We start from the raw sequence: 57,671 nt of genomic DNA on the forward strand, positions 1-57,671 counted from the left end.
GAAGGGTGGTTGCCCGCGAAAGAGAGCATTAAGCGCATATATGTTCTTACAGAGCAAAAAGTAACATTCATAAGTGTCTGTAAGAACCAATAGGTTCTTACAGAGCTAGAGTGCAGCTGGGTTACCCGCGAAAGWGWGCATTAAGCGCATATGTGTTCTTACAGAGCAAAAAGTAACATTCATAAGYGTMTGTAAGAACCAATAGGTTCTTACAGAGCATGAGTGCAGCCGGGTTACTCATAAAAGAGTGCATTAAGCGCATATGTGTTCTTATAGAGCAAAAAGTAACATTCATAAGTGTCTGTAAGAACCAATAGGTTCTTACAGAGCTCGAGTGCAGCCGGGTTACTCACAAAAGAGAGCATTAAGCGCATATATGTTCTTACAGAGCAAAAAGTAACATTCATAAGTGTCTGTAAGAACCAATAGGTTCTTACAGAGCATGAGTGCAGCCGGGTTACTCACAAAAGAGTGCATTAAGCGCATATGTGTTCTTACAGAGCAAAAAGTAACATTCGTATTACACCCCGTAAAGCTGACGATATACCGTAGGTGTCATCCCCTCATGGGCCATAAATCTTTTGTTGAAGTAGCTGACGCTCGGATAGCCGGCATCACTAGCAATTTGTCCGATATTAACATCCTTGCGCTCCAGAAGCCATTGCTTCGCCATTTGAAGCCGGCAGCGTGTAATAAAGTCCATCGGCGTCATTTCCATCACATTTCGGAACAATTTGCAAAAATAGTAGGGGCTAACTCCTGCTTTTTCAGCCCATTGCTCGAGTATGAACGGCTCAGCCGCTTCCTGCTGCATTAAAGGGAGCAGCTTTAAGATGCGGTTGCCGGACGTACTAGCTTTGCTGCCGGATATCGGCACAGCTTGCTCGATGAACACGGCGAGTATGGCATACATGAGAGCAGAAAGCTTGGTCGGATGCAGCATGCGAGACTTTTCTGCCTCGACCAGCAAATCCTCATGCACCTGTTCCCAAGCGGTTGGCTGACGAATTGTCCAGAGCTGGCTTTTGTGAAAACCTCGTTCGATCATATAGTCCTGAAGCCCACTCCCATAAAAATGAACCCACCTTATATCCCACGGATCATCCTTGCTGCTGTAGTAATGCTGTCTCTGCAAGGGGAAATAAAGAACAGCTTCACCAGCCTCGAGGGTGTGCACCTCGCCATCCCACTCCACATAACCCTTTCCAGAAACAACGTAATGAATATTAAAGTTATTGAGCGCTCCCGCCATACGAAGCGTGTAATGATCAGGCTCATTCCAGTAATTCCCGACAGATTCAGGTAAACAGAAAAAAGGATTATTTGGCAGCGTAAGCAGATGTATTTGTCTTTGTATGTTGCTCACCTCAATGACAATATTGTTTTAACTTATAACAAAATAATATCATTTTATTTTTTGGTTATCTACTTTAAACTAGAGGCAAGCACAATGAAATCGTTTGATACTAATTTGTACCTCACGATTTAGGTGCAGCGCTCTGAACTGATGGTGTAGCTAGTTTCAGCTTGTAATCGCAATATAATAATAAAATAATGGTTGAGGTGACGATGGAGTGACGACGAAGAAACTAAAATGGGGCATCATGGGCTGCGCTGGAATTGCGAAAGGCGCAGTAATACCTGGCCTTCATCTTTCGGAATTAAATGAGGTAGCGGCTATTGCTAGCCGTGACGTGGACAAGGCAAAGAAGACGGCAGAAGAGCTGAATATCCCGACTGCTTACGGCAGTTATGAAGAATTGCTTGCGGATGCTTCTATTGACGTTATATACATTCCACTCCCAAATCATTTGCATAGAGAGTGGACGATCCGGGCTGCTGAAGCAGGGAAACATATTTTGTGCGAGAAGCCGCTTGCTTTGACTGCACAAGAAGCAGCTGAAATGTCTGAAGCTGCTGCGAAAGCAGGCGTGTTATTGTCCGAAGCTTTTATGTACCGCTATCACCCTCGATACGACATGATCAAGAAAGTGATCGCAGATGGGGAAATTGGCGACATTCGCGGCATTCGCAGCGCGTTCACCTTCAACAATGCAGGACATAAAGAAAACGTGAGATACCGCAAGGAGTGGGGAGGCGGCTCGATTTACGATGTAGGCTGTTATCCAATTAATGCTGCTCGCTTGCTGCTTGGCAAAGAACCTGAAGCCGTTACCGTTCAGGCTTTGTTCTCACCAGAGCATGATCATGTCGATATGATGGCCTCTGGATTAATCGAGTTTGAAGGTGCGGTTTCACTGACGTTTGATTGCGGCATGTGGGCAGCATTCCGCAACCCGCTTGAGGTGCTAGGTACAGAGGGTATTATCGAAGTGCCTTCCGCATTTGTGACTGGCGCGCCGGGCAGCGGTAATTTCTTCGTCGATGCAAAAGGAGAGCGCCGTGAAGTTGAGGTGCCGCATGTAAACGCCTACACTTTGCAGGCCGATCATATGGCAAATGCCATTAACGGTGTATCAGAGCTTCAGTTCGGCAGCGCTGATGGGGTTAACAACATGAAAGTAATCGATGCTTGCCTGCTTTCTGCTCATGAGCATACACGAATTAAAATATAACGAACCCATAATTAAGGAGGCAAAACAACGATGGAATATATTCAAATTGAAGGTTCACCCAAGCAGGTATCTCGCTTAATGAAGGGGTCGGATTATTTCTATAACGATTCCTACGAGAAAGCAGCAACTAATCTGGACGCTTTTCTAGCAATTGGAGGCAATTCAATTGACACAGCCCACATTTATTGCGGCGGGGAAAGCGAGGAAGTGATTGGCCGCTACATGCAGGAACGCGGCAATCGGGAGCAATTGGTTATTTTGACAAAGGGCGCACATCATGATCATACGGGTTCGCGTGTGAGCAAAGAGGCTATTGCTCATGATTTGGAGATTAGCTTAAAGCGTCTTCAGACCGACTATATCGACCTTTATGCACTGCATCGGGATGATCCGGCAGTACCAGCAGCAGAGGTTATCGATATTCTTAATGAGCATGTCAAAGCAGGAACTGTTCGAGCGATTGGCGTATCAAACTGGACATGGCAGCGTATTAAGGAAGCGAATGAATACGCAGCTGCAAATGGACTTGTCGGTTTTTCATTCAGCAGTCCGAACCTTAGCCTTGCGAAAGCTAATGAACCGTTCTGGCATGGCTGCGTATCTGCTGATGAGGAAACGTGCGCATGGCATGAGGAAGAGCAATTCCCGCTGCTTTCGTGGTCATCGCAGGCAAGAGGATTTTTCACAGGTAGATTTACTCCCGAAGTGAGAGATAATGAGGATCTTGTACGTGTGTTCTATAGCGATGAGAATTGGGAGCGTCTGGCACGTGCAAAGCAGCTGGCAGCTGAGAAAAACGTTACTGCTATCCAGATCGCGCTAGCATACGTGCTAAACCAACCGTTTCCGACTTGTGCCTTGATTGGCGCACAATCAGCGGAAGAGCTTCATTCCTGTGATGCAGGGTCGCTCATTTCGCTCACCAAGGAAGAGATGGATTGGCTTGATTTAGCCGTACAAAAGGTATAATGATCACTTCCTAATTAAATGGATGGAACCTTAAGGACAAAGCTACTCGTTAGGAGCGGCTTTGTCCTTTTTGTATGTTCGTGGGCTTACGCCATAACTTTTGCGAAACAAAGCAGCAAAATGATTGTAATTGTTAAAGCCGACATCAAGCGCAGCTTCGGTTGCCGAACGGCCCATATGCTCCATGAGAAGAGCCGCTTGCTGAAGCCGCAGATGATTCAGATGCTCGACCACGCTCGTTCCAGTCTCCTGCTTGAATAGATGGGATAGCCGCGAGAGAGATAAACCAACCGACCGAGCCAACTCTTCAATGCGTATCGGCTGCTCCATATGCTGTGATAAATACTGCAGGGCAAGCTCGATGCGAGGATCCAGTCGTTTATCTAGCTGCTGCGCTGTGAGCAATATCACTTGGCGCAGTGCATTCTCGCATAACATTTGCCAGAAGCTTGCCCGCTCTCTCGAATCACTCAATATATGATCGAAGGTGAGTTGTACTCTACTTCTCATATTGCCGTCTGGAATCGTGATGACGATGCTTTCATCCTTTGGCAAATAGTCGATTTCAGGTAGTTTCTGAAAATGTGCCCAATAAAAGTGCCAGCTGCTTCCCGCAATCGTCCCATACTCGTGGGGAATGCCAGCGCGCAGCAGCCCGATTTGTCCTTTGCGGCAGCGCCTCTCTCCAGCGGGTGTGCGTAAATAGCCTTCACCCTCTAAGGTATAAAAGATAAGCCAATCGCTTATTCCGTTTGGCCTGCGATAACGATAGGAGTCGGATTCATCAAATAGACCACTTAGAAACACACCGCCATGTGCTTCTGTTTCAGCTTCTTTTCTATGATTTGGAAGCATGCCAAACTCCTCCTTCATTTTCAAAATAGCATAATACAAGTAGTTTTCAGCAGTAATCATTCTTCCTTAAAAATAGCGAAACCACTATGATTATGTCAAGAGCAATGATTAATTCAGTGAAGGAGCGTTATGCGATGACAGAAGCATTGATTGCACTAACAGAAGAGCAGGTTAATCAATTTCGTACTGAGGGCTACATTGTGATAAAAGGTCTTTTCTCTCAGGAAGACATTCGCACGATAGAGGATACTTTCGAGGAAATGAGCCATAAAGCAGTGCCGGGTTATTTTGAGCCTGATCTGTCAGGGGAGACAGATGATCCGTTAAAGCGTTATCCGCGGGTCATGCATCCGCATCGCTTTAATGAGACGTCCAAAAAATATTTGCTCCATAAGCCGGTCATGGACGTATTAGCCGATCTTTATGGTGAAGAAGCGCTTGCAGCCCAAAGCATGTTTTATTACAAGCCGCCAGGCTCACGCGGTCAAGCGCTGCATCAGGACAATTTTTATTTGCAGGTGGAGCCAGGCAATTGTATCGCAGCTTGGACGGCGATCGATGCGGCAAATGAGGAGAACGGCAGCTTGCTTGTCGTTCCGAAGACGAGCGAGCATGAAATTAGCTGTCCTGAAATTGCGGATTCAACGGAATCGTTCACTTCCCATTTCGTTAAGCCGCCTAAGGATCACAAGGCGATGCCGGTAATTATGGATAAAGGCGACGTGCTATTTTTCAACGGGAACTTGATTCATGGGTCGTATAGAAACAAAACAAAGGATCAATTCCGCAGAGCCTTCATCTGTCATTATGCGAATGCATCAGCAACTCATATTAGCGATCATTATCGCCCTTTGTTTAGACAGGATGGCACTGCCGTTGATTTGGAAATTAATCCGGACGGAGGACCATGCGGAGTTGAATTTGATATGGCCTATCCGCACTAATTAATGATGAAAACAGAAAATAAATTGTTGGTTGAAATGTCCTGGTGGGGTATGAGCGGGTTGCAAGGAACAGCGGGGCATGCGCAAGATATGGAAGGGAAATTCAAGCTAATAGCAGAGAATGGCTTCGACGGCATTAACGCCTTTGTTCCGGCACCTGAGGAAAGCAGCTTATGGAAGGAGCTTCTCCATAAATACAACATGTCATTTAGTGTAAATGCATATCCTTCTTCACTAAACGAGATGTCTCAGTTTTTGGAAAAAGCAGCAGCATTCGAAAACATCGGCTACATCAATGCACAGGTGATGACGCCTTTCCTCATTGGCGATTCCGCCATTGAACTGCTATCTGGAATTGATGCACTGTCGAGGCAGGCGGGCATCCCGGTTTATGTAGAGACGCACCGAGGTACGATTACACAGGATCTCATCCGAACGCGGCAATATTTGCAGTCGCTGCCGGAACTGAGGCTTACGATTGACTATTCACATTATGTCGTAGCTGGTGAGCTTCATACGATTTCGGATGAGGCGGAGCAGATGCTGCAAAGCTTGCTGCCAAACACGCACAGTATTCATACCCGTATATCAAATGGCGAGCAAATACAGATCGACCCGGGGGAAGCTGGCAATCATCCGATGGTACCCCATTTCTCCAGATGGTGGGGCAGTGCAATGAGACACTGGCTTACTGGACAAAGAAAAGAGAATGATTCATTCCCTATCGTCGTTGAGCTGGGTCCTCCATCGTATGCGATTACGTCAGATGAGGCTGGTTCTCGGCAATCGGAGATTAGTGACCGCTGGTCGCAGTCCCTTTATTTGAAGCAACTTGTGAGGCAGCTTTGGCAAAAGGAGATCCAATAATTGAAACCCCGATTTGAACCATCATGGTTCAAATCGGGGTTTATTTGTTTCTTTGTTTCACTCGTCATCCCCAATCACAGCAACTATTAATGAATTGGATAGAGCCTCGCCAGTGTAGCTTTGCCAACTTACCTCATAGGAAAATTTCGCTTTGACATAACCTACGATTTCATCAGAAACGATTGCGTCAGTAACGATAGCAGAATAAATGATTTCAAGTGTTGCTCCGGGTAGTACATTCCCAAGCTGCCATGTTTGATTGCCGTCATAATCAATGGGGTTTAGTCGAGCTTCATCTACACGGAACGTTTTTGGCAATAAATCCACGCCAAATGGAAACTCGCTTGTAAATGAAACGAAAGCTGGCAAGTTTCCATTATTCATAAGCGTTGAAACGATGGTTATTGTATCGCTATACTCCACAATAGGTGGAGTGACCTTTGCTGTAAGCTGAATGATAGGCGCAGCCACTTCTGTTATTGCAGCATTTGAGCTCGCGGAATTGCTAACTACTCTTCCGTCTGAGAGCCGAAAAGTGTAGACAACCGATGCAGTGTTCGTTAATGGTGCAACAGTGGCAAGTTGTAAAGGGATTTGGGCATCAAAGGTTATCATGTTTTGTGATTGCCCGAGCAGCGTACCGAGATTAATGCCATCTTCAATAAACACGCCTGGCATCGAATGGTTATTCAACTTCAGGCTATTTGGTATAAAGACTGCACCAGCAGACAAAACGTCATCCATCACGGCATCAACGGCAACATTACTGGCATTCTCAATGTAGATCGTGTAATGCAAGACATCACCTGGGACAGCAATAGGCTGATCTACTTGCTTATTAACGCTGATCTCAGGCTGGATAAGGATAACGGCGACCTCATTTGAATGCGTATAATCCGGCGTGCCGGAAACTTGATAACGAACGATCGCTTTGCTGATAGATATAGAGGCGGCATCCTCCGTCGTTTGCGCGCGATAGGTGATAACGATGGTTGATTGTGGTCTAATAGTGCCGAGCGGGATACCTGCATTCGGATCAGCGCTTGGTGAAATAACAGCATTGATTGTCACGCTGCCGGGCACAAAAAGGATGCCGAGAGGCAGATCGAAGGAAGCGACTGCCTCTCGGAGACTAAGATTGCCGTCATTAACAATCGTAAGTTCATAGGTTACATGCTCTGAGACAAAGGTTTGTTCGGTGCTTGCGTTAAGTCGAGCAGATAGCGATACCTCATTAACAGGTGTAACGAGCGTGTTCGAGTTGGTAATACTCGTGACAATTCGCCCTTCTGCTGTTCGAAATTCGGCATCTGCCTGCGCTTGGTTAACTAGCTGAAGGCTGCTTGGAATGGAAACGACAATGAGTTGAAATATGATTTGAGCTTGCGTTTGCGGCATCATATTTCCAATTGCAATACCGTTGCTTGGGTTAGCGCCAGGCATGGGTGTTCCGTTCAATATTACGCTGTTCGCGACAAATGAAGTTCCTTCCGGCAGCTTGTCGGTAAGTGTGACGCTGCCGGCAGTGTTTCCCGTGTTCGTTGCCGTGATATTGTAGGTTATCGTACTGCCAAGAGTAACCTCGCTTTCATAGGCTTTTTTCTCGAGTACGATACGTGTCCCTATTAAAGCGGTATTGACCGTGTTGGAGTAGGTCACCAGCTCTGCGCTTCCTGAGGCAAACTGAACAAGCGATTGATTTTGAACCATTGGATTACCGCCAGGAAGCGGGCTCATAGTGTAACAACCAGCACATTGAATGTAACGGTTGAGCTGCCTCCAGCAGCAATGGTGCCAATGGTAATGCCATTATTCGGATTAGCTGTTGGCCGCGGAGAACCATCTACAGTGACACTGCCCGTCGTAAACGTTGTTCCTGCTGGGGTAGGGTCGATGAGTATGACGTTATTGACGGATTCAATGCCATTGTTGGACACCGTTATGGTATAGGTAATGGTATCGCCTACAACAGCGTCAATGGAAGATGCGCTCTTCACGACAGACACATTTGGAGAAGACACAGGAATGGACAATACATTCGATAAAATAGTTCCGGTCAGCACACGGCCATCCGGCGGTACGTAGGAGAAATTGGCTGTTGCTTGGTTCACGAGCAGCTGCGGTGAAGGAAGTGCATCTACTGTTACCTGCAGTGAAATCAGGATGCTAACGGATGCGCCAGGCGAGACGGTGCCAACGGGAACACCAGTCGCCGGATTAGCGCCAGGCTGCGGAACACCATTGATTAGTACACTATTTGGCACAAAGGCGGCACCAGCTGGAATCGTATCAAATACGGAAGCCTGCACGGCAATATTGCCCGTATTCGTGATGGTTAGTGAATAAGTTACTGTGTCTCCGACAGTCGCATTTGCGGTATCGGCAGATTTGCCAAGTGCAAGAATAGGCTGATAAATCGGTGTAACGAGCGTATTGGAAAATGTATTTCCTGAAAAAGCACCCGAAGTAAAGCTTACGGTAGCTCTATTGCTGAGCGTACCGGAATCTGAAAGTGACGTTACTAGTACGTTGAAATCAACTAACACGGTAACGCTAGGCGCGATCAACCCGACTAAGATGCCAAGGGACGGGTTAGCTGCTGGTCTAGGAACACCATCAATTAAGACGCTTCCAGCCTGAAAGGATGATCCAGGGGACAAGGGATCGACCACCAGCACATTATTAATATTCTCAATGCCGTTGTTCGTAACTGCAATTCGATAGGTTATCGTATCGCCTACGACCGCATCGGTAACAGTGGTGCTCTTCACAACGGCAACATTAGGTGCAGATACAGGAATAGACAAGGCGTTTGTACTAAATGAGCCGCCTAAGGTGCGGCCATCAGGCAGCAAGAAGCTGTAGGTAGCGGACGCTTGGTTCACAAGCTGCTGATTTTGCGGAAGCGCATTGATGACTACCGAAAAAGTGACACTTGCCGTAGTTGTGACACTGCCAAGCGATATTCCTGCTGCGGGATCTGCACCTGGCACGAGCTGGCCATTTACGATGACGCTGTTCTGGACAAGACTTGTGCCAGCTGGAATCGTATCCGTTAAGGTAACGTCACCGGGATAATTGCCGGTATTTTGAATTGCAATCGTATAGACAACGGTGTCGCCAATCGTCGCATTGCTGGTGTTTCCACTTTTGGTTCCCGTTAGTATTGGCTGATAGACAGGAATGATCACTGTGTTCGAGAAAGTGACGCCCGAGAATACACCTGATGTAAAGCTGACAGATGAACGATTGCTAAGCTGTCCAGAAGCGGGTAAAGAAATGACGGATACGTTGAAGGATACTACAACGGTATTGCCTTGCACGATCGTTCCTATAGCTACACCTGTTGCGGGGTTGGCCGTTGGTCTTGGCACTCCGTCTACCAATACGCTGCCTGGAACTAAAGCACTTCCGACCGGCAATGGGTCTGTAAAAATAATATTATTTACCGCTGCGATGCCGCTATTGAGAATGTTTATAGAATAGGTGACGATATCGCCAATTGCTACGGCTGTTGAAGTTGTGCTTTTGACAACACTGACATTAGGTGCAGATACAGAAATTACAACGGTGTTGGAGCTTGCGCTGCCGCTAAGCGGGCGGCCGCTTGGCAGAACAAATGCAAAGTTCGCAAGAGCTTGGTTTGAAAGCTGCTGCGGATTCGGCAGGGAATCAATGATGACAGAGAAGGTGACGGACACTGTTGTATTAGGAGCAACAGCACCAATGTTGATGCCTGTTACAGGGTCAGCACCTGGCTGAGGCTGCCCTCCGACTAAGACACTGTTGGGCTCGAAGATTGCACCGAGCGGGATATTGTCAGTCAATGTTACATTCCCAGCATAATTTCCTGTATTGCTGACGTCGATTCGGTAGCTAACGGTGTCCCCAAGTGTGGCGTTAATAGAATTTGCACTTTTAACGAGTGAGATTACGGGCTGATAGACAGGGGTATTAACGACGTTGGACATCGTCATGCCCGAGAATACACCGGATGTAAAGGTAATATTTGCTTGGTTTCCAATTTGCCCGGAGACGGGAATAGAAGTAACGCTCAACTTGAACGACACGGTTACCGTATTGGATGAAGGAATTAATCCAAGGGCAATTCCCGATGCAGGCACACCAGGTGCAGGATTGCCATTTATCGTCAAGCTGCCAGCAACGAATGTTGCTCCGTCCGGCACAGGATCCGTAAGTACAACATTATTGATCGATTCAATGCCGCTGTTTGTTACGGCTACTGAATAAGTAATGATGTCTCCAAGCGCAGCATCGACCGTCGTTGTGCTTTTGACGACCGCAACGTTAGGTGCAGAAACGGGAACAGATAATACGTTTGATTGTGTGGAGCCATTCAGCAGCCTGCCATCTGGCGGCGTAAATGTATAAGCTCCTATGGCTTGATTCACCAGTACCTGCGGGCTTGGAAGTGTTGTAATTACTGTCGAATAGGTAACGGTTATCGGCACACCAGGCAAAACGCTTCCCACACTAATGCCGGTTACAGGCGATTCTCCAGGATGCGGAACTCCGCCAACGACGACGCTGTTTGGCGCAAACGTTGTTCCAGTCGGAAGTGCATCCGTTAACGTGAGTATTCCTGCAAGATTCCCAGTATTGCTTACAACTACAGTATAAGTAACGGTGTCTCCAAGCGTAGCATTGCTTGTATTCGCGCTTAATTGCAAAGATATTTGCGGCTGAGTTACAGGCGTTGTTGTCGTATTCGACGAGGATGAAGCTGAGAATGCACCCGATGTAAAACTAACGGTTGATTGATTCGTTATTTGCGTTGGGACTGCCATCGTTACTCTCACCTCAAAAGTTACGGTAGCCGAACCGCCAGGGGCGAGGGTACCGATTGGGATACCGGTGGATGGAGATGAATCCGCCCGGGGAGTGCCGTTAATGAACACGCTATTGCTAATAAAGGCAATATTATCGGCTAAAGGATCGTTAACTACGACATGGTTTACAGGAGCAATACCGTTGTTGGTTACAATGGAGGTATAGGTAAAGGTATCGCCTACAACGACGGAAGTTGGTGCTGCAGATTTCACTAAAGTTACGTTTGGCAGTGACACAGGTATTGATACGATATTAGAAGCCGATGCACCATTTAATTGACGGCCGTCCGGCAGTGAGTAATTGTAGGGTGCACTTGCTTGGTTGACGAGAAATTGAGGTGAAGGCAGTGTTGCAACCGTCACGACAAAGCTGATTTCTGTCATGCTCCCAGGCAGTACATTTCCGATGGGTATCCCGGTTACAGGATTTAATCCGGGAAAGGGTACGGAATTTATGAGCACGCTGTTTATATCGAAAACAGCGCCGGCTGGGATATTATCCGTTACGTTTACTGTAGCGCCAATATTGCCGCTGTTTTGGACTCTTAATGTATAAGTATAAGTGTCGCCTATCGTTGCATTTTGAGTGCTTGCAAACTTAACTATAGAAATGATGGGCTGGTACACCGGAATTTGAATCGTTTCGGATAACGATGATCCTGTAAATGAGCCTGATGTATAGCTGATGGCCGCGCGATTAGATATGACAGCGGGATCGGGCAGCGATGTTACCTGTGCCTGAAATACGATAGTAACGCTGGCAGATGGATTAATGGTACCGATAGAAATGCCGACATTCGGGTTTGCAGCTGTTGCGGCCCCGTTAATTGTTGCGCTTCCAGCAATGAAAGCTGCGCTGCTGGTCAACGTGTCGGAGATGTTGACATTTGTAACAGGTACGACACTGTTATTCACAGCGATAATGGTAAACGTCAAAATGTCACCTACAGCAGCTGCGGTAGCGTTGACAGCTTTGGTAATTGTGACATTCGGTGCTTGGGCAGTGAGCGTGATCGTATTGGAGCTGCTGCTTCCACTTAAGTTTCTGCCACTAGGCAACTGATAGGTATATAAGCCTGAGGCTTGATTGACTAAAGTTGGCGGCGACGGAAGCGAGCTTAACAAGATCTGAAATGAAACGCTGGATACGCCGGAAGCTGGCAAAGCGCCAAGTGAAATGCCTGTAACGGGACTGCTGCCGGGAAGTGCTGTTCCATTAACGATGACACTGTTTGGCACAAAGGATGAGCCGGTTGGGATATTATCCGTTAAGGTCACTTGGGCAGCAATATTTCCACTGTTTTTTACGCTGAATGAATAGGTTATTGTACCTCCAACAGTAGCGTTCGTAGGCGTACCGTTTTTTGTAATGCTGATGATGGGTTGATATACAGGCGTTGTCACGCTGCCAGACAGTGAGAGACCTGTGAAAACGCCAGAGCTGTAGGATACCGAAGCCTGATTAACCAATGTACCTGAGCTTGGAATAGCAGTCGCGCGAATTGCAAAAGTAACGGTGACAGAGTTGCTTGGCGCAATGGTTCCTAAACTGATGCCGCTCGCGGGATTTGCTGTTGGTTTGGATACGCCAGCTACAATTACGCTCCCAGAGGTGAATTCCGCTCCAACAGGAATGGTGTCTCCCAATGTGACATTGGTGACGGATTCGATGCCGCTGTTCGTGACGACTAAGGAATAGGTTAATGTTTCACCTACAGCGATGTCGGTTAAGCTAGCGCTCTTCGTGACAACAACATTTGGAAGTCTTACAGGAACTGTAACCGTATTTGAAGCTAAAGAGCCGGGAAAGATTCTCCCATCAGGTATTTGATACGTATAGGTGGCTGATGCCTGATTCACAAGCTGAGGTGGAGATGGCAAAACATTTACTTGCACTTGAAACGTGATCGTTGACGATCCCCCAGCTGCAATCGTTCCTATGGCTACTCCCGCTGATGGATTCGCACCTGCTACAACGACTCCGTTGACACGGAAGCTATTCGGTATAAAAGATGTTCCCGCAGGTATATTGTCCGTCAGGTTGACAATGGCTGCTGAACTGCCGGTATTCGCAACGAGCAGTGTGTAGACTACTTGATTACCAACCGTTGCGTTCTGTGTGTTCGCACTTTTTACAATAGATAAATTAGGGGCATAAACAGGGATAGTGACAGTATTTGATGGAATAACACCTGTAATATTGGGACCGCCTGCTATGCTTTGAAACGTAAAGGCCGCATTGGCGGTGCTTGAAAGCTGAGCGGTGCTTGGCAAGGAGGTTACGGTAGCTTTATAAGTAACGGTGATGGAGGTTGCTAGGTTTAATGAGCCTAGCGGCGCTCCGGTTCTTATGTCGAATGTCGGTTTCGAGACACCGCCTACAACGACGCTGCCTGGTACGAACGTAACGCCAGCAGGCAATGTATCGGTTAAGACGATACTGGCTGCGTTTGCTGTCCCTGAGTTGCTGACCGTGACCGTAAAGGTGATGATGTCGCCGATGGTAGGCCCTGTTGCATTCTCGCTTAGCGTTACATTGATAACGGGCGCATTAATATTGACTTGGATGGCATTCGCGTTAAGTACATAAGCATCCCCAGAGGTTGTAAGTGACAAAACGGCTGAGCTCTGGTTGTTCGTCAGCCTAGCGGAAATATCAACATTCGTAATATCCCAGCCTTGTCGACCGCCAATGATGTTCGTACCGGGTGTGCCATTTGTTTGATTGCGGTCCCCGAAAGTTCCAGTTGTGTTTAATGCACCGGAATCATTGTTAATTTGTGAAGCGAAAAAATTGTTAGCGAAATTGTTCGTGCCAGATAGAGCTACCAAGCTAGCTGTCGTCGGGCCGAACAACGCTTGATCACCTGTTCGGTTTGCATCTCCTTCCTGAGCGCTAAACAACGCCCTGCCGCCTAAGGCTCCTGAGATCGGCGTGGCAAATCCGGTTATTGTCGTGTTGACCGCTGCCGAAGTGCTTTGAACCAAGATAGCTCCAACCCGCAGCGACATGTTGCGAAACGGAAGTGAAGGATTCTGATAAATGACGGCGAGGGTCCAGCCAGCATGGTTAGCAGTTGAATCGCCGGGAATAACAATCGTTCCGACTACGCCGCCTGTTATATAGGTACCCGCACCTGCCGCCAGCACAAGCGAGGTGACATTGGCTGAACGAGTATAGCCAAGTGCGCCTCCTCCCAAATCGAACGTATTGCTTGTTGCTGCATCAGGAGTGATGCTTGAGGTTCCGAGCGGTGTAATGAACGTAACGGGATTGTTAATGGCTGCGGTTAGATTAACGGTTCCATTGACATAAGTGCCGCCCCAAATAAGCTCTGCATAAAGAACAGTGCTTCCAGTGGGGAGAATGAGAACGGCGGCAGAACTATTCTCCAAATAGTTGCTCGTTGTTCCAAGCGGGTACGTGCCGTACCGAGCTGCTGTATTCGTAGTGCTGAAAGCGCCTATACTATCGGAAGTACCAGGGGTTCCAGCTACTTCTGAGCGGCTGAGACCCAGCGTATTCCCTGTAAATGTAATGGCGCCGGTTGCGTTTAATGTTGATCGGACGACCAGAGGTATCGTATTCACCCCCTTCAAAAGCTAATTTTCTTGTAAATATGAATGTATTGCTTAGTTTATGAGACTTTAGCCACTATTTTGTTTGTCTTCTTAAAATATAGTTTTTGCGCTTTGTTGCGCTGGTTTAATATCGTCCAAGAATAGAGTCTAATTTCGTCCAATTAAACGCTTTCATTTACAAGATATAATGATAAAAACGCTTTCAAAAAGTGAGGTTTGCGGTGATGAGAGAGAAACAGATACAATGGTTTGCAAGCACGGAAACCAAGCGATGGTTCAATAAAACGATAGAGGAAGCCGGTAATGGAAACACTAATCTGACATTCTCAGGTGAGAGCTTTCAACGGTTAGAAGGGTTTGGAGGCTGCTTTAACGAGCTTGGTTATGCTGCTCTGCAGCATCTGCCGGAGGAAGAACGCAGTCAAGTGATGCATGCGCTCTTTCATCCCGAAGGCGAGCATAAATTCAGTATTTGCAGGCTTCCGATTGGCGCTAGCGATTATGCACTGGAATGGTATAGCTTAAACGAAACAGACGGAGACTTAAGTATGGAGCATTTCTCCATTGCCCGTGATCAACAACATTTGATTCCTTATATTAAGGAAGCGCTAAAACTCAATTCTGAATTGAAACTGTTTGCCTCTCCGTGGAGCCCTCCGACCTGGATGAAATTTCCAAAGGCGTACAATTACGGCACACTGCGCTGGGAGAAAGAAATTTTAGAAGCGTATGCGCTCTATTTCGTAAAGTTTGTTGAGGCATACAAGGCAGAAGGCATTACGATTCACCAGGTTCATGTTCAAAATGAGGTGGTTGCGGATCAGAAGTTTCCTTCCTGCGTATGGACGGGCGAGCAGCTTCGTGAATTTATACGTGATTATTTGGGACCTGCCTTCGAGAGGCACGGACTCGATACAGAAATATGGCTGGGCACAATTAATGCGCCGGAGGCATGGGATGAATGGCTGAAGAAGAAGGCAACTGATTTTGATGCGTATGCCAATACGGTGCTAAGCGACCCTGAAGCTTATAAATATGTGAAGGGCGTAGGCTATCAATGGGCAGGCAAGCATGCTTTGCAGCGTACCGTTCAAAGCTATCCTGAGCTTCGTTATATGCAAACGGAAAATGAATGCGGTGACGGTGAAAACAGTTGGTTCTATGCAAGATATGTGTTTAATCTCTATCATCATTATTTTACGAATGGCGTGAACGCTTATATTTACTGGAACATGGTGCTGGAACCAAAAGGCCGCAGCACATGGGGCTGGGAGCAAAATGCGATGCTGACCGTAGACAAGGAAAAGCAGCTTGCCATTCGTAATCCCGAGTATTATGTGATGAAGCATTTTGCCCACTTCACTTCGCCTGATGATCGAAGAATAGGGCTGAAAGGTCCATGGTCAGGCAATGCAATTGCTTTCGAGAAGCCGGACGGCACACGCATCATCGTCTTAACGAATCCATTCAATGAAAAAAGGGAGCTGCGTTTGTCCATCGGCTCCAAACACCAGCTGCTTGAGCTGGAACCCGAATCCTTTCATACAATTGTCATTCCATGTGGATGATGAAAGCATATAAACTAACGCCAGCAATCGAGGGGGCGTTAGTTTTTTGCACACAATAGCTAGAAGAGAAGCGGGAGGCGAGAGAGCAAATGTTGGCCAAGCTAATCCGTTTACTGACAGAACCCTTCCGTCGTAGTATTCGGAATAAATTGATTTTTACGATGATTTTTTTATCCGTCATTCCGATTATAGCGGTTACTGCCTTAGCAGCCGAAAACAACCGAAAGTCGATGGAAGCGGAAGTAATCGGAACGAATTTATCCAATATGAAGTGGACTGGCGTCTACTTGGGCGAGCAGTTCTCGCAATTGAACAATCTCGTATATTCCGTACTCATCAGCCCTCATCTTAGTGATTATTTGGCAAGCACAGAGGGTTCACTGCTCATTAACCAATTTGCCGCTCAAAAAAATATTATGGATACACTGAGCAATTTGTTTTATTCCGCAGGAAATCATGTCATCGGCGTCGAGCTGTTTTTGAAAGAACCGCGAAAATTGTTTACCATAAGCGGAAATCAATATGATTTGGAAACTTCGCCTGCTATCCCTTCTCCTTATAAGCAGCTATTTGAGGAAAATAAAGATTTTCTTATTCAATCCAATAATGGGGATGAAGGTCACTTTCAATTGATTCGGAGCATTAACCGTTTTGAGAATCGGGAGAAGCTAGGCGGTATCTCGCTTAAAATTCGCTGGTCGATGCTTGATCAGACGCTTGATTTGATAGGCCGCGGCAAGGATCATCAGGTTCTGATCGCGAGCGAAGATGGAAATGTGCTTTATCAACGTTTCGGAGAGCGCCCCTCGGATAACATTATGCTGCGGATCAAGGAAACAACAGCGGATCAAGGTTATTTCCGCATGTCGAAGGCGTACGTCTTCTATAACACGATTGATCCCGTAGGCTTGAAGCTGATTACGATTATCCCGACCAGCTTTATTAATAAGAGCGCGCAATCGACGATGCGATTTGGCCTTATCGTAGGCGCAATTTCTATCGTGCTGTCGATTGTGATTGCTATTTTGTTAGCTTGGCGGACGGCTACGCCAATTGTTACGCTCGCAAGATCGATGCAGGGCCTTGGCATCATCAAGGAAACGGAGCTGCCTCAAAGCAACCGCGTAGATGAGATCGGCTTGCTTGAAACGAAGCTTTACAACATGTCATACCGCATTAGAGAGCATATTATAACGGAATACAGCATCAATCTGGAGAAAAAAACCGCCGAGCTTAAAGCGCTCCAAGCGCAAATCAATCCGCATTTTTTGCAAAATACACTTCAAATGATCGGCAGTATGCTCTTTACGAAAAAACCTGCGGAGAGCTACGAAATCATTCGATCGCTTAGCGATATGTTTCGATATGTCATTCGCGATCCGAACGATCTCGCCTACTTAAAAGCAGAAATCGATCATCTAAACAATTATATGCTTATCCAGAAGCAGCGTTTTTACTCCAAGCTTACCTATCACACGGAAATGGACGAGTCTATGATGCTTTCTCCCATTCCGAAGCTGACGCTTCAGCCGATTGTTGAAAATGCTTTTTTCCATGGACTAGAAAATAAATCAGGTCATTGGGAGCTTAGCGTGAGCGTTGTGCGTGAGCATGATAAAGTTCGAATTCGAATCCGTGACAATGGCGTCGGCATACGCGAGGATAAGCTTGCCGACCTGCAAAAGCGGCTTCACCAACATAGCGGACAGGTTTGGACGCACGGCAATCGTATCGGCATTCAAAATGTAGCGTCCCGCATACAAATGCATTTTGGCCCAGACTATGGGATTACGATTGAAAGCGAGTTAGGAGCGGGAACGACGGTCACCGTCTCTATTCCAATAGCAGGGGGAGATCAGCATGCTTAAAGTATTCATTGTGGATGATGAGAGCTGGGCAAGAGACATCATAAAAGCGTTCGGAGAATGGGAGTGCCTCGGCATGGAAATTGTAGGAGAAGCAGAGGACGGTACGGAAGCGCTTCGAATGATGGAGGTTTTGCAGCCTCATATTGTCATTACTGACATGCGGATGCCCGGAACAGATGGCGCTGCGCTGCTGCAGCAGCTTAATGATCAATTTCCAGCAATCAAGACAATTGTCGTCAGTGGGTATGATGATTTTCAATATGCCAAACATGCGCTTCGCTTCAAGGCGATGGATTATCTGCTTAAGCCAGTTGATCCGAAAGAGCTTAATACGGCGCTGCAAAATTGCAAAAGCGGGCTTGAAGCTGCTCAAATGGAGCGTGGAACATTATCACTTGATCTTGATATTTCGTATACATTGGCATCGTATAAGAAGCTTTTAAAGCTGCGTTTCAATGAGCTGAATACAGATGGCGTTAAGACAACACTAGATCAAATGATGAAGGAGCTTGAACAGAGCGGTATTACGAAAGCGGTCATGCTGGAGCAGGTCGTACAAGAGCTGCTACTGCTGCTTAAGGAATTAATGAATGCTAATTCACAAGACAGCGACTCGCTGCATGCGCCGTATGGGCATGAGATCACCCAGTCAGGCGAGAATACAGCTGCTTTTCTTACCCATCATTATGTGACTACACTAGAGCAGCTTATTCAGCAGCGGAAGTTCAAAAACAAATTGAATCTGGATGAAGTCAGGCTGTATATGGAGAAACATTATACGGAGCCGGTTACGCTGGAGCAGCTCGCTAGAGCTTTTTTTGTGAGCAAGGAATATTTGAGCAAAGTGTTCAAGCAGGAATATGGACGCAATGTCACGGATTATATGCTGCACCTGCGCATGGTGAAGGCGAAAGAGTGGCTGATGGATGAGAGCATTCCCATTAAAGCGATTGCGGAAATGGCGGGCTACGAGGATATCACCTATTTTTATCGTGTGTTCAAGAAGCATTTTGGCATCGCGCCAGGTGAGATGAGGAAGAGCAGCGAGGTTTAAAAATGTCCAACGAAAGAGTCTAATTCTGTCCAATTAAACGCTTTCATTTTTTAGATACAATGAAAGCGTAAACAAAACAAGCTTCTGGGAGGTCAAATGAGATGAAAAAAATAGTTAAAGGCTTACTCGTTACGATGCTCGCGACAACACTGTTAGCTGGCTGCGGCAGCAATACAAATAATGCTGGCAGCACAGATGGGGCAGCAAGCGGCGGCGGTGAAGCTAAGAGCGTAAAGCTGAAAATGTTCATTGCTCAGCCTCGTTTTAAAGAGCATTACGATAAATATATTGCTGACTTCGTAGCGAAAGAAAAAGCAGAGAAAAACATCGACGTGTCGGTACAGCTCGAAATGCCGACAGCCGATAATGCGGCGCAAATTTTGAAGACGCGCCTTGCCTCCAACGATGCACCTGATATTTTCGCGCTTCATGCCATTAACGAAATTCCTTCTTACTACAAAGCAGGTTACTTAGAGGATTTATCCGATCAGCCTTTTGTCGGCAAGCTGCTGGAGAGCGTTAAACCTTCGGTTACAACGACAGATGGTAAAGTCGTAGCCGTTCCGCTGGAAACATTGTCATGGGGCTACTTGTACAACAAAAAGATCTTTACGGATCTCGGCATTACGCCTCCAAAAACGTTGACAGAAATGAAAGCGGTTGTCGAGAAGCTTAAAGCGAATAAGGTAACGCCTTTTGTGCTTTCATATAAGGAAGCTTGGATTCCACAGCTCGTGCTGCCGCTTGCTGCAGGCGCACTTATCAATACGGAGGACGCTGACTTCATCGAACGGATGAATAAGGATGAAGGCTCCTTCACAGAGCTAAAAGCAATGTTCGACATCTTTGATCTTATCAATGCGAACGGAACGGAAAAAGCGACAGAAGTGGGCGGCGATGATGGCGCAGCAGCGTTTGCGGCAGGCAAAGGCGCAATGTGGCTGCAAGGGCCGTGGTATGCAGAAACGATTCTTAAATCCAATCCGGATCTTGATTTTGGTGTAGCACCGCTGCCAATCAATGACAATCCAGATGCGACACTTATTAACCTTAGCGCTTCGACTTCTCTAGCTGTTTCTAAGAGCACAAAGAACAAGGAAGTCGCGCTGGATTTCATCAACTATATTCTGGATGACACTGCTTCAAATGCTTTCTTCCAAGCGCTTAAATTCAACCCAATCTCCACCGTGCATACGTATGAGAGCTATCCATGGGTAAATGATGCAACAGCTTATGTGAAAGAAGGCAAATCTTATCAAGACCCAGCTATTCCTCAATCCGTGAAGGATGAAGTGGGCAAAGGGCTGCAAGCGTATTATGCCGGTCAATTATCGCAGGATGATGTACTCAAAGCACTCGATAAAGCTTGGAAATCGTACAACAAGGTAAATAAATAAACCACACATGCTCGGGATGAAGGGGAGACAAGGAGATTCTGCTTCGCTTCATCCCGATTTTAAAAAATAAGAAAGTATATCTTTTTCTCATACTTATCTTATATTTCACCGTCAAAGCTACTCAGCGTCTAAAGGACGCCGAAGACATCTTTGCTCAGTAAAGACACATAGGAGAGGGGCGGATACTGTGCCGATCAAGAGCTACAAAAAATACATCTCGTTATTTACGTTTGTCGCGCCCGCTTTTATTTTGTACGCGATCTTCCTGCTGATTCCAACGCTCGGCGGAATGTTTTACAGCTTCACGGATTGGAATGGCTTGAATCGTGACTATGACTTTATTGGAATGGGCAACTTTATTGAAGCGCTCAGAGACGATCCCGATTTTGTCGGTTCGTTATTGTTCACCTTGAAGTATGTGCTGTTCATGGTTGTGCTGCAAAATGTATTTGCGCTGCTGCTGGCTGTATTTATTGAATCACGCCGCAAAAGCAAAGGTTTCTTCCGTACCATTTTCTTCATGCCCAACATGATAAGCACGATTATCAGCGCATTTATGTGGACATTTGTATTCGCGCAGGTGCTTCCTCAGCTGGCAGAAAAGACAGCGCTTACGTTTCTGGACCAAGCTTGGATCGGTGATCCAAAAGTAAGCTTCTTCTCGATTCTGACCGTTTCCCTCTGGAACGGCGTCGGCTATATGATGATCATTTATTTGGCTGGACTGCAAGGTGTGCCTCAAAGCTTGAAGGAAGCAGCTGTTATCGATGGAGCTACCGCTTTCCAAACGTTTCGCAATGTGACGCTGCCGATGATTTCACATGCGATTACAATCTGTTTCTTCCTTACGCTAAACGGCGCGTTTAAAGTGTTCGAGGTTGTATATGGCTTGACAGGCGGAGGACCAGGACGAAGCACGCAGGTTATTACGATGAACATTTACGAGGAAGCCTTCTCAAACAACTTCCGATATGGTTATGCCAGCGCAAAATCGGTCATTCTATTCGTGATTATTCTCATCTTCACATTTATCCAAATTCGTGTCATGAAAAAAAGAGAGGTGGAAGCATGAGACAGAATAAATCAACCTCCCTCCTTATTACCATTTTCCTGTCGATCGGGGCTGCAATCTCTTTTTTTCCGATTTACTTGGCGGTTATTAACTCATTTAAGACACAAGGTGAGATGTTCAAGTCGTTCGTCTCGCTGCCATCGAAGATTCAATTCGATAATTATGTAAATGCTTTTCATCAAATCAATCTGCTGGGCAGCACACTCAACTCGATCATTATTTCGGTGCTTGGCATCGGCGGCATCGTCTTTTGTGCTTCGCTTGCTGGCTATAAGCTGTCACGTACGAGCGGAAAGATAAGCAATTTGATTTTTTTCCTGTTTATCGCTTCCATGCTTGTGCCGTTTCATTCGATTATGATTCCATTGACTAGAATGGCCAAAGCCTTGTCTGTTCAAGGCAGTACGTATGGGCTTGCAATCATATATATTGGACTCGGCGTCAATATGGCGATCTTTCTGTATCATGGCTTCGTGAAGTCTATACCTAAGGAGCTGGAGGAGGCGGCGCAAATTGATGGCTGCAATGAATATCAAACGTTCTTTAAAATTATTTTCCCGCTGCTTGTGCCGATTACGGTGACGATAGCGATTTTAGATTTCCTCTGGATCTGGAATGATTTCCTGCTGCCGCTGCTCATGCTAACGGACGTAAGCAATTACACGCTTATCTTATCGACAAACACGCTGTTCGGTGAGTATAACAAAGAATGGTCGCTTATTTTGGCGGCGCTTGTACTGACTGCGATTCCAGTCATTATTATTTACTCCTTCTTCCAAAAGTTTATTATGCATGGGATTGCCGAGGGGGCTGTTAAAGGATGAATAAACTGTTATATGGCGTCGCTTATTATGACGAATATATGCCTTATGAGCGATTAGATGAGGATATTCGGATGATGAAGGAAGCAGGCATTAACGTGGTTCGAATTGCGGAATCGACATGGAGCACACATGAGCCGCAAAACGGCGTATTCGACTTCTCTTCCGTAGACAGAGTGCTGGATGCAATGTACAAAGCCGGAATCGCCGTCATTGTTGGCACACCAACCTATGCCGTGCCTGCTTGGATGGTCAAGGAGCACCCGGATGTACTTGCCGTAACCCCTCGCGGACCAGGTAAATACGGCGCTCGCCAAATTATGGATATTACAAATGCTGCTTATCTTTTCTATTCAGAGCGAATCATCCGCAAGCTCATTAGCCGTGTAAGCAAACATCCAGCCGTGATTGGCTATCAGACGGATAATGAAACGAAACATTATGACACGGCGGGGCCAAATGTTCAGCTGCAGTTCGTCAAATATATGAGGGATACTTATGAAACGCTCGACATCGTTAATCAGCTGTTTGGGCTTGATTATTGGAGCAATCGCATCAACAGCTGGGAGGAGTTCCCTTCCGTTGTCGGGACAATCAATGGCAGCTTAGGCGCGGAGTTCGCGAAGTTCCAGCGGAAGCTGGTAAATGATTTTTTGGCATGGCAGGTCTCTATCGTGAACGAATATAAGCAGCCGGGACAATTTGTAACTCAAAACTTTGATTTTGAATGGAGAGGCTACTCATTTGGTGTTCAGCCTTCCGTTGATCACTTCGCTGCTTCGGAGCCTTTTGATATTGCGGGCGTCGATATTTATCATCCTTCGCAGGATGATTTAACCGGCATCGAAATCTCGTTTGGCGGGGACATGACACGATCGCTCAAAAACGATAATTACTTAGTGCTCGAAACGCAGGCACAAGCCTTCCCGCATTGGACGCCGTATCCTGGGCAATTGCGCTTGCAGGCGTTTAGCCACCTTGCTTCCGGTGCGAACATGGTTGCGTATTGGCACTGGCATTCGATTCACAATTCGTTCGAAACGTATTGGAAGGGGCTGCTCAGTCATGATTTTCAGCCTAATCCTGTTTATAACGAAGCCAAAACGATCGGTGCGGATTTTGCTAGGCTGAGCGAGGAGCTTGCCAGCCTCCGCAAAAACAATCAAGTGGCTGTAATGGTCAGCAACGAGGCTTTATCTGCAATGGAATGGTTTAAGCTTCCAGATGGAAAAACCTACAATGATGTTGTTCGCGCACTTTATGACGAATTGTACAAGCTTAACGTCGAGGTCGATTTTATTCAGCCGACCTGCACCCATTTGGATAAATACAATATGATTGTCGTACCAGCGCTTTACGCTGCCCCTTCAGAGACTTTGGAGCGATTAAATGAATTCGTACGAAGCGGGGGACATGTGGTTTATACGTTCAAAAGCGGATTCGCCGACGAGGTCGTTAAGGTACGTACTTCACAGCAGCCCGGTATCATACAAGCAGCTTGCGGCATATCCTATAGCATGTTCGTAACGCCAAATCATGTCGGGTTAAAAGGGGCACTGATCGATCAGAGTAACGAGACGAAAGAGGTTGAAGCGTGGATGGAGCTTATCACGCCAACAACCGCTGAAGTGCTGGCTTATTATGATCATGCGCAGTGGGGTGAATATGCAGCGATTACAAGAAATAACTTTGGAAAAGGAACGGCTACCTATATAGGTTGCTTGCCTAGCCCTGCTGTTGTAAGACGTGTGCTATGCGGGGCTTTGCAGAATGCAGGTCTTTGGGGCGCAGAGCAAGAGCTTGTTTTTCCAATCATCGTGAAATCGGGCTTGAATACTAGCGGAAAGCATATACGATATTATTTCAACTACTCAAATGATGCCGTTACATTTGACTACAAGCATCAGGACGGTACTGAGCTGTTGAATGGTAGTAAAGTTACAAGTGGACAACAGCTGGAGCTCGCACCATGGGGCTTTCTCATCATATCAGCCTAAATAGTAGGAACCTTCCGATCACTTTTACTGTGATTTTGAAGGTTCTTTTGTACTTTGTAAGAGATTTAGGCGGGCTTCATGCTCTTGATCTTGACGCGACTTAATAACTTATGTATCATTACTTACGTAAAGTAACTAGGTCGGCGAACAAAATATGTACTCTTGCCTTGGATATAAATATAGGAAAGCGGTGTTTGACATCAACGAGAAAATACAACAAGTTGCTCAGCCTTCAAAGGAACGGGCAGATGTGTTCGAGTTTGGCATTTACACATTAGGTGATATAAGTACTGATCCTATCAGTAGAGTATCGCCGAATGCGAGAGAGCGTTTGAAGGAAATCGTCGCAGCTGCCAAGCTTGCAGATGAGGCGGGCATTGATGTATTTGGAGTGGGTGAGCATCATCGCTTGGACTTCGCTGTTACATCTCCACCTGTTCTGCTTGCTGCAATCGCGCAAGCGACGAAGCGGATTCGGTTAACTAGCGCAACGACGGTGCTTGGAACCTCAGATCCAGTTCGAGTATTCGAGGATTTCGCCACACTTGATTTGCTCTCGGATGGACGCGCGGAAATTATTGCGGGACGAGGAGCGTATATAGAATCATTTCCATTGTTTGGGTATGAGCTTGAGAGCTATAAGGAGCTCTTTCAGGAGAAGCTTAATCTGCTGCTTGCATTAAATGAAACCGAGCATATCACTTGGAATGGAAAATATAGAACGCCGCTGCTGAATGCTGAGATTGCACCTCGTCCAGATCAGGCGAAGCTGCCTGTATGGGTCGGTGTCGGCGGTACACCTCAGAGTGCGGAGCTCGCAGGAAGTCATGGCCTAGGAATGGCCCTTGCCATCCTTGGCGGAGATCCAGCTCGATTTAAACCGCTTGTAGACGTATATCGTGCTGCTGGTGTTCGCGCAGGCTATAAACAAGAAGAGCTAAAAGTAGCGATCACAAGCCATGGTTATATTGCCAACTCGACTGAGCAAGCGAAGGATGAATATTATCCTTATTATGCTCATTATGTAAGCCAGTTCATGGGAGGCAAGCAGAGGGGCGAGTCGATGGCACGCGAGCAATTCGAACAATTGGCAAGTCCAATCAATGCGCTGGCTGTAGGCAGCCCGGATCTTCTTGTTGAGAAAATATTAGCGCAGCATGAGCTCTTTGGTCATCAGCGCTACATGGCTCAGTTTGATATCGGCGGCATTCCGTTCTCGAAGGTAGCGGCTTCCATTGAGCTGCTGGCGACGAAGGTTGCGCCAATTGTGCGTAGAGAACTAAGCAAATAAAAGATTGCTAAGTCAGATTAATAGTGAATATGAAGACTGTTCAATGCCATGAAGTGGCGGCGGCAGTCTTTTTTTAATGTTATTGGATGTCCCATTTGGTTCATTATTTATTCGTGGTACGACTCATTTCGTTATTCAAATTGCTGGCAGCGAATACTATACTCGGTTTTATAGAACGATGTTCAAATACGGGAGGCGCTCACGATGGAGTTTTTAGATCTATTAACCAATCCGGACAATGTTGAAATGGAGTGGGAAGAGGGATGGGTTCGCGCGTCATTCCGTTCACGAGAATGGTATGCAGGCGAAACCGTCATTTCATTTGAAACGATGGCTAATCGTATGGCCGTTCGATTAAGTGCAGGCCAGACGCCAGTTAGGCGGCTTCATCTGAGATGGCAGCGAGAACTGGACAGCGGGGGCATTCGTGTTCTGGGTGACCAATGGGAACGAGGTTACGGTGATTTGGAATGGCGGGGGTTAGTTGCTGAGCGTGAAATGCCTTGGTATTTCCTGTTGTCAGAAGGGGGACGCACGCATGGTTATGGCGTAGAGACCGGTACAAGCTCCTTTTCTTATTGGCAAGCGGATGCAGGCGGAATTAGCCTGACGCTTGATATTCGCTGCGGTGAAGCGGGAGTGCTGCTTGGTGATCGAACGCTCGAGGCTGCGGTCATTGTAACGAGAGAAGGTGCGGAAGGCGAATCGGCATTCGGTGCGGCAACGGCTTTTTGCAGAATGATGTGCAAGCAGCCGATTCTGCCTTCACAGCCTGTGTATGGGGGAAACAACTGGTATTATGCCTATGGGAATAGCTCGACAGCTGAGATAATCGCAGATTCAGAGCGCGTGTCAGATTGGTCTTCTTCGGTCGATAACCGTCCGTTTATGGTCATTGATGACGGTTGGCAGCTCTGCAGCGGCGGGGGCAGCTGCAATGGTGGGCCTTGGGAACCCAATTATCAGTTTTCTGATATGCAGAAGCTGGCCAGCGATATGAAAGGAATCGGGGTTCGTCCCGGCATATGGTGCAGACCGCTATTAGTCGCAAACAGTGTGCCAAATCATTGGAGAAGATATGGTGGCCACAATGTGGGCAGCATCTATTTGGACCCAAGCGTTCCTGATGTGCTTGACTATGTAGGCAATGAAATTCGCAAGCTGCATGATTGGGGTTATGAACTGATTAAGCATGATTTTTCCACTTTCGATATTTTTGCCAAATGGGGCTTTGAAATGGGCGCATCAATGAGTAATCATGGTTTAGCTTTTGCTGATCGCACGAAGACGACGGCGGAAATTATTGTCGCTTTGTATAAGAAGATTGCAGAAGCTTCAGCGGACAGTTTAATTATTGGCTGTAATACAGTAGGGCACTTAGCAGCGGGCTTGGTTGAAATTCAGCGGACCGGTGACGATACTAGCGGTAAGGAGTGGGAGCGTACACGTAAAATGGGTGTCAACACGCTTGCTTTCCGCATGCCGCAGCATGACACTTTCTTTGCGGCTGATGCGGATTGTGTTGGCTTGACCGCCGATATCCCTTGGCATTTGAACAAGCAGTGGCTGGAGCTATTGTCCGAAAGCGGAACACCGCTGTTCATTTCCGCAGATCCAAAGGCGGTTGGCGCGGAACAGGAAGCAGCGATTCGCAAAGCGTTCGAACGAGCGTCTAAACCGCTGCCGCCGGCTGAACCGCTGGACTGGCTTGATGATCGCTGTCCGTCCCGTTGGCAGATAGCCGGAGAGGAGCGGCATTTCAATTGGTATGCTGAACGCGGCGTACAATTGAATGAGCGTCCTGAAGTTATTCTGAGGTAGCAGAGGGAACGGAGCTGGATAAATGACCAGCATGAGGCTCCACCTCAAGCGGCGTTAAATAGCTTATCGTTGATTTATGCTGTCTCCGATAGGCGCCAGGGGTTAATCCTGTCCATTTGGCGAACTGCCTAATAAAGCTTTGCACATTCTCGAATCCGATTCGGAATGCGATTTCTTCAAGAGGTATGTTTCGCATGACAAGCATATGCATGGCCTCCTGCTGTCTAATGATCGATAAATATTGACGAGGCGACATGCCGTACGCTTGTTGAAACAAACGGCCGGCATGTCTGCGGCTAATGCCTGTCTTGGCTGCGATGGTTTCAAGCCAGTTGCTCGTTGAGGAATCTGTACCGAGCTCATTGAAGGTGCTGATGAGCGCCTCAATTTCCCTCGCGATCCGATCAGCAAGCGGCTGCTCATTTGGTTCATTGATGGAGAGTAAGGCTTCGCTCTGCACGAACTCCTCCAAATGCACCAGCATTTCATTACAAAGCATAAAGACGCGGTGAGCAGAAGGATTCTGCTGCAAGCAGGAAATAAGTGCTTTTAGCAGCGGATTAAGACGTTCATTGAGCGGATGATCTCTCGCAAATAAATACTCTCCGCAAGCTCGAAAGGCGTAGAGCAGCTTGCTGTCCACATTTTGCAAATGAAGGACAAAACCGTGCATCGTCTGCTGATCGGGAACAATAAAGTCATGCAGCTTCATGGGAGGAATGAGAATAATATCACCTTCATGCTGCGTGAAGCTCTCGTTTCCAATACGAGCGATTTGATCGCCTGTTAGGACAATATTGATCTCCAGCATCCGATGATGCAGATGTAAATCGCATACAGGGCCTTGGCCGGCTTCGAACGTACGCATGCCGTATAGGATAAGCTGTTCTTTATAATTAGGAAATGATTGGTTGAGGGCAGGATTAAGATTGCTCATCATAGCTCCTTTGTAAACGGAATTATTCATACCTTTATTATCTCTCTTACCGCTCAACAATAGCAATCCAAAGACAACCGAGAGGAATGAGACTATCGTGAAAATCGTATTGATAGGCGGAGGAAGCTTCGTATTTGCGCCAACAGTACTCGAAGATATTATCGTAAAAGAGAGGCTTGCAGGCTGTGAGCTTGTCCTTGTTGATCCAAATCTGGATGCCGCTGAAGGGATGGCAGCAGCTGCAAGAGAAATAGCAAGGCAGCTAAAGGTAGACATGCTTGTGACTGCAACGGTAAACAGACGAGAAGCGCTATTAGGTGCGGACTTTGTTATCGTATCCGCCTCGGTTCAAGGTGCACGCCGTTGGCAAATCGATTTTGATATATTACATGCATTAGGGATGGCCGATCAAGCAAGGGAATGTGGAGGTATGGGGGGCTTGATGAATGCTTTCCGGTCCATTACGCTGATCATGGATATTTGCCGTGATATGGAGGAGTTGTGTCCGCAGGCGTGGATTCTGGATGTAACGAATCCAATGCCTCGTGTCGTAACGGCAGCAGCACGTTATTCATCGATTCGCATAGCTGGATTTTGCAATATTGCGTATCGGGGTGTTGAGGGCTACACATTTTTGCCAAAGCTGCTCGGCAAATCGGCCTCTGAGGTATCTATCGTAACTGCTGGACTTAATCACTTTGCATGGGTGATGGAAATAAAAGATAGCCACACGGGTGAGGACCTTCTGCCTAAGCTTATCCAATATATTGAAGAGGAGAACTGGTCTGATCAAGATGAAGAGACGCAGCGCGAGCTTCGTATCACTAAGCGATGGCTGCGCGAGTATGGGGCAGTCGCGGCTGGCCACGTCGATCATCATGCGGAATATCTTCCTTATCAAGAGGACATTCATTATACGACAGCACCTCCATATCATGGATCGCTCGAAGAACGCAGCAGACGCTTGGAAGAGCTGAAGCAGATTGGTGCAGGCAAAATGCATTATGATCGTTTATTTGACCATGGCAGCTGGGAGCATCCAGTAGCGCTTGCTCACGCGTTATATACAGGCAGCGACCTTCAGATTGATATTTTGAACGTTAAGAATGATGGCGCAATACCGGGTTTTCCTTCGGATCGAATCGTAGAAATACCAGTAACCGTATCAGGCGGCATGATTCATCCGGTAGAGGTTCCAGCTTTCCCAGAGCCGCTGCTTCAATTGTGCCGTGTTATTTCGGATGTTCATGAGCTTGTCGTTGAAGCAGCAGTGACGGGCAATGTCTCTATTGCGAAGAAAGCGATAGACGCTGATCCGGCTATTGAAAATAAAGAGGCTGCATATCGAGCTTTGGAGCAGATGCTCGAAAGCCATGCTGATTTACTGCCACAGTTTCATTCGTAATGTCTTCGCGAAATAAAACGATAGAAATGTTCAAAGGAGAGCTGCTTCTTAGAAAGAAGGCGGTTCTTCTTTTTATTGTTCTGGAACTTACATCCGATAAATGCGAATGCACATAGCCGCTGGGTGATGGAGATGGTACAATTATAGGAAAAAGATTTAAGGGAGAGACGCATGGAAGTTTCTAGACTAGATGAATTAAGACAAGCGATCGATCAAATCGATCACGACATCATTTCCTTGCTTGCAAGGCGGTTTCAATTAACGGAAGAAGTGGGTATGTACAAAGCAGCAAATCATCTCGCTGCACAAGACCTGAGCCGTGAAGCCAAACAATTTGATAAAATAAAGAAACTTGCGAGCAGCCATGATTTAAATCCAGAGACAGCAGCTTCTATTTATAGATGCTTAATGGATGTTGTTATTTCGCGGCATAAGGAAATTGAGCAGGTTTACGCGCTGAACAATCGTGATTAGCTGATATAGAAATACAATAGTAATCAACTACTGTGTGACGAAGAAAGGGATGGAAACGATGATTTTATATGAGAAGGAAGACGCATTCATATTGATTGCACAACATGATCATGCGAGAATATCCGGAGATCTTGTTTCTGCCTGGCAGAGCCAGTTATTCCATAGTGAGAAACGAAAAGATGAATTAGCTTACGCTGCATATGAGCATGACAGCAGCTGGATTGATTTGGACCGTATCCCGCTTTGGAATGATGCAGCAAATATGCCGTTTTCGTTCCGCGATTTTCCAGGCAACATTCGCTTTTTCTTCTATTCTAAAGGTTTGGATCATGTTCAGAAAACGAGCGAATATGCCGCTTTGCTTGGCAGTATTTTGTATACGACGCTTGCTGAACGGTTCAGAAATGAGGATACGATTACGTTTGTAGAACGTGAATTTGCAAGACAAAGCGCGATCATCGAGCGACTGCAGCTGGATGTTAGTTTGCTTCAGCTTCATGCGAAAGCGCTGCTGCTTTGTGATGAGCTGTCGCTGTTTGTATGTATGGAGCAGCCGGGAACGCCTCGAAATCAATATGAATGGTTTGCTAATGGGTTTCCCTATTGGTTCGATCGTACGGGACAAACCTCATTGATAGCGGATTGGAAGGATGAAACGACTATCCAATTGAATCCATTTCCTTTCGAACATGAGGTGGAGACTTCATTATCTTATAAAGAAGTAAGCAAGGCGGACATAGCTGTTTATGGGATCGCAGAAGCTTATCAGCGTGCAGAGCTGCTTGAGCATAAGATTCGTTTTCAGCAAGCGCTATAGGAATAGTCATCGCTAGAAAGAAGGATACCGCATACTTGCCGGTATCCTTCTTTTTTAATCCCTCGATACTTACTTAACAGGCCCCATTGAAGTGATTTCTAAATCTACCTTTACACGCACTTCTGCATTCGCAAATACTTCACCCCAATGATCCTCTACCTTGCAAAATTTCTCGTATTCCTTTGCTCTTGCATACACTCCAAGCCCTATGGGATCGATTTTATGTTTTTGCAGTTTCTCGATAATGCTCGTAAATTGCTCCTGCATGAGAACGGCAACCTGTTTTTCCAGCTTTTTATCATCCTTCTCTACATTGAAAGGGAATAGATGCTCGGAGAGACCGACCCTTGTCTTCACGTGGATATCAAACTTGAATTTATTGTTTTCATAGGTAGTTTTGATTTTTGTTTTTACTTTGGCGCCAGTTAGGCTCAAAATATTCGTTTCGAATGGCCCGTTAACAGGCTCACCGGGAATGGGATAGGACAAGCTGAAGCCTGGTGCCGCTTGTTTCTGCAAAATGCTTAGCAGGATCGTTTCTTGGGGGCCCAATGAAAGCTCATATTTGCCTTTCGGATTCAGCAAAGCGGAACCTTTCAGCCTAACCTGATTATTGACGATCTTCACTTCTGCAATGTAAGGCGTTAAGCCTTTATCATAAAACTGCCTGTGAAATTCTTGGGCGGTCGTCGCATACGTTTCCGATTTTATCGATTTGGTGTCGACCATGCCTCTGAGCAGAATAGGAAGCAGCGGCTGATCAGGAGGATTTAGTGAAAATACCTCATCTAAAGAGCCATCAACAGCAATAACTCTGTCGGTTACTGTGTTTCTTGCATCACGAAACAACACATCAAGCATTGGAAACCAATCCTCGTAACTCAGAAATTGTCTGCCAAGGAGAATCACTTGGTAATTTCGACCTTGGATGGAGCCGCTTGATTGCGAGTCTTGAATCGCTTTGGATTGCCGAAGCGAATTCGCGCTTCCTGACGTTTCTTGACTCTTTTTCTTTATGTTTTTGCTGAAAACAGGAGCGGAAGAATAAAAATGAAATTTCTCATTTTTATCTAGGTCCATGCCAAGAGCAAGCGGTGTTGCCGCATTTTCTAAATACAGCTGATCCCCGCAGGCGGATGCAGTAAGGCAAATCGTAATGAACAAGCAACATACAAAAAAGAGGCGCAGCTTCATAGATCAGCCCTCCGGTGTATTCGTTTGTAAATGACCATGTATATCAGCAGTAGACTAGGGAGTATATATTCCATCCCAAAACCAAACCAAGTAAGCCATAATTCAATTTGATCGCTTTGCTTGAATGAGGGGATGTGAATAAAAGTAGCTATCGCAAGAATAATGCACAAAATACGTAATGGGATACGATGGCTGCTTAGCCCGAAAACCTTGCTTATGCAAAAAGAGACGATATACATAGACGGAATCCAAACGAGTGAGAAGACGAACAAATAAAACGCGATGAAAGGCACCTCAATCCGTTCAATAAAGCGAAATTCAATTGTTTTGAGAATACTGATGATTGGATCATTATAAAGTGTGATTTCATGGGGACTGAAGTAAATGAAGCATATGATTGTAATAAATAGATGTACAGAAAGGGTAATTGTATTGGATATAAAAAGTGAAGAAGCAGCTTTATCCTTCTTAACTAAATAAGGATAAAATATAAAAACGGCAGCCAGCCCCAGGTTCGGATAAATCGTTGCTTTCACCGCCGACAAGACGGGCAGCCAACCTACTTTTAATATAGGCAGTAAATTGAGCCAATGAGCATATTTCAGTGTAAATAGATAAACAAAGGGCAACCAGCATGATATGACAGCTACTAGCTCAGCGTATCGTCCTAAGATGCGAGGACCGTTTATAGCGATTTTATAAGCGGGTATTAACAGCAGAATCATGAGTATGTAGGACTGTGTGTTTGGCAGGAGCCAAATTTTAATAATCAGGATGGTGCGCACAAGACCGTCATACATAAGGGTAAGGAAAAAAAAGGCCAACAATAGGGTAAATCCTTTGGCAAGCCATTTCCCCATCATTGCAGGCAGCGCATCAATTAATGTTTGATCAGAACAATGTCTCATCACCATAATAATGATATACCCGCATAGAAGACTGATGACATAACCAATTAGAATGGAAATCCAGCCATCCGTTCCTGCTATTTCTGCTAATTTCCTCGGCAAGGAAAGGACGGCAACACTAATCTGAATACCGGAAATAATAAAAATAAATTGCATCGAAGTTATCGTATTACCTTCGGTGTTCGTCAATATGCTCAATCCTCCTTCCGAGTGTTTGTTTGACGTTTTTCTTGAAGCGGGAGCGCGTTTTTTGGTCTCTTTTCCATCAGCCATAATGGTGCTCGAATTAGGGTGTCCTTCAAATCTGAGAAGCGGAGCGGAGCCAGTGGGCTTCCATATGGCATGCCTAGCGATTTAAGCGTTAATAAATGAGCGATCATCGTCATCAAACCAATAATGATCCCAACAAACCCAAACAGTGAAGATAAAATCATGAGCATGAAACGGATTAAACGAACGGCTGCAACCATATCGTAGTTTGGCAAAATAAATGAAGAAATGGCTGTAAATGCTACAACGATAACCATAACATTGCTTATTAAGCCAGCTTGAACGACAGCTTGTCCAATCACAATACCTCCAACGATGCCAACAGTTTGGCCAACGGGGGCAGGCAGCCGGACGCCAGCTTCACGGAGCATTTCCAATGTGATTTCCATTATAATGGCCTCCACAAAAGGTGGAAACGGTACTTGTCCACGTGATTCACCTAGGGTGAGCAGCAGCTTCATTGGAATGATCTCGATATGGAAGGAAACAACTGCGATATAAAAGGCAGGCAAAAATGTAGCTGTAATAAATGCAAACATTCGCAGCAGCCTCAAAAAGGTTGCAATGGACCAACGAGTACTATAATCGTCGATACTTTGGAAATAAGAGTAGAAGCTGACTGGAGCAACGAGTACGCTTGGCGAGCGATCAACGACAACGACACATCTTCCTTGCAAAATTTGCGATGCTGCAGAATCTGGCCGCTCAGTAAGAACGAATTGCGGGAAGAGTGAGTAGGGATTATCCTCGATCAGCTCTGCCAGCTCTCCCGTGTTTAAAATGACATCTACGTCAATCTTTTGAATGCGATCCTTAAGATCGTTTAACAATTGAGGATTCATTACATCCTCCAGGTAAATAATCGTTACGGAGGTCTGGCCGCGCCGGCCGACAATCAGCCGTTTCATTTTTAATTCGCGATTCGGGATATAACGTCTGATCATAGCGATATTTTGGCCGCTGGTTTCGACAAAGCCTTGATGGGCGCCTTTTAAGGAGGCTTCCATTTGTGGATCTTCGATTGCCCGCTGCGGCCAGCCGCTTGTGCCAAGCACATAGGCTGTCTCTCTGCCGCTCACGAATAATATGGATTTACCGTGCAGTATTGCGATCTCAATTTGGTACCAATCCGTTTCGGGTACGATTTGTCCAATGGTCATCATTAACTCATCACCGGGTTTTCCCCCGCTCGAATCTAGCTGCAAGGGACGAAGGACGTCACTATTAATTGCTGCTCCATCTGTCAGCCCATCGATGTAGATGAGCGCTGCTTGCTCAGTTGTTTGCTTGATCGTTAGATTCCTTATGACTAAATCGCTTGTATCCGAAAAAATCTCTTTTATACGTTCTATATTTACTTTCAGGTCTGAGCTGATAGGTTCTGTTTGATCCATTGTTTGCGTCCTCCCATCCTCGCTGCCGTCTTGATTGATACACCTATTTTGCCACGGTTTACCATAGCTATACGCATGCAAAATAAATACCCCCTTGCGAAAGAGCAAGGGGGCATAATTGATGTTATATGTTATTTTGCTTTACTGACGGCCTATGAGCCTGATTTGAACAACGTTGCAATCGAGCCGCCTTCGGTAATGATTTTAATGGCGGTTGCAAGGAGCGGGGACATCGGCAGTACGACAAATTTACTCGAATGCTCTTGACCGATACTGATCGTATCTGTAATAACGACCTCACGGATGTTCGGATGATCCAGCTTCTCAAGCGCATTGGCTGAGAACAGTCCATGTGTTGCGCATATGTAGGAATCATGCGCACCTTTTTTCTTAAGCGCCTCTACGACGTTTACAATTGTGCTGCCTGTATCAATTAAGTCTTCAATAATAATTGGTGTCATGTCTTCAACATCACCGATGATATGCGTGATTTCAGACTGATTATGAGCGGGACGATTTTTGATCATGATCGCAAATGGACAGTCAAGCAAGCCGGCAAGTTTCTCGGCTGTTGTAGCACGGCCCGCATCTGGCGATACGACAACAGGATTTTTGATGTTTTTGCTTCGCAAATAATCAATGATCAAATCAAGCGCCGTTAAATGATCGACTGGAATATCGAAGAAGCCTTGAATCGGATCAGCATGCAAATCGACGGTAATGATTCGGTTTGCTCCAACAGTAGTCAATACATCGGCTACCATCTTAGCGGAGATGGGCTCCCGCGGTGCCGATTTTCTTTCCTGACGTGCATAACCATAGTATGGCATAACGATATTAATGGTTTTCGCTGATGCTCGTTTGGCAGCGTCTATCATGACGAGTGTTTCGATTAAATGCTCATTAACGGGATGGGAAAGTGATTGGACGATGAATACGTCACAAGTACGAATAGGTTCTCCGTATGAAACATGAATCTCACCGCTTTGATGCCTTGATATTGCAACATTGCCTAGCGGGAGCTCAAGTTCTTTACATAACTCCTCAGCCAACTTCTGGTTCGAAGTGCCGGAGAAAATTTTAATCTTTTGCATGTGATCCTCCTAAATGGTAGCTACAAGATGCTACGTTAAACGACATTATTAGCTCAATCATAACAAACAAAACAAAAGAGGACAAATATTTGATGAAACGACTTTTCTATTGGAACAAATAATGAAAGGTGATAAAGTGGATCGAGGAAAAAGTACCACAGAAGGAGATGCCTTACTTGCTTGCTCAGAAAAAAATCCAAACTCAAAATCAATCCACTGGCATTAAACGGCTTTGGCTGATCCTCTTGCTTGGATCGCTCTCCGCGTTTGGGCCGTTGTCCCTTGACATGTATTTGCCGGCGCTGCCGCAGCTAACGGATGATTTCGTTACAAGCTCGTCCCTTGTTAGGCATCAGCTGGCGGAATATTGCTTATCATGATATTAATTGACGCGCCGCTCGCTGCGATTCTTGTGCCATTGTTTTTTGTTGTAGCAAGCGTTGGTATTATTTCGACGACCGGCTTCTCCTTAGCGATGCAAAAGCATGGCTATGCTGCAGGCAGCGCATCTGCATTGCTCGGGTTATTATCCTTTACATTTGGGGGCATGATTTCACCGCTCGTAGGTCTTGGAGGCAGCGCAAATGCGCTCCCTATGGGGATTTGGATAGCCATTGCAGAGCTGGGTGCTGTAGCCTGTTATGTTCTTTTGATCAAAAAGCCGTTTCGAAAGAGCTAATCCAAAGAGCCTGCCATCCAGCTTAAGCAGTACAAGCTGCTTTGGATCGGCTCTTTTTTTTGCTGTTCAGGAAGGTGTATAATGTGTGCTTAGAAGGAAGTGGAAGCATGTCCAGAGAAAAAAGAGCTTATGAGCTGGTCGCATTGAAGGAGATAGCAGAGACACTTAACAGCACAAACGACATGGATCAAATGCTGAATGATGTGCTTGCCAAGCTGCTTCAGGTTACAGGTTTTACTACGGGCTGGATATTTATGATTGACAATAAAAGTGAAAATCTTTGCACGGCTACACATAATTTGCCTCAAGGTTTAGCGGCAAACAATCAGGCGGTCATGTGCGGCGAGGTTTGCTGGTGCATTGAAAGCTTTAAGCAAAACAAGCTGGATCAAGCGGTAAATATTATAGAATGCTCAAGAATTACATATGCCATCACGAACAAGCTTGGTGATAATGAAGGTGTTACTCATCATGCGACGGTTCCGCTAAGAGCAGGAACGGATCAATTCGGGTTGTTAAATGTTGCTGAAGCTGGCAAGGATCGTTTTACTGAGGAGGAGCTTGCACTTCTGCAAGCCGTCGCTTATCAGATCGGAACGGCAATTAAGCGAATCCGCCTGTATCAGGTGCAGGAGCAGCACGCGATTCATTATGCGAAGCTTGGTGATGTTATTCAGAAAATAAACGCCATACAAGATATAAATCATCTTCCGCTGCAAGCGGTGAGCCATATAGGCGATACGTTCAACTGGCAGCATGTATCGTTATTTATGTATGAACAAGAGCAATTATCGCTTCGCGCACATTATACAGACAATCACGTCCGAAAAGAGTGGCTTTCGCTTGCCATCGATCAAGGCGGGATGGTTAGCAAAGCGTTTCATGAGAATCGTCTTGTCAAACAGTCCGAATGCGACAGCAATTCCTGCTCTTCCTTATCATCCATAGGGATACCACCGTTCTCATCAGCAGTCGCAATACCGCTTCGCATTCGCAGCCGCCCGATTGGCGTTCTGTTTGTAAGCAGTCAGTTAGGCAAGCAGTTTGATGATTACTTAGAGGACTTCATGTATTCGCTTGGGGATCATTTCACGTTAAGCGTAGAAAATTTGCGGGTATATGAGCAGCGGCGCGAGCTCGCGCGCATGGAAGAGCGAAATCGAATGGCTAGAGATTTGCATGATTCGGTTATTCAAAAGGTTTTCTCTTTATCCTTTCTAGCGAAGGGAGCCGAGACGGTGCTGGCAGGCAAAGAACCTGTCGTGGAACGATCATTACAAGAAATAAGACAGCTGTCACAGGAAGCGCTGAAGGAAATGAGAACGCTGATATGGCAGCTGCGGCCGGCAGGTCTTGAGCATGGGCTAATTACTGCGCTTAAGCAATATGGCAAGAGCATGGATTTAACCGTGTATGAAAAGGTGGAGGGCGTTCGCGAGCTTCCGCGTGCGATTGAAGAAGCCCTTTGGAGAATCGGGCAAGAGGCGCTTAATAATGTAAGGAAACATGCAGATACGAATACCGTTTATGTGCGGCTCATCAAAACAGAGTCTCGCGCCTGCTTGGAAATTTTGGATCGAGGCCGCGGGTTTTCGCAAGAGAAGCGTAAAGGAAAACTGACCATGGGAATGCTAACGATGCGGGAACGTGCAGAAACGCTTGGCGGAGAGCTAACGATAACGGGCGGAAAAGGGCAACCTACAATGGTAACAGCTGTTATACCGATTGCAACGGAAATGGAAATGTGGGAAGAGGAATGAGGAACTGTTTTGACGATAAAAATATTGCTCGTTGATGATCATCAAATTGTGTTGAAGGGAATTTCTTTTTTTCTAAGCATGCAGCCTGATTTTGAGCTGGTGGGTGAAGCGAATAACGGCAAGGAGGCGGTAGAAAAAGCTGCTGAACTTAAGCCTGATATCATACTGATGGATCTGAACATGCCGGTTATGGACGGGATCGAGGCGAGCAATTTAATCGCTAGGCAAAATCCGGATATTAAAGTGCTTGTGCTCACCAGCTTCTCGGATCGCAGTCATATCGTGCCTGCTCTACAATCCGGAGCTGCTGGGTATATGCTGAAGGATGTAGAACCTGATCAGCTTGCAGAAGCGATTCGCAGCGCCTATAAAGGAAATATTCAGCTGCATCCGGATATAGCGAGTGCGTTACTCGCTCAAGTATCGCCGCAGATTAGTTCGGTGAAAGGGCTGCCTATTCGTGAGTTAAGTGAACTATTAACTCCGAGAGAGCTGGAGGTGCTGCAATTGCTTACCAAAGGAATGAGCAACAAAGATATTGCGCACTCGCTCACTGTAGCGGAGAAAACAGTCAAAACGCATGTGAGCAGCATTTTAAGCAAATTGGATTTAACGGACCGAACGCAAGCTGCGTTATACGCGGTGCAGTTAATGCGAGAACCTGAATAACACGCTAACGTAAGACTATAGTCGTAAGACTAGCTCTCCGCCTTTGGCGGTTTTTTTATGTCGATTTTTCGGTCTATTTACCGATGATTGTTGCTCTAAAACTATATACAATTAAGGTACTTACAAAAAGTAAACAAACATCTTGGAGGGAAATATACAATGAGTACAGTATTATTTATTAAAGCAAACGATCGCGGAATCGAACAGGCAGTCAGCGTTAAGCTATATCAATCTTTTCTAGACAGCTTTAAAGCTAGCCATCCAGAAGACACAGTGGTTGAGCTTGATTTGTTCAATGAAAACTTGCCTTACATGAACGCTGATATGATTAACGGTAACTTCAAAGCAGCTCGCGGTTATGACCTTACACCTGAAGAGCAAGCAGCTGTRGCTGTTTCGGACAAATATATGAATCAATTTCTTGCAGCGGATAAAGTGGTATTTGCATTCCCGCTTTGGAACTTCACTGTTCCTGCAGTATTGCACACTTATATCGACTACCTTTCACAAGCTGGCAAAACGTTCAAATATACAGCTGAAGGCCCAGTTGGTCTGATCACTGATAAAAAAGTCGTATTGCTTACTGCTCGCGGCGGCATTTATTCCGAAGGCCCTGCAGCTTCGGTTGAAATGGCACATAACTTTATCCGCACAGTAATGGGCTTCTATGGTGTGACTAACCTAGAGAGCATCATCATTGAAGGTCACAACCAACTTCCTGACCAAGCAGAAGCTATTGTAGCAAAAGGTCTTGAGGAAGCAGCAGCATCAGCTGCTCGTTTCTAAATCAACCGTTTAAATGCGAAGGCAGCCGAATAATTTCGGCTGCCTTTTTGTATGTGGATAAATTCAAACCGTTAATAAAAATTTGCGGTGTGATACGTGATCGGGTACGATGGCGATAGGAAAGCATGGACGAAAAGTTGATAAATCAGAGCTAAAATAGGAAGAGGTATGATGTCTATGGACTTGAAAAAGCTGCGTTATTTTATCGCAGTAGCAGAAGAGCTGCATTTTAACCGTGCTGCCCAAAAACTGAATATGACTCAGCCTCCACTAAGCCAACAAATTCAAGTTCTTGAGGATGAGCTTGGTGTGAAACTTCTGGAACGAACCAAGAGACAGGTTCGACTTACGACAGCCGGTGCGATATTTTTGGAGGAATCGAGAAACATAGTTGCTCATTTGGAACGATCGATAAAGATGACACAACTTGCAAGTGAAGGGAAAATAGGCAATTTATCCATCGGGTTTGTGGATTCAGCAGCAGGCGGTATGATGGTCAATGTTCTAAAGAAATATCGAGAACGTTTCCCAGATGTACAGGTTACATTATCTGAAATGACATCTGCTGAGCAACTGAAAGCGCTGCATGATGGAGAAATTGATGTTGGATTCCATCGGTTGCTGGACCCTTCAAAACATATCACATCCAGACTGTTCACGAACGAATCACTAGTTGCTGTATTGCTCAAAACACATCCGTTAGCCGATCAACCAACCGTTTCACTGCATTCTTTGAGGGAAGAACCCTTTATCTTATCACCACATCATATGGGGGCTTCATTTCATGACCTGATTGTAGATTTTTGCAGGCAGCATGGATTTCAGCCCCGCATCGTGCAGGAAGCTGTTCAAATGTACACGATTGTAAATCTGGCAGCTGCAGGCATTGGCATCTCAATTGTTCCCTCTTCGGTTTCCGTATTTCAACGCAGTGATGTCGTATTTCGATCATTTGATGAGGATACACCGCGTGTTCCTCTTTATGCAATCTGGAAAACAGAGAAGAGTGAAACGGTTCTGACTCATTTTCTAAAAGTAGTGGAGGAAACAGCCGCTAACCAGACAAGCTGATTTGTGTGAACGCTCTAACCGGTTTTACTAGCATCAAACTGAGCAACGTCTTTTAATATGTTATTTATTTGCACTACGATCTCAGCATCTAGACTAACTCCTGCTGCTTTTACGTTTTCTAATACCTGCTCCGGCTTTGAGGCGCCAATGATAACGGAGGACACCTGCGGGTTTTGCAAAACCCACGCTACCGCGAGCTGTGGCAGCGTTAAGCTGCATTTTTGTGCAATCGGCCCTAGTTGTTCTATTGCCTGAAGGACTTCTTTATTCAACCATTGTCCTGCCAAACGTTTGAAAAACGGCGAACCAGCGGCCGTAGAAGCGCGCGAGCCTTCTGGTATAGGCTTGTCAGGAGCATACTTACCGGAAAGAATACCTTGCGCAAGTGGTGACCAGACAATCTGACCAATTCCTTCACGCTCGCAAGCGGGAATAACCTCGGCTTCAATAACCCGCCAAAGCATAGAATATTGGGGTTGACTCGCAACAAAAGGAACTTTCAGCTCCCTTGCCAAAGCCGATCCTTGCGTTATCTGATCTGCTGTCCACTCACTTACGCCGATATACAAAACTTTTCCTTGTCGAACCAAATCGGAAAACGCCACAAATGTCTCTTCAAGCGATACGGTCGTATCAAATCGGTGAGCGTAATAAATATCAATATAGTCCGTCTGTAATCTGCGAAGTGAAGCGTGGCAGGATTCCATAATATGCTTGCGTGATAACCCTCTATCGTTATGCCCGTTCCCTGTTGGATGAAAAACCTTCGTGCACAATTCAATACTTTCACGACGTATTCCCTTTAAACAATGACCTAAGACCGATTCCGCCCTCGTCTCCGAATAAGCATCAGCTGTATCGAAAGTTGAAATTCCAGCGTTTAGTGCAGCATTTACGCATGCTTGTGCGGTGTTGTCATCCACTTGTGCACCGTGGGTTATCCAGTTTCCGAGAGCCACTTCGCTTACTAATAAGCCGCTTTTACCTAGTTTCCTATAATTCATGTTTCATTCCTCCTTTCAATGTAAATCTGATTATAGCAACCTATATTTAATATTAAAAATATATAATAAACGCATTATTAAGTTGATTTATATATTAATAGGATCGAAGGACGAATGGTTCTATTGTTACTGGATATAAAAAAAGGTTGACTTGATAAGCGGATCAATGTTTTTATTATATAGACCGATCGTTATAATCGAGGAGTGAATCAATGTCGGAAAAACATAATACAAGGCATGCCATACTTGATACGGCAGCTAGGCTTTTTTTTACGCAGGGCTATCATGCGACGGGACTAAGCCAAATTATTAAAGAAAGTGATTGTCCGAAGGGATCTCTTTATTATTATTTCCCAAACGGCAAAGAAGAGCTTGCGCTGGAATGCATTAACTGCACGAAGGAGCTTGTGATTGAGAAATGGAGAAAGAAATTTGCCGATTATGAGGACCCTGCTGAAGCCGTTCAGGCTTTTGTATTTGATATGGCCGAAGATGCAGAGAAGTTTGATTATGCGGGTTATATGCCGTTTAGCTTCTGGATGGCAGTCGAAACCTCATCGATTAGCGAGAAGCTGAGAGCAGCTGGACAAGGTGTATTTGCAGCATGGCAGAACGTGATTTCTGAGAGGCTGGTTCAGCTTGGAATGGAAGAGACTAGAGCAGTTGAGGTTGGCGTCGTCACCGTTTCCTTATTGGAAGGTGCGCTTATTCTAACGCTGACGAATCGGGACAAGCAGCCGTTGTTATCCGCAGCGAAATGTTTGCCGTATATCATTAATAAATGTCCTTCTCTATGAGAAGTCATGAATAAATGCTAGATAGATAATAGGAGAGTGGAAGGCTTGCAAGCAACAATGACAGAATCGCAACAAAATACGGGGCAAAAATATAAAGTAATCCCCATTATGATTTCATTATTATTAAGCGGCTTTATCGGAATGTTTAGTGAAACGGCATTAAATGTGGCACTAAGCGATTTAATTCGCGTCTTTGATATCACGGCGCCAACGGTACAGTGGTTGACAACGGGATACTTGCTGACGCTGGGCATATTGGTTCCCGTATCGGGGCTGCTGCTTCAATGGTTCTCGACAAGGCAGCTATTCATAGCAGCACTTAGTTTCTCCGTACTAGGAACATTGGTAGCGGCGCTCGCACCAAGCTTTGAAGTTCTTATGGCTGCGCGTGTTATCCAAGCAGTTGGAACGGCGCTTTTGCTGCCGCTTATGTTTAACACAATTCTTATTATTTTCCCGGCTGAGAAGCGGGGAGCGGCAATGGGTGTAATTGGGCTTGTTATTATGGTTGCGCCTGCTGTAGGCCCGACGATTGCAGGACTCTTGATTGAAAACTTAAGCTGGCACTGGATTTTCTGGTTGTCGCTTCCGTTCCTAGTCATTGCACTATTATTCGGGATTATGTATATGCAAAATGTTTCTACCATAACAAAACCGAAAATTGATATTTTTTCTCTCGTATTCTCAACGCTAGGGTTCGGCGGTATTGTGTTTGCCTTTAGCAGCGCGGGTGAAGGTGAAGGCGGCTGGGGCAGTACAAAAGTGATTGCGACCATGATCGTTGGTATATTGTCCCTTGCGATTTTCGCTGTTCGTCAATTGACGATGAAGCAGCCGATGATGAATTTACGGGCGTTTAAGCATCCGATGTTTGTTGTAGGAACGTTAATGGTATTTATTTGTATGATGGTTATATTATCTTCTATGCTCGTTCTGCCTATGTATTTGATCAGTGGACTTGGTCTTAGTGCACTGACAGCTGGCCTTATTATGCTGCCAGGTGGACTTATTAACGGAATTATGTCTCCCATTATGGGCAGCCTGTTCGATAAGTTTGGTCCTAAGTGGCTTGTTATTCCAGGTCTTGTCATCGTTGCCGCTGCGCTATGGTTCTTCTCAGGCATAACGACAGCATCAACCATTACATTAATTATTGTCCTTCATTCATGCTTGATGATCGGTATTTCGATGGTATGGATGCCTGCACAAACAAACGGGCTCAACCAGCTGCCACGCGAGCTGTACCCGGATGGTACGGCGATTATGAATACACTGCAGCAGGTCGCTGGCGCTATCGGTACCGCAGTTGCAGTAAGTATTATGACCGCAGGAATGACCGGCTTTATGAAGGATGTGGCTGATCCTACAGATCCGGCCAATGCTCCGCTTGCGTTGACAGCAGGAATTCAGAACGCATTTATTTTCGCTATGATTGTTGCCATTATCGGTTTGATCGTTGCTTTCTTAATTAAACGGGTTCATGTGAGCAAACAGCATTAATAGATTTGAATACTAGAGACAGTCTATGGGAACATGGACTGTCTCTTTTTTGATAGAACGATTGACTGTGAGAACAATTATCAATTACAATGATTGAAAATATGCTATAGACAAGCATTTGCAATACTAAAGGCGGGTCAATCCATGAAAAAGATTTTACTTATTGAGGATGAAAGAAATTTAGCGCGTTTTATTGAGCTTGAACTGCGTCATGAATCGTTTGAGACAGTTGTTTCTTATGATGGCAATAGTGGTTTGGAGCGCGCCTTGCGAGAAGAATGGGATGTTATTTTATTGGATCTAATGCTGCCTGGCATGGACGGACTTGAGGTTTGCAGGCGTATTCGGGAATCAAAAGCAACACCTATTCTTATGCTGACAGCGAGGGACAGCGTTACAGACCGAGTATCTGGCCTTGACAGCGGGGCGGACGATTATATCCCGAAACCGTTTGCGATTGAAGAGCTGCTTGCACGTCTACGCGTTGTATTTAGGCGACAGGATATGATTGCATCTGATCATCGTTCTATTTTGTCTTCTGGTGAGTTAACTGTAGATTTAGACGCTAGAATCGTTAGCAGAGGCGAACAAATCATAGAGTTGACTAAGCGGGAATACGGATTGCTGCTTGCTTTCATGCAAAATCCGAACCGTGTCTTCTCACGGGAAACGCTGCTTGATACCGTATGGGGTTACGATGCGGCTGTCGATACGAATGTTGTTGATGTATATGTGAGATATTTGCGCAATAAGATTGATGTCCCCGGAGGAACGAGCTGCATTCAAACGCTGCGCGGTATTGGGTATGTGATGAAAAAATGAATAATTTGCGCGTAAGTTTCTCACGAATACCGATCAAGTGGAAGCTGACATTATGGTCGGCGCTGCTGTTATTTCTTTTATTTGCTGCATACAATGCCGTTCAATATATGTTTGTAGAGAAGTGGATGAATAAACAAGCAGAGACGAACACACAGGAAGACATGCGGGAAATATTGAACTATTTATTGGAAAAGGAGTTCACTTTCGAGCAATCGGAGTTGAATTCAATACGAAGCTTTCTTGAAAAAGTAAATGGTAAAAATCAGCTAATACGCGTGCTTGATGAAGATGGAGCACCGATTATGATTGTCTCTGATAATCTAACAGAGCAGTGGTTAGATGCTTATCCATCTTCGAGTTTAGCTGCCAAAGGGTCGTGGTTCCTTGACCAAAACCTGCTGCTTATGCGGAGCCCTTTAACGATCTTCTCGTTTAACGGAACAATCGAAATTGTGAAAAACATCGAGGATTTTGAGAAGCTTAGTTCAGCTTTTTTTCGAATTATGTTAATTTGCTGTGTCGGTGCCATTGTTATAAGCGGCATCGGCGGAGGATTGCTGGCGCGTCAGCTGCTTAAGCCGCTTCAAGCGATGAATGTTGCCATGACCGGCGTAAAGCAGAAAGGCTTACAAGAAAGGGTTCAGCTAAACGAAAATAAAAATGATGAAATTGCAACGCTCATGAAGCTGTTTAATGAAATGATGGATCAGCTTGAGCGCTCGTTCGGGCAACAGAAACAATTTGTAGAGGATGCTTCTCATGAGCTAAGAACACCAATTGCCATCATTGAAGGGCATCTCGCACTGCTGCAGCGCTGGGGAAAGGATGACCCTGCAGTTCTGGAAGAGTCTTTGCAAGCTTCGTCGCAGGAAATAGCTCGGCTGAAAGGACTTGTACAGGAGCTGCTCGCATTGTCTCGTGCGGAGAAAGAGCCCGCTTACGGGAATGAGATGAGCAGCCATTCGAAGCAGAACATGGAACAGCTTATTAGAAATATAGAGGTGCTTCATCCGGAGTTCACTTTTCATGCTGATTTGAGTCTTTTGTCAGACGTAGATCTATTTGTGTCTGAGCAGCATTTGGAGCAAATTATGCTCATCTTACTTGATAATGCAGTCAACTATTCGGGAGAAAGCCGAAGAATAGAGCTTTGCTGCTTGCTAGGAGAAACGGATGCTGTCATTCAAGTCACAGATTTTGGCATTGGCATATCTGATCAGGATTTACCGCTCGTTATGAATCGTTTTTACCGCGCAGACCGTTCGAGGAGCGGCACAAGCGGCGGTCATGGACTCGGGCTGGCGATTGCGAACCGTTTGGTGCAACGATATGACGGTAGTTTGCTCATTGAAAGTAAACTTCATCAAGGTACCACCGTTTCAGCTGTTTTTAAACGAGTTACCCGAAAATGAATGTCGGGTAGCTTTTTTTTATTTTCACAGCATTTTCTCATTTTAGTAGGTTACAATAGGAACTGTTGAATTGGTGGTAATGATTTTCATTATCAAATTAAAAGTGGGAACGAGAGGTATGACAAAGATGAAAAAGAATTATATCGTAAGTGTCGTATTGTTAACGATGCTGACAGTGCTCGTATTAGCAGGTTGTGGAGCGAATAATGCAGGAAACGATAAGACGAATGCTTCTTCGCCATCGCCAGAGGCGAGCCCAGCAACGACTGAAGCAGCTGGTGGAAGTAATGATACGAGTAAGAATAACGGCAAAGAGCAAGTCGTAAACGTGTTTACAGCAAGACACTATGATGTTGACAGCCAGTTGTTTGATGCCTTTACGAAAGAAACAGGCATTAAAGTCAATGAAATTAAAGGTACGGCAGAAGAGCTCGTTGAACGTTTGAAGCGAGAAGGAGAAAGCTCAGAAGCAGATCTGTTCATTACAGTAGATGGCGGCGTTCTAAATTATGCGAAGCAAAATGAAGTGCTTCAACCGATTCAATCCACAACGGTTGATAGTAATGTACCCGCAGAGCTGCGGGATAACGAAAACAATTGGGTTGGCATTGCAACCCGTGCACGCGTTATCGTTTATGCCAAAGATCGTGTAAAGCCGGAGCAGCTGTCCACCTATGAAGATCTTGCAAATGCCGCATGGAAAGGGAAAGTATTGGCGCGCTCGTCTGCCAGTCTTTATAATCAGTCGCTGCTTGCTTCATTCATCGAACTAAATGGAGAGCAAAAGGCTGAAGAATGGGCGAAGGGGATTGTAGCAAACTTTGCTCGTGATCCTGAAGGCGGAGATCGCGACCAAGCGAAAGCGGTCGTTGCTGGTCTAGGTGATGTTGCGATTATGAACACTTATTACGTTGGGCAAATGTTGAATTCGAAGGATACGGAAGAGGTTAAGGTTGCAGAGAAAATTGGCGTATTCTTCCCGAACCAAGAAACGACAGGCACACATCTTAACATCAGCGGTGTAGGCCTTACTAAGCATGCTAAGAATAAAGATAACGCTGTTAAACTGATCGAATTCATGACAGGCAAGGATGGGCAAACGCTGTTAACGCAAGGAAGCTTCGAATTTCCTGTAAATGCTGCTGCAGAAAAGCCTGAGTTGTTAAAGGGCTGGGGTGACTTTAAAACACAGAAGCTGGATTTCTCCAAGCTGGGCGATCATAACAAAAAAGCAGTCGAGCTTCTGGCTAAGGCAGGTTGGAAATAAAAATGATGGCTTCCATCTCTTTGCGAAATTTAAAGAGAATATTGAACGGCTGGGTTATATTGAGCGTAATAGGGGCCATCATGGCCCTTATTCCGTCTCTTTATATTTTTTTCGGTTTGTTTGACAAACCGAATGAAAACTGGCAGCAAATCAAAGAGTATATGCTGTTTGAATCTGTCGTTCAATCTTTATATCTTGTAGTAGGATCGGTGTTTTTCTCCGTTATCATCGGCGTGTCGCTTGCATGGCTTGTTGCAGCCTATGATTTCCCGATGCGGAAGTTCTTTCACTTTGCATTTTTGCTGCCACTGGCTATTCCACCATATATTGCAGCTTATACTTACGGTTCTATGCTGAGCTATACGGGCAGCATACAAGTTTTTATGCGAAATACGCTCGGCGTAACCCCTAACCAAGCTTATTTTGATATATTGTCCATGAAAGGCGCTATTTTCATATTTTCAATATTTTTATTTCCTTACATTTATTTGATGACCAAAACCTTTATGGAGAAGCAAAGCGCAGCTTTCATAGAAAACGCAAGACTGCTCGGCAAAGGGCAGCTTCATATCTTTTTCCGAATCGTATTGCCTTTGTCGCAGGCTGCAATTATCGGCGGAGCCAGCCTCGTCGCATTTGAGGTACTCAATGATTTTGGAGTAACAAAACATTTTGGCATTGCTTCGTTTACTGCAACGATTTTCAAAACATGGTTTGGTATGTATGACGTTGATTCTGCCCTGAGATTATCTGCACTCCTAATGAGCGCTATTATTGGTTTGTTTATTATGGAGAGGCTGCTTCGCAGGCGAAAAATGTATCATTCCGCAACAAGCAAGCTTAATCCGCTTAAACGAAGGAAGTTATCCTATTTAGGGACAGCTGCTGCTATTTTTGTGAGCACGGTTATATTTGCCCTTTCATTCGCTATTCCAGTAGTTCAGCTCCTCGTTTGGGCGACATGGACATATCAAGATGTATTGAACAGCAAATTTGCGCAGCTCGTCTCAAACACGCTTTTGGTTTCCATTGTTGCGATTACCGTGTTGATGCTGCTTGCTGTTATTGTCGCCAATGTAAGCCGGAGCCTGAATCGATCGCTTTTGTCGCTTGCAGCAACAAAGCTAATTTTAATGGGCTACTCTATCCCGGGTGCTGTTTTGTCCATTGGCGTGCTTGCTTTGTTTATTTCCCTAGACCATCAATTAAGCGGCGTCTATTCATGGTTAGGTTTTGGATCGAGCAAGCTCGTGCTCAGCATGTCGCTCGTGATGCTTATTTTCGCCTATGTAATCCGCTTCCTTGGTGTAGGATTTAATGCGGTGGAAGCGGGATTTGATAAAATAGGCAATCGTTATTCTGAAGCTTCCAGAACGCTCGGCATCGGTATGACTGCTACCTTCTTCAAAGTGGACTTGCCATTAATAAAAGGCTCCATATTAGCAGGCTTCCTACTTACCTTTATGGAAATTATGAAGGAGCTGCCGCTGACGCTGCTGCTGCGCCCATTTAATTTTGAGACGCTAGCGACAAAAGCCTATCAATATGCAAGCGATGAGCAAATTCATCAAGCTTCGGTACCGTCACTATTCATAATCACGGTGGGAATGGCAACTGTTTTTGTTTATCATCGGTTGGGAGAGAAGAAATCAAGATGAACTTTTTTGAGCTGACTAACGTTTCTTTTAGCTATGATAATGGGAAAAAGAGTGTATTAGAAAACTTTACAATGCAAATGCAGAAGGGTGAAGTTGTTGGAGTGCTTGGTCAAAGCGGTTGCGGGAAAAGCACGCTGTTGCGGATTATTGCCGGGCTTGAGATTCCTGCCTCGGGACGTATTGCCGCTGGCGGCAGGGTTTTAGTAGATGATCAGCAGTTTATTCAGCCTGAGCAGCGCGGCATAGGCATGGTGTTTCAGGATTATGCGTTGTTTCCTCATCTGACTGTCGGTCAAAATATATTATTTGGTTTACATCGATTATCAAGAAAAGATAGATTCAAACGGCTGGATGAAATGCTGGAGCTGATACAGTTAAATGATTTCGTCAAGCGTTATCCGCATGAGCTTAGCGGCGGTCAGCAGCAGCGTGTTGCTTTTGCTCGTGCGCTTGCCCCGTCTCCCTTGATGCTGTTGATGGATGAGCCATTTAGCAGTTTGGATTCACACTTAAAGCAAAGCATTCGGGAGGAGCTGAAGCGATTGCTTCACAAAGCCCAAATTACGTGTATGTTCGTCACCCATGATCAAGAGGATGCAGCTGCTATTTGCGAACGAATCATTCAAATCCCATATAGACAAACCCCAGCAATCCCGATATGATTGATTAAATAATCGCATAATTGAATAGAGAAGGTGCAAACAAAAGCATGCTTTTGTTTGCTTAATAGGGAAGTCCGGTTCAATGCCGGCGCGGTCCCGCCACTGTATGTGAAGAGTGATTCTCTGCAAATGCCACTGTCCGATTCAAGGATGGGAAGGTGTGAGAATCGCGTTGACGCACGAGCCAGGAAACCTGCCTTTTTTATTTTGTTTCTCATTCTTCGGGGGTAAAGAATGTGGAGGCGTAATCGTTTTGCAGGACGCATCATATATTTTAGTTATATACGGTTGCTATTCTTACATTCGACATGCAGATCCCCTAATAGAAGGGGGTCTTTTTTTTATTGTTAAGGTTTGTGTGAATGAGACAAAAAGGAGCAGAAAAGAGACGATGGCAAAGATTTGCAAGAAATGGTTACCAAGCTTAATCATCCTATGGCTTGTTATTGGTTTATTAGCTGGCTGTGCCAGTCCGGCACAGAGCGTTAATTCCAATACCAATCAAGTGCAAACCAGCAACGAAGGACAAGTGAAAAAAGAAGCGGAGAAAGCCGCTGATGGACAGCCAACGAGTACTTCAGCATCAGAAACGGCAGAGGAAACGCAGTTGCCTAGCGAAGATAAAGATCAAGCGAAGGCAACCGACAACGCTGGCGGTAAGCAAGCAACGCCTTCCCCGAAGCCGAAGCAGACAAATGAGCCAAAACTGGATGATCCAAAAACGAAGCCTACTGCTTCTGCGAAACCAACCAAAACAGACAGTGCGGCTACTGCGAAGCCCGTCACGCCTGTTGCAACGCCGAATCCTGTGCAGACGGTTACGATTTCAATTGTCGCGGACAAAGATACGGGAACGGTGCTTGCACCAACAGCCGTAGAGTTCAAGAAGGACGATACCGTTCTAGATGTATTGAAGAAAATTACGAGAAAAAACAAAATACAAATGGAATACAGAGGTGTTAAAGGCGGTGCTTATATCGAAGGCATCGACAATATTTACGAATTCGATCTGGGTGCGAAGAGCGGCTGGATGTACCGAGTAAACGGTGAGTTTCCTAACAAGGGCGCCGGGGTTTACAAGGTTAATGAAGGTGATGTTATTGAATGGTTGTACACGACTGATCTTGGCGAGGATATAGGTGCAAAATTCGATGAATAGTGCGTTCGGTTCGGTACATCCGGTTACGAGCTTCAGTTATTATGCAGGAGTCATTACATTCGGCATGCTCTTATTTCATCCTGTTTTCTTATTGACGTCACTTGCTGCGATTACGGTAATTATTGTCATTCATGGCGAAGGGAAGCGGCTGATTAAGCTGCTTCCTTATTATGTTCTAATGGGCGGTTTGGTTGCTGTTCTTAACCCGCTGTTTTCTCATCGCGGGCGGCATATTTTATTTTATTTTATGGATCAGCCGATCACGTTGGAAGCTATTTTATATGGTGTGACGATGATGCTCTCTTTATTGTGCATTTTATTAGCCTTTGTATCGTTTCAGCAGATTGTTACGACGGAGAAATGGATGTATTTATTTTCACGAGTCGCTCCGCGAACTGCACTGCTAACCTCGATGTCGATTCGGTTCGTACCGCTTTTCTTGCGGAGACTGGATCAAATTACTACGGTTCAACGAATAAAAGGAGTTTCGATTCTTGAAGGCAGCTTGAAAAAACGGAGCAAGGACGGCATGCTGCTTGTTCGTGTGCTGTTGACCTGGTCCTTGGAGGAGGCGCTTCAGACCGCTGATTCTATGAAAGCTAGAGGGTATGGCGCAGCTAAACGAAGCTCTTATGTCATCTATCGTATGGATCGTAGAGATTGGTATGTTCTATTGTTTCTTGGAGCAATGGCACTAGTATGCATTTGGGGCTGGATGCAAGGCTTTGGTGTGCTTACTATTTATCCGCGTCTGGAAACAATGCAGTTTCATAGGGGGGAAGGCATTGCATACGCTTGCTATTGCGCCTTTCTGTTAACACCAGTCGTACTTGAAGAAATGGAGAGAAGGTCATGGAAGTAATTCAGGTTGATCAATTGACGTTCCATTATCCGGAATCAACGGTTGCAGCACTCGATAACATCACTTTAAATATCAAGCCAGGCGATTTTGTCGTCCTTTGTGGGGCATCCGGCTGCGGCAAAACGACGCTGCTTCGGCACTTGAAAAAAGAAACGCAGCCTACGGGGAAACGCTCAGGCACCATTAAGTATAATCGTGTATTGCTAGAGGAGCTGCCTGCGGTCGAGGCGGCTGAACAGATCGGCATGGTGTTTCAAAACCCTGAAAATCAAATTGTGATGGATCAGGTATGGCATGAGCTGGCTTTTTCCATGGAAAATGTCGGTTATGGGCAAGCGGTTATGCGTAAACGACTAGCCGAAATGAGCCATTTCTTTGGGCTGGATGAGCTGATTAACAAATCCGTTCATGAAATATCGGGGGGACAGAAGCAGCTGATCAATCTTGCTTCAGTATTGCTGCTGCAGCCAAAGCTGCTTCTATTAGATGAGCCCACCTCACAGCTTGATCCGGTAGCGGCGCGAGATTTTCTGCAGTTTATTTATCGGTTGAATCAGGAAATGTCGATGACGGTTATTATAAGCGAACATCGGCTGGAGGATGTTATTCCACTTGCAGATCGAATCATTCTGCTGGAGGAAGGCAAAGTGAAATACGACGCGCCGCCGAGAGAGCTATGCCGGCTCGTTGGTGTTGATGCAGCGCAGAAAGAAATGCCATACCTGCCTTCCGTTACGAAGCTGTTTCTATCTGCCCAGAAGGCTGGCAGCCTACCAGAAGCAAATCAAATTCCGCTTACCGTGCGTGAAGGGAAGAAGTGGCTCTCCAATGTTTTCGGCGTACATACAATAGGCGCAAATCATTCAGTAATCAACGAAAGCAGCGAGCTCGAAAAAAAGGAATGGCTGCTTGCTTGTGATGAAATAACGTTTAAATACGAAAAAGCGAGTGCAGAGGTGTTGAAGAAGCTGTCGCTTAACGTGTACAAGCATGAGTTTTTGGCGGTGCTTGGCGGCAACGGGGCTGGAAAAACAACGATGCTGCAATTGATGGCCGGATTATTAAAGCCGCAGCGAGGCAAGCTGAAGCGGGATAAATCGATTAAAGTCGGTTATTTGGCGCAAAATCCACTGCTTTATTTTAGCTACGATACGGTTGAAGAGGAGCTTCAGCGAATGGCGGATTACGCCAAACTCGATGATCGGGATCGGAAAATAGCTCAGGTTGTCGATTCCCTGCAGATTTCCTCTATTTTGCCGAAGCATCCTTATGATTTGAGCGGAGGAGAGCAGCAGAGAGCGGCGTTAGCGTTAGTGCTGCTTGGTGAGCCGGATGTTCTTTGCTTGGATGAGCCGACAAAGGGGCTAGATCCCATAGCCAAGCAGCGAACAGCGGAGCTGCTGCAGCAGTTATGCCAAGCTGGCAAAACCATTGTCATGGTCACGCATGATATTGAATTTGCTGCCGAGCATGCAACGCGCTGCGCGATGCTGTTTGATGGAGCAATATCTGCTGAGGCGGAGCCGGCGCAATTTTTTGGAACTAATTATTTTTACACAACAGCCATCAATCGAACGGTGCGGGAATGGCTGCCAGAAGCGCTGACGACAGAGGATGTGATTGCAACGTGGGCAAAATAAAGCTCTGGTTCTTAGCCAGCATTGGACTGTTCATCGCAGCTATGGCCTTATCCTCTGCCATTACCGATGATCATTATTTAATGCTAAGTATCGTGCTGCTATTTGTCACGATGATTCCTTTTTTTGCAAGGTTTGAGAGACGGAAGATCGAAGCGCGCGAGATTGTTATCCTTGCTGTGCTTGCGGCCATTGCGGCCATTAGCCGCGTACCGTTTGCGCCGCTGCCGAGTGTTCAGCCCACATCATTTGTCATCATAATTGCTGCGATTGTGTTTGGAGCTGAATCAGGCTTCATTATCGGTGCAATAGCTGCAGTCGTATCGAATATCTTTCTAGGTCAAGGCCCCTGGACGCCGTGGCAAATGTTTTGCTGGGGGATGATCGGGGCTAGTGCGGGGTGGCTGCGGCATACTTGGCTCATCAAAACAAAGACCGGCTTGCTCGTATTTGGTTTTGGATGGGGCTTCTTGTTTGGCTGGATTATGAATATTTGGTTTATCATCGGATTGCCGGACGCGCTGAGCTGGAATTTGATTTTTGTTGCCTACATTCAAAGCTTTTATTTTGATCTTGCGCATGCGCTGTCCAATGTTTTTTTCCTCGCCGTGTTTGGGAGCAGCTGGATTGCCATTTTGCAGCGCTTCAAGAGGAAATACGGTTTATTGGAATCATAGGTTATCTGCTATTTTCCCCTCGAACCTATATTAATGCTACAATAGTATAAAAACACGAGGGGACGAATTCGGCTGCGTAGCTAATCATATGCTCCGGAAAAAATGATGGATGATACAGAACCTCTTGCTACCAAACCATGCGCCATTTGCAAGGAAACGAAACCGCTCTCTGAGTTTCTGCGGCGAACGGGCAAACGAGCCGGCGCTGGTGCAAGGCGAGGTGCATGCCGAGCTTGCAGGCAGGCGAAAGCGGCTTTAGCTCCATTGCCTGATGTTCAACTTAATGATTATAAAGCAATACGAAGAAAAGCTCATCCCAGCAAACCATTCCCGGTTCCAACGATGACATCCATAACGCTGCCGAATGATCCGGCAGCACTAAAACCTATGCGTCAAGGTACGATTTGGATGAGAGGCAAGACGGATAAAGGACGGCGCTGGTATCAAGAAATTGAACCAGAGCTTGCGATAACGCTGGTAAAGGAGCATGCTGCGGTTATCGTCAATCGCCATACGATACGCCGATTGTTCAGCAATAAGGAATTCCGGCGCTACATTTTGGAGCGTGACCATCACATTTGTTATTTTTGCGGGGAGCAGGGGGATACAATCGATCACATGCTGCCGCGCGCTAAGGGCGGGCATACAACGCCGGATAATTGCGTCTGTGCTTGCAATGCTTGCAACCAATCGAAGGCAGATCAAGACCTGCAAACGTTTATGAACGGTGATGAGCTTATTCCTTAGAAGCATTAATGAATGATTGAGTGATCCGTATGTTGTACTACTTTTGTTACAACTAACGTTTATACAAAAAAAGACTGCATAGTCCGCCTTGATGAAGGGCGACTACGCAGTCTTTTTTTGTATTAGATGCCTGCACTTGACGCAAATAATTTAGCGAAACGGTTTAAAATCGCAGCAGCTTCCTTATTGAGCAGCGGATCTCTCGAACGGAAATCTGTACCTGTATCAGTCGATTTTATTTCTGGTCCATATAAACGAGCTCCAACAATGAATTGAACCGCTTCTTCGGCCCAAGCTGAAGTCTTGCCGCTCAGCTTCGCTGGAATGGGAGGGAAACCAAGAAAACGTGATAATCGATAGATAATGACAGCAGCTTCTTCCCTTGTGATCGTTCGGTCTGGTTCAAACCTCTGGGCTGAAGTACCACTTAATACGTGAATCTCTAGCAATGTTTGAATTTCTGATTCATATGGATGAGCCTTTAGATCCGTGAATTTAGAGGGTTGGTGTGATTTGGTAATACCAGCTAGTCGTACAATCTGAGCTGCGAATTGTGCACGAGTCGTTTTTCCTTCTGGTTCGAAAAGGGTAGACGTTTGATTCAAAACCCCGCCCAAATCACGTAAAGTATAAATGTCATCGGCATACGGATGATTGCGCGGTACATCTGAATAGTTAGGTGATGGGGTTATACGTTCACACCAAGCATCAATAAGTAAATAATAAAAGTATGAGATATTGCCAGCTTCATCTTTTTTAAATGCGCCAAGTTTTCCATCTTCATCTTGGAACAGCAGCTCGCCAACGGGTTTTAGTTTCCTGGTGCTATTGGGTCCGGCAACGGATAAATAACCATCTTCCGCCTTTACTTTGTAATAAACGAGCGGGGCGCGCAAATACTGGTAGCTGCCTTCAAAGCGTGCTAATTGTGCCTTGGTTAGTGCAATGGCTGGCCGCTCTTTCTCTGTTTTAGGGTAATAATGATCCATAAACGCGGCGAACAGCTGCTCACGTATATCGCTAGCATCGCTGTTCGTTACAACAAATCCGCCTACCTTTTGTTCAGGCAGCAGCCACATCCACGAATGATAGCCCTCCAAATCTCCACCCTTTCCAATGACAGTCTCGCCATTGAAATCTTCTTGGAAAAACATCTCAAAACCTAAAGCCATGTTCGGAATTTCTGAATGAATGCCAACCTGTATCCGCTGCATCTCCTTAACTGTATTTTCCTGTAAAATACGATTTTCTCCAAGCTTGCCGCCATTTAATTGAGCGAGCATAAATTTGCTCATATCCGTGCCTGTTGCGAACATGCCCCCGTCTGGCGCTATTGTAGGCGTGAGCTGGTATTGCGGCCAAGGCTCCTTTAATTGGTTATAGCCGGTAGCAAGGTTTTCCAGCACTTTATCCGTCATCCGGAAATCACTGTTTGTCATTTGCAGCGGACGGAATATTTGATCATCAATGACTTGTTCGAATGGCTTGCCTGTCACATTTTGCACGATTAATCCTTGATAATTGAAAGCTAAATTATCATAGCGATAAGCCGCTCCCGGCTTACGCACGATGGTAGGTAAATTCTCTTTAATATATTGTTCGAGAGGATAGTCTTTACGGGTCGCATCTGGAGCAGTCAACACATCTGTTTTGTCGAAACCTGTTGTATGAGTCAATAAATGTCGCATCGTTAGTTTGCTGCCGGTCTCATTGGGAATCGTCACACCTTTCAAATAGGGGCTTACATCCTGATCCAAATCTATTTTGCCTTCTTCTACGAGCTGCATGACGGCTGTTGCTGTAAATACTTTGGATATGGAAGCTATTCTGAACATGGTTTTATCAGGATCAACAGGTTTCTTGCTCTCCACATCGGCATAACCATAACCTTTGTTCAGCAGCACTTTATCATTGCCCACCACTACCACTGCACTACCAGCTAGCGAGCTCGCAACCTCTGGACGTTTAAAGAACTCATCGACAAACGCCTCAACTTCCTTAGCATCCTTGGGGCCAGTTGCACCTGCTGCCTCAACGCTCCTTGCAGGAAATGAGATGGCAGAAAAGGCGATCACCGCTGCGAGCAGGGCGGGTGCCCAAGCTTTCCTACTTTTCCTTCTTTGTTGAAACATCAACATCATTGATTTCCATCCTTTCAAGTAATATGTAATTTATTTCCTCTTAACTTTAATGGAATCGCCATTTCATCAAATCAGTCATTGGTCTAATTGTTACCTAGACTTTAGTCGAAAGAGAGGTTTTGTTTGCAAGGTTTATGAAAATTGTTATTCGTTTGAGCTAGCAAATGAGACAAAGTACAGCATTTATACGGCTAAATTCGACAATAACAAAATAATTAATTGTTATTGTAAAGTTATTTATTATTTGTATTGCAAAAATAATGTTATTTATGTTATCTTCTCAATAACGAAATGCAGCTTGTAAATTTACCCATGCAGCAAGATGCTCCTGTTCAT

The 57,671-nt window shown here is 45.6% G+C and carries 44 protein-coding genes, 1 pseudogene and 1 riboswitch; of the genes and pseudogenes, 34 read left to right on the forward strand and 11 right to left on the reverse strand.

The window, feature by feature from the left end; genetic code table 11:
- Positions 1–520 precede the first annotated feature (520 nt).
- Complete coding sequence (locus AC1DM9_RS05130; protein ID WP_076270881.1) at positions 521–1,357, reverse strand: helix-turn-helix transcriptional regulator; 837 nt, start codon at positions 1,355–1,357, stop codon at positions 521–523.
- Positions 1,358–1,604: 247 nt separating this feature from the next.
- Between AC1DM9_RS05130 and AC1DM9_RS05135 the strand changes: the two genes are divergently transcribed.
- Both AC1DM9_RS05135 and AC1DM9_RS05140 read left to right on the forward strand, forming a co-directional pair.
- Positions 1,605–2,576: a Gfo/Idh/MocA family protein gene (locus AC1DM9_RS05135; protein WP_179089919.1), complete on the forward strand. Its 972-nt coding sequence runs from the start codon at positions 1,605–1,607 to the stop codon at positions 2,574–2,576.
- A 30-nt stretch (positions 2,577–2,606) separates the two neighbouring features.
- Positions 2,607–3,545: an aldo/keto reductase gene (locus tag AC1DM9_RS05140; protein ID WP_441881754.1), complete on the forward strand. Its 939-nt coding sequence runs from the start codon at positions 2,607–2,609 to the stop codon at positions 3,543–3,545.
- A 42-nt stretch (positions 3,546–3,587) separates the two neighbouring features.
- Here the strand turns inward: AC1DM9_RS05140 and AC1DM9_RS05145 are convergent, their stop codons facing one another.
- Complete coding sequence (locus AC1DM9_RS05145; protein ID WP_477578905.1) at positions 3,588–4,400, reverse strand: helix-turn-helix domain-containing protein; 813 nt, start codon at positions 4,398–4,400, stop codon at positions 3,588–3,590.
- 134 nt (positions 4,401–4,534) lie between these two features.
- On the opposite strand from AC1DM9_RS05145, the gene AC1DM9_RS05150 reads away from it, so the two are divergent.
- Positions 4,535–5,344, forward strand: coding sequence for a phytanoyl-CoA dioxygenase family protein (locus AC1DM9_RS05150; RefSeq protein ID WP_477579303.1), 810 nt, complete (start codon positions 4,535–4,537; stop codon positions 5,342–5,344).
- Positions 5,345–5,347: 3 nt separating this feature from the next.
- On the forward strand, positions 5,348–6,211 hold the full coding sequence (locus AC1DM9_RS05155) for a sugar phosphate isomerase/epimerase family protein (RefSeq protein ID WP_477578907.1): 864 nt from the start codon (positions 5,348–5,350) through the stop codon (positions 6,209–6,211).
- 57 nt (positions 6,212–6,268) lie between these two features.
- Here AC1DM9_RS05155 and AC1DM9_RS05160 read toward each other — a convergent pair whose 3' ends face one another.
- Both AC1DM9_RS05160 and AC1DM9_RS05165 read right to left on the reverse strand, forming a co-directional pair.
- On the reverse strand, positions 6,269–7,948 hold the full coding sequence (locus tag AC1DM9_RS05160; protein ID WP_477578909.1) for a hypothetical protein: 1,680 nt from the start codon (positions 7,946–7,948) through the stop codon (positions 6,269–6,271).
- Positions 7,945–14,652: a DUF7507 domain-containing protein gene (locus tag AC1DM9_RS05165; protein WP_477578911.1), complete on the reverse strand. Its 6,708-nt coding sequence runs from the start codon at positions 14,650–14,652 to the stop codon at positions 7,945–7,947. The genes AC1DM9_RS05160 and AC1DM9_RS05165 overlap by 4 nt, the downstream gene beginning before the upstream one ends.
- Positions 14,653–14,867: 215 nt before the next feature.
- Here AC1DM9_RS05165 and AC1DM9_RS05170 point away from each other — a divergent pair, with 215 nt between their 5' ends.
- The 9 genes from AC1DM9_RS05170 (at position 14,868) to AC1DM9_RS05210 (ending at position 27,532) form a co-directional block, all read left to right on the forward strand.
- Positions 14,868–16,211, forward strand: coding sequence for a glycoside hydrolase family 30 protein (locus AC1DM9_RS05170; protein ID WP_477578913.1), 1,344 nt, complete (start codon positions 14,868–14,870; stop codon positions 16,209–16,211).
- A gap of 89 nt (positions 16,212–16,300) precedes the next feature.
- Positions 16,301–18,079, forward strand: a complete 1,779-nt coding sequence (locus tag AC1DM9_RS05175) for a sensor histidine kinase (protein ID WP_477578915.1) — start codon at positions 16,301–16,303, stop codon at positions 18,077–18,079.
- Positions 18,072–19,133 (forward strand): response regulator transcription factor, encoded by a 1,062-nt coding sequence (locus AC1DM9_RS05180; RefSeq protein ID WP_477549958.1) that lies wholly within the window; start codon positions 18,072–18,074, stop codon positions 19,131–19,133. Before AC1DM9_RS05175 ends, AC1DM9_RS05180 begins: the two co-directional genes overlap by 8 nt.
- Before the next feature lie 101 nt (positions 19,134–19,234).
- Positions 19,235–20,530, forward strand: coding sequence for an ABC transporter substrate-binding protein (locus AC1DM9_RS05185; RefSeq protein ID WP_477549959.1), 1,296 nt, complete (start codon positions 19,235–19,237; stop codon positions 20,528–20,530).
- Between the two features lie 187 nt (positions 20,531–20,717).
- On the forward strand, positions 20,718–21,602 hold the full coding sequence (locus AC1DM9_RS05190) for a carbohydrate ABC transporter permease (RefSeq protein WP_339203747.1): 885 nt from the start codon (positions 20,718–20,720) through the stop codon (positions 21,600–21,602).
- Positions 21,599–22,426, forward strand: coding sequence for a carbohydrate ABC transporter permease (locus AC1DM9_RS05195; protein ID WP_076266656.1), 828 nt, complete (start codon positions 21,599–21,601; stop codon positions 22,424–22,426). Before AC1DM9_RS05190 ends, AC1DM9_RS05195 begins: the two co-directional genes overlap by 4 nt.
- Positions 22,423–24,420: a beta-galactosidase gene (locus tag AC1DM9_RS05200; RefSeq protein ID WP_477578918.1), complete on the forward strand. Its 1,998-nt coding sequence runs from the start codon at positions 22,423–22,425 to the stop codon at positions 24,418–24,420. Before AC1DM9_RS05195 ends, AC1DM9_RS05200 begins: the two co-directional genes overlap by 4 nt.
- A 199-nt stretch (positions 24,421–24,619) precedes the next feature.
- On the forward strand, positions 24,620–25,711 hold the full coding sequence (locus AC1DM9_RS05205; RefSeq protein ID WP_477579305.1) for an LLM class flavin-dependent oxidoreductase: 1,092 nt from the start codon (positions 24,620–24,622) through the stop codon (positions 25,709–25,711).
- A gap of 204 nt (positions 25,712–25,915) precedes the next feature.
- Complete coding sequence (locus AC1DM9_RS05210) at positions 25,916–27,532, forward strand: alpha-amylase family protein (RefSeq protein WP_477578920.1); 1,617 nt, start codon at positions 25,916–25,918, stop codon at positions 27,530–27,532.
- Here the strand turns inward: AC1DM9_RS05210 and AC1DM9_RS05215 are convergent.
- Positions 27,519–28,499, reverse strand: coding sequence for a helix-turn-helix domain-containing protein (locus AC1DM9_RS05215; protein WP_441881714.1), 981 nt, complete (start codon positions 28,497–28,499; stop codon positions 27,519–27,521). The genes AC1DM9_RS05210 and AC1DM9_RS05215 overlap by 14 nt on opposite strands.
- A 67-nt stretch (positions 28,500–28,566) precedes the next feature.
- Between AC1DM9_RS05215 and AC1DM9_RS05220 the strand changes: the two genes are divergently transcribed.
- From AC1DM9_RS05220 to AC1DM9_RS05230, 3 genes are all read left to right on the forward strand, one after another.
- Positions 28,567–29,874 (forward strand): family 4 glycosyl hydrolase, encoded by a 1,308-nt coding sequence (locus AC1DM9_RS05220; RefSeq protein ID WP_477578921.1) that lies wholly within the window; start codon positions 28,567–28,569, stop codon positions 29,872–29,874.
- Between the two features lie 171 nt (positions 29,875–30,045).
- Complete coding sequence (locus AC1DM9_RS05225; RefSeq protein WP_441881708.1) at positions 30,046–30,348, forward strand: chorismate mutase; 303 nt, start codon at positions 30,046–30,048, stop codon at positions 30,346–30,348.
- A 34-nt stretch (positions 30,349–30,382) separates the two neighbouring features.
- On the forward strand, positions 30,383–31,165 hold the full coding sequence (locus AC1DM9_RS05230; protein ID WP_441881705.1) for a DUF3891 family protein: 783 nt from the start codon (positions 30,383–30,385) through the stop codon (positions 31,163–31,165).
- Between the two features lie 69 nt (positions 31,166–31,234).
- Here the strand turns inward: AC1DM9_RS05230 and AC1DM9_RS05235 are convergent, their stop codons facing one another.
- The 4 genes from AC1DM9_RS05235 to AC1DM9_RS05250 form a co-directional block, all read right to left on the reverse strand.
- A complete protein-coding gene (locus tag AC1DM9_RS05235) occupies positions 31,235–32,359 on the reverse strand; it encodes a Ger(x)C family spore germination protein (RefSeq protein ID WP_477549965.1) in 1,125 nt (374 codons plus the stop codon).
- Positions 32,356–33,456 (reverse strand): GerAB/ArcD/ProY family transporter, encoded by a 1,101-nt coding sequence (locus tag AC1DM9_RS05240; protein WP_477549966.1) that lies wholly within the window; start codon positions 33,454–33,456, stop codon positions 32,356–32,358. Before AC1DM9_RS05240 ends, AC1DM9_RS05235 begins: the two co-directional genes overlap by 4 nt.
- Before the next feature lie 5 nt (positions 33,457–33,461).
- Positions 33,462–34,931 carry a spore germination protein gene (locus AC1DM9_RS05245; RefSeq protein WP_477511723.1) on the reverse strand — a complete coding sequence of 490 codons (1,470 nt, stop codon included), beginning with the start codon at positions 34,929–34,931 and terminating at the stop codon, positions 33,462–33,464.
- A 152-nt stretch (positions 34,932–35,083) separates the two neighbouring features.
- The gene (locus AC1DM9_RS05250) at positions 35,084–36,025 is read right to left on the reverse strand and encodes a ribose-phosphate diphosphokinase (RefSeq protein ID WP_076266664.1); all 942 of its coding nucleotides are present in this window, start codon (positions 36,023–36,025) and stop codon (positions 35,084–35,086) included.
- 128 nt (positions 36,026–36,153) lie between these two features.
- On the opposite strand from AC1DM9_RS05250, the gene AC1DM9_RS05255 reads away from it, so the two are divergent.
- From AC1DM9_RS05255 to AC1DM9_RS05280, 6 genes and pseudogenes are all read left to right on the forward strand, one after another.
- Positions 36,154–36,405: a hypothetical protein gene (locus tag AC1DM9_RS05255; protein WP_441881693.1), complete on the forward strand. Its 252-nt coding sequence runs from the start codon at positions 36,154–36,156 to the stop codon at positions 36,403–36,405.
- Positions 36,375–36,704 (forward strand): annotated as a pseudogene (locus AC1DM9_RS05260) (MFS transporter); the annotation flags it as partial. The gene AC1DM9_RS05255 and the pseudogene AC1DM9_RS05260, both read left to right, overlap by 31 nt.
- Before the next feature lie 107 nt (positions 36,705–36,811).
- Positions 36,812–38,464 carry a GAF domain-containing sensor histidine kinase gene (locus AC1DM9_RS05265; RefSeq protein ID WP_477549968.1) on the forward strand — a complete coding sequence of 551 codons (1,653 nt, stop codon included), beginning with the start codon at positions 36,812–36,814 and terminating at the stop codon, positions 38,462–38,464.
- A gap of 9 nt (positions 38,465–38,473) precedes the next feature.
- Positions 38,474–39,133 carry a response regulator gene (locus AC1DM9_RS05270; protein WP_477549969.1) on the forward strand — a complete coding sequence of 220 codons (660 nt, stop codon included), beginning with the start codon at positions 38,474–38,476 and terminating at the stop codon, positions 39,131–39,133.
- A 159-nt stretch (positions 39,134–39,292) separates the two neighbouring features.
- A complete protein-coding gene (locus tag AC1DM9_RS05275; protein ID WP_076266669.1) occupies positions 39,293–39,919 on the forward strand; it encodes an FMN-dependent NADH-azoreductase in 627 nt (208 codons plus the stop codon).
- 177 nt (positions 39,920–40,096) lie between these two features.
- Positions 40,097–40,990: a LysR substrate-binding domain-containing protein gene (locus AC1DM9_RS05280; RefSeq protein WP_477578922.1), complete on the forward strand. Its 894-nt coding sequence runs from the start codon at positions 40,097–40,099 to the stop codon at positions 40,988–40,990.
- Between the two features lie 14 nt (positions 40,991–41,004).
- On the opposite strand, the gene AC1DM9_RS05285 is transcribed toward AC1DM9_RS05280, so the two are convergent.
- Positions 41,005–41,994, reverse strand: coding sequence for an aldo/keto reductase family protein (locus tag AC1DM9_RS05285; protein ID WP_441881681.1), 990 nt, complete (start codon positions 41,992–41,994; stop codon positions 41,005–41,007).
- Positions 41,995–42,206: 212 nt separating this feature from the next.
- Here AC1DM9_RS05285 and AC1DM9_RS05290 point away from each other — a divergent pair, with 212 nt between their 5' ends.
- The 12 genes from AC1DM9_RS05290 to AC1DM9_RS05345 all read left to right on the forward strand — a co-directional run bounded on the left by AC1DM9_RS05290 (position 42,207) and on the right by AC1DM9_RS05345 (position 55,194).
- Positions 42,207–42,791, forward strand: coding sequence for a TetR/AcrR family transcriptional regulator (locus tag AC1DM9_RS05290; protein ID WP_441881678.1), 585 nt, complete (start codon positions 42,207–42,209; stop codon positions 42,789–42,791).
- Positions 42,792–42,848: 57 nt separating this feature from the next.
- Positions 42,849–44,291, forward strand: a complete 1,443-nt coding sequence (locus AC1DM9_RS05295) for a DHA2 family efflux MFS transporter permease subunit (protein WP_477579307.1) — start codon at positions 42,849–42,851, stop codon at positions 44,289–44,291.
- A gap of 144 nt (positions 44,292–44,435) precedes the next feature.
- Positions 44,436–45,113, forward strand: coding sequence for a response regulator transcription factor (locus tag AC1DM9_RS05300; protein WP_477511729.1), 678 nt, complete (start codon positions 44,436–44,438; stop codon positions 45,111–45,113).
- Positions 45,110–46,525, forward strand: a complete 1,416-nt coding sequence (locus AC1DM9_RS05305; RefSeq protein ID WP_477578925.1) for an ATP-binding protein — start codon at positions 45,110–45,112, stop codon at positions 46,523–46,525. Before AC1DM9_RS05300 ends, AC1DM9_RS05305 begins: the two co-directional genes overlap by 4 nt.
- A gap of 127 nt (positions 46,526–46,652) precedes the next feature.
- Positions 46,653–47,792, forward strand: coding sequence for a Fe(3+) ABC transporter substrate-binding protein (locus AC1DM9_RS05310; protein WP_477578927.1), 1,140 nt, complete (start codon positions 46,653–46,655; stop codon positions 47,790–47,792).
- Positions 47,793–47,794: 2 nt separating this feature from the next.
- Positions 47,795–49,450, forward strand: a complete 1,656-nt coding sequence (locus tag AC1DM9_RS05315) for an ABC transporter permease (RefSeq protein WP_477578929.1) — start codon at positions 47,795–47,797, stop codon at positions 49,448–49,450.
- Entirely contained in the window at positions 49,447–50,112 is a 666-nt protein-coding gene (locus AC1DM9_RS05320; RefSeq protein ID WP_477578931.1) for an ABC transporter ATP-binding protein, read from the forward strand. Before AC1DM9_RS05315 ends, AC1DM9_RS05320 begins: the two co-directional genes overlap by 4 nt.
- Positions 50,113–50,126: 14 nt before the next feature.
- A riboswitch (cobalamin riboswitch) is annotated at positions 50,127–50,327 on the forward strand.
- A gap of 176 nt (positions 50,328–50,503) precedes the next feature.
- On the forward strand, positions 50,504–51,271 hold the full coding sequence (locus tag AC1DM9_RS05325; protein ID WP_477578933.1) for a DUF4430 domain-containing protein: 768 nt from the start codon (positions 50,504–50,506) through the stop codon (positions 51,269–51,271).
- The gene (locus AC1DM9_RS05330) at positions 51,264–52,133 is read left to right on the forward strand and encodes an energy-coupling factor transporter transmembrane component T (RefSeq protein ID WP_477578935.1); all 870 of its coding nucleotides are present in this window, start codon (positions 51,264–51,266) and stop codon (positions 52,131–52,133) included. The genes AC1DM9_RS05325 and AC1DM9_RS05330 overlap by 8 nt, the downstream gene beginning before the upstream one ends.
- Positions 52,124–53,773 (forward strand): ABC transporter ATP-binding protein, encoded by a 1,650-nt coding sequence (locus tag AC1DM9_RS05335; protein ID WP_477578937.1) that lies wholly within the window; start codon positions 52,124–52,126, stop codon positions 53,771–53,773. Before AC1DM9_RS05330 ends, AC1DM9_RS05335 begins: the two co-directional genes overlap by 10 nt.
- Complete coding sequence (locus AC1DM9_RS05340; protein ID WP_441911093.1) at positions 53,761–54,447, forward strand: ECF transporter S component; 687 nt, start codon at positions 53,761–53,763, stop codon at positions 54,445–54,447. Before AC1DM9_RS05335 ends, AC1DM9_RS05340 begins: the two co-directional genes overlap by 13 nt.
- A gap of 102 nt (positions 54,448–54,549) precedes the next feature.
- Complete coding sequence (locus AC1DM9_RS05345; protein ID WP_477578939.1) at positions 54,550–55,194, forward strand: HNH endonuclease; 645 nt, start codon at positions 54,550–54,552, stop codon at positions 55,192–55,194.
- A gap of 122 nt (positions 55,195–55,316) precedes the next feature.
- Here the strand turns inward: AC1DM9_RS05345 and AC1DM9_RS05350 are convergent, their stop codons facing one another.
- Positions 55,317–57,335, reverse strand: a complete 2,019-nt coding sequence (locus AC1DM9_RS05350; RefSeq protein ID WP_477578941.1) for a serine hydrolase — start codon at positions 57,333–57,335, stop codon at positions 55,317–55,319.
- Positions 57,336–57,671 lie beyond the last annotated feature (336 nt).

This window comes from Paenibacillus sp. 01T431 (assembly GCF_056398625.1).

Bases quoted from the DNA above. Each gene is read 5' to 3' on its own strand.
- AC1DM9_RS05200 (WP_477578918.1), top strand. From the start codon at position 22,423: ATGAATAAACTGTTATATGGCGTCGCTTATTATGACGAATATATGCCT.
- AC1DM9_RS05325 (WP_477578933.1), top strand. From the start codon at position 50,504: ATGGCAAAGATTTGCAAGAAATGGTTACCAAGCTTAATCATCCTATGG.
- AC1DM9_RS05335 (WP_477578937.1), top strand. From the start codon at position 52,124: ATGGAAGTAATTCAGGTTGATCAATTGACGTTCCATTATCCGGAATCA.
- AC1DM9_RS05315 (WP_477578929.1), top strand. From the start codon at position 47,795: ATGATGGCTTCCATCTCTTTGCGAAATTTAAAGAGAATATTGAACGGC.
- AC1DM9_RS05140 (WP_441881754.1), top strand. From the start codon at position 2,607: ATGGAATATATTCAAATTGAAGGTTCACCCAAGCAGGTATCTCGCTTA.
- AC1DM9_RS05305 (WP_477578925.1), top strand. From the start codon at position 45,110: ATGAATAATTTGCGCGTAAGTTTCTCACGAATACCGATCAAGTGGAAG.
- AC1DM9_RS05225 (WP_441881708.1), top strand. From the start codon at position 30,046: ATGGAAGTTTCTAGACTAGATGAATTAAGACAAGCGATCGATCAAATC.
- AC1DM9_RS05265 (WP_477549968.1), top strand. From the start codon at position 36,812: ATGTCCAGAGAAAAAAGAGCTTATGAGCTGGTCGCATTGAAGGAGATA.
- AC1DM9_RS05245 (WP_477511723.1), bottom strand. From the start codon at position 34,931: ATGGATCAAACAGAACCTATCAGCTCAGACCTGAAAGTAAATATAGAA.
- AC1DM9_RS05280 (WP_477578922.1), top strand. From the start codon at position 40,097: ATGGACTTGAAAAAGCTGCGTTATTTTATCGCAGTAGCAGAAGAGCTG.
- AC1DM9_RS05155 (WP_477578907.1), top strand. From the start codon at position 5,348: ATGATGAAAACAGAAAATAAATTGTTGGTTGAAATGTCCTGGTGGGGT.
- AC1DM9_RS05170 (WP_477578913.1), top strand. From the start codon at position 14,868: ATGAGAGAGAAACAGATACAATGGTTTGCAAGCACGGAAACCAAGCGA.
- AC1DM9_RS05215 (WP_441881714.1), bottom strand. From the start codon at position 28,499: ATGAATAATTCCGTTTACAAAGGAGCTATGATGAGCAATCTTAATCCT.
- AC1DM9_RS05150 (WP_477579303.1), top strand. From the start codon at position 4,535: ATGACAGAAGCATTGATTGCACTAACAGAAGAGCAGGTTAATCAATTT.
- AC1DM9_RS05295 (WP_477579307.1), top strand. From the start codon at position 42,849: ATGACAGAATCGCAACAAAATACGGGGCAAAAATATAAAGTAATCCCC.
- AC1DM9_RS05290 (WP_441881678.1), top strand. From the start codon at position 42,207: ATGTCGGAAAAACATAATACAAGGCATGCCATACTTGATACGGCAGCT.
- AC1DM9_RS05160 (WP_477578909.1), bottom strand. From the start codon at position 7,948: ATGAGCCCGCTTCCTGGCGGTAATCCAATGGTTCAAAATCAATCGCTT.
- AC1DM9_RS05210 (WP_477578920.1), top strand. From the start codon at position 25,916: ATGGAGTTTTTAGATCTATTAACCAATCCGGACAATGTTGAAATGGAG.
- AC1DM9_RS05320 (WP_477578931.1), top strand. From the start codon at position 49,447: ATGAACTTTTTTGAGCTGACTAACGTTTCTTTTAGCTATGATAATGGG.
- AC1DM9_RS05250 (WP_076266664.1), bottom strand. From the start codon at position 36,025: ATGCAAAAGATTAAAATTTTCTCCGGCACTTCGAACCAGAAGTTGGCT.
- AC1DM9_RS05345 (WP_477578939.1), top strand. From the start codon at position 54,550: ATGATGGATGATACAGAACCTCTTGCTACCAAACCATGCGCCATTTGC.
- AC1DM9_RS05175 (WP_477578915.1), top strand. From the start codon at position 16,301: ATGTTGGCCAAGCTAATCCGTTTACTGACAGAACCCTTCCGTCGTAGT.
- AC1DM9_RS05135 (WP_179089919.1), top strand. From the start codon at position 1,605: ATGGGCTGCGCTGGAATTGCGAAAGGCGCAGTAATACCTGGCCTTCAT.
- AC1DM9_RS05350 (WP_477578941.1), bottom strand. From the start codon at position 57,335: ATGATGTTGATGTTTCAACAAAGAAGGAAAAGTAGGAAAGCTTGGGCA.
- AC1DM9_RS05285 (WP_441881681.1), bottom strand. From the start codon at position 41,994: ATGAATTATAGGAAACTAGGTAAAAGCGGCTTATTAGTAAGCGAAGTG.
- AC1DM9_RS05310 (WP_477578927.1), top strand. From the start codon at position 46,653: ATGAAAAAGAATTATATCGTAAGTGTCGTATTGTTAACGATGCTGACA.
- AC1DM9_RS05145 (WP_477578905.1), bottom strand. From the start codon at position 4,400: ATGCTTCCAAATCATAGAAAAGAAGCTGAAACAGAAGCACATGGCGGT.
- AC1DM9_RS05300 (WP_477511729.1), top strand. From the start codon at position 44,436: ATGAAAAAGATTTTACTTATTGAGGATGAAAGAAATTTAGCGCGTTTT.
- AC1DM9_RS05235 (WP_477549965.1), bottom strand. From the start codon at position 32,359: ATGAAGCTGCGCCTCTTTTTTGTATGTTGCTTGTTCATTACGATTTGC.
- AC1DM9_RS05195 (WP_076266656.1), top strand. From the start codon at position 21,599: ATGAGACAGAATAAATCAACCTCCCTCCTTATTACCATTTTCCTGTCG.
- AC1DM9_RS05180 (WP_477549958.1), top strand. From the start codon at position 18,072: ATGCTTAAAGTATTCATTGTGGATGATGAGAGCTGGGCAAGAGACATC.
- AC1DM9_RS05185 (WP_477549959.1), top strand. From the start codon at position 19,235: ATGAAAAAAATAGTTAAAGGCTTACTCGTTACGATGCTCGCGACAACA.
- AC1DM9_RS05330 (WP_477578935.1), top strand. From the start codon at position 51,264: ATGAATAGTGCGTTCGGTTCGGTACATCCGGTTACGAGCTTCAGTTAT.